This window comes from Janthinobacterium silvisoli, from assembly GCF_014200725.1.
Lineage (GTDB): Bacteria > Pseudomonadota > Gammaproteobacteria > Burkholderiales > Burkholderiaceae_D > Janthinobacterium.
In genome coordinates, this window is the sequence record NZ_JACHCL010000004.1 from 172,155 (window position 1) to 228,631 (window position 56,477).

Below are 56,477 nucleotides of genomic sequence, written 5' to 3' on the forward strand. Positions count from 1 at the left end.
GCCGGAAACTACCATCACCATTAGACAAATACAACACATTACGCTTGGGACCACACGAAGTATCATTTACCGACGTCGTTACCATCGTGCGTAAAATGTCGCTTAAACCATCGCCATTAAAGTCGGCCACGACGGAGCTATAGCATCCATCACTCTTGAACAGATTCTGGTCGGTGATATTAAACTTGGCGGACTTGACAAAATTGCCTTTTCCCGTACTTTCATACAGGCCGTTTTCCCATGGATTGTCTGACCAGCGCAGAATATCGGTACGGCCACTGCCAAAGAAACTTCCTACCATGGCGCCATAAAAAACTGTTCCCGGTAGCATCTTTTCATTTAGCAAAGGACCGTTCCTGAACAAGGTATTTTGGCTATAGGCAAGACTGCCGCCCTTGCTGTAGGCAAAGGTGGTAGCTGGCAGGCATTTCTGTTCATTGGCGCCCATGCATTCGGCGATGCTGGTCACACGGCTACGGCCGCTACGCGGTCCTTGGTCGTACGACAACTTTATTACCTTGGTGCGGATTGCACCTGCAGGCTGGGTAGCCTGGGCCGCAGGCCAGTTGATATAGGTATGGATCTTTTTCAGCAGCCGCACGCTGACATTCTTGACGCCATTGTGGTATGCCTCTGACCGGTCCTGTGCCTGGTTCGGCGTATCGGGCCTGTCACTGTATTCAAAGACGATGCGGTTCGTCGGCGCCTGCGTGCCATTGCCCGTGTAGCGGATTTCCGTCAGGTTCCATTCATGACCGGCATTGCTTCCCGTCTGACTACCCCAGACCATGTTACGCTGCTCATACTGGAAGTCCATATAGTTACCAACCGTATCGGCAATCCGGCTGACGGGCCAGACTGTCACCACCGGGCGGGTAGTGAGTGACGAGTTGCCATTGGCATCGACCGGTGCATCTGCAGTGATATTCGCATTGGCGCTGGCATTGCCATTAACGCCATACTCATAAATCTGTCCGCTTTTGGTCCAGACCTTGAAATACGCGGGGCCATTCGCCGGGTTGCCTCCGGCCATGCCATAAGCGCGGATACGCGCATACATATCTTTTTCCGTGCGATATTCGCGTACCAAGCCATTGCCGCCCAGGCTATCGCCAGGCTGGAATGGCATGCTGCCGGGATTGAGCACTTCACCGTCTGCGTTCGTCTGGATCAGGCGCTGGCCATCCAGGCATAGCTTGTCATTGCCGTTGAATTTGACCGGCACTGTGCGTCCATCGGTCGCTTTATTGCCTGGGCAGCGGGTAATCATGGAGATCCCCTGCAATGCCCAGCCATAACCGACAGGACCGTTTACGCCGCCACCGCTATATAACAGGCCAATATTCGGCGCCATGCCTGCGATACCTGGTGGCACGGAAATCGGCAAGCTATACGAGGGCGTACCGCCATCTGAAATTGAGACTTGGTCCGCACTACTTGCCTGCTGCGACATCAAGGCCAAGACCACCATCGCCATCCCATACTTAATATTATTTCGTGCTACTTTTTTCCAAGCAAAATCAAGTAAAGATGTCACGCGCTGGTCCTTATTACGGTAAAAAATATTTAAAAATGCGGCGTAATTTGCTACACACCATCTTTCAAGGCATTGGAAATTACGGTGCAATTACCATATTAACAATTCCATACAATTCCCTCAAGAAATATTTCTAATTTATAATTTACTTTGAGAGTGCAGATCCTCGCTTGCGACGTTTTATTCTGATCCCTGTATTGATTTATCGTGTTTAAACAGCGTCCTTGACTTCCTATCAGCGCCATTTATATCAAGAATGCATTATCGAGATGTGCGCCCATGCCGCCCGAGATGTGTCTTGGCGCACACCAAGTTGCTCCCCCACAATCAAGCTTGCATGTGGGTTGCGCACTTTTTTTAGGCAGCTGCGCCGGTTCCTGTTGACAGCTCCCCTTTTCCCGATTTTTTTCAAGTAAAATGCAGAAAATTCGCTGCTTTCAAGGGTTTGACAGCAGGCAAGATACCCGGCTGGCGGCAGGCGCGATGCGTGCCTGCGGCAGGCGCTCTTTAGCAAGCCCTTCTTTTATAACTGTTTATGCCAAAAAGTTCGTCGCAGAAGCCCATCGAAATCAAGATTTCCACCGTCGTCGCTGTCTCTGCCATCCTGCATAGCGCCGATATCCGGGCACTCGACAGTGCCTTGCATGACATGACGGGAGGCGTGGCCGACTTTTTCGAAGACGACCTGGCCGTGCTGGACGTGGCCGACCTGCCTGCCGTCAAGACGCCAGTCGACTGGGCTGCGCTGGTGGCCTTGCTGAAAAAATACCATTTGAATGCCGTTGCCGTGCGTAATGCGGCGCCGGAATTGCATGAAGCGATCCTGGCACAAGGCTTGAGCCTGGACAGCGGCAAGACGCGCGACGATGCGCCGCCCAAGGATGGCCCCACCATCGCCGCGCAGGCTGGCGCCGAAGCGCAGGTGATGGTAATCGATACGCCGGTGCGCGCCGGCCAGCGCATTTATGCACGCGGCTGCGACCTGATCATCACCGCTGTGGTCAACAATGGCGCCGAAATCATCGCCGACGGCAGTATTCACGTGTATTCCACACTGTATGGCCGCGCACTGGCGGGCGCCTCGGGCAATCCGCAGGCGCGCATCTTTGCACTGGCGATGGAACCGGAACTGGTGTCGATCGCGGGGGTGTACCGCACCTTCGAAGATGGCTTCCCGGCCGAGATGTCGCGCGGCCCCGTGCAAATTCGTTTGGCTGGAGACAGAATCGATATACACTCTGTCAATCCAGTGACCCCCGTGAACCGCTCTTAACAGCTGCTCCATTCAAGAGATATCTAAAAAGGACTATTTGTGGCAAGAATTATTGTTGTGACGTCCGGCAAGGGCGGTGTCGGCAAGACGACCTCAAGCGCCAGTTTTTCCACTGGCCTGGCCATGCGCGGCCACAAGACAGCCGTGCTCGACTTCGACGTGGGCCTGCGTAACCTCGACCTGATCATGGGTTGCGAGCGCCGCGTCGTCTACGATCTGATCAATGTGATCAACAAGGAAGCGACCCTGAACCAGGCGCTGATCAAGGACAAGCACTGCGACAACCTGTTCATCCTGCCGGCTTCGCAAACGCGCGACAAGGATGCGCTGACGGAAGATGGCGTGGAACGCGTGTTGAACGACCTGATCAACATGGGCTTCGAATTCATTATCTGCGATTCACCGGCCGGTATCGAGCATGGCGCGCTGATGGCGCTGACGTTTGCCGACGAAGCCATCATCGTGACCAACCCGGAAGTATCGTCGGTACGCGATTCGGACCGCATCCTGGGCATCCTGCAAGCCAAGTCGCGCCGCGCGCAGACGGGCGGCGAGCCGGTCAAGGAACATTTGCTGATCACCCGCTACTCGCCGAAACGCGTGGAATCGGATGAAATGCTGTCCTTCCAGGATGTGCAGGAAATCCTGCGTATCCCGCTGGTGGGCATCATTCCGGAATCGGAACAGGTGCTGGCGGCCTCGAACCAGGGCAATCCCGCCATCCATTTCAAGGGTACCGACGTGGCGCAAGCCTACGAAGACGTGGTATCGCGTTTCCTCGGCGAAGAAGTCGAATTGCGCTTTACCAATTATGAAAAGCCTGGGCTACTCCAGCGCATTTTTGGGGCCAAGTGATATGGCATTGCTCTCTTTCCTGTTTCCACCCAAGCTGAAGACGGCGGTCGCGGCCAAGGAGCGTCTGCAAATCATCATCGCCCGCGAACGCAGCGGACGTGATGGCCCAGATTTCCTGCCGGCCTTGCACAAGGAATTGATCGAAGTCATCTCGAAATACACCAAGGTCAACGCCGACGATATCAAGATCTCGCTGGACCGCCAGGGCAACCTGGAAGTGCTGGACGTCAACGTGGTGCTGCCCGACGCCTGATGCGCGGGGTGACTACCATGGCAATACGCTAACGCGGCCGTACCGCCGTCAATTCCTGCGCCACCGCGGCGCAGGCGTTGACGTGCTGGTAGCCGATCTGACGAAACACGGCATAACCGAGCGCCGCCGCCACCGCCTGGCCGGCAAACGGCACGAAACGCGCCACTTGCTTGGTAGCTATTTTTACGCCGCTGCGCTTGAGCAAGTGCACCAGCAATTCACGCGTCACCAATTTCCCCACCAGCATGCCGCCCATGCCCACCGCCGCGCGGTAGGCCATCAGCTTGAATTGCGGGTTCAAACGTTCGATCTGTTCCGGCGTCAGGCCGAATTCATGGTTGATATCATTGATCAGCATCGATAGCAGGCCTACGTCAGACATCAAATCGATACCGGGAATCGGGATCGCCGAAGCGCCAGCAGACATCACGGCACGGCGCCGCACCAGGCTGCGGCAGCGCTCGCGCACCTGCTCGATTTCCGCACTACCGGCCGGTATCAGGGTCCAATCAGGGCTAGTCTGTTCGACCATTGCGGCTTCTCCATTTGGAAGGGAACATGTCCAAGTGTAACTGAAACGTGTATTACGCCGAATTCACTGGACACAGTTGCAATCTCTGTTATATTTCACATGAGCATTCCTTGACATTACGATAAGCAGAACAGACCGTCTGTTTGCTGCTACACACTCCAGCCATTATGCGAATTGCCGTACTCGATAACGACCATAGTCAGGCAGAACTGATCTGCCAGGTGCTCACTGCCGCCGGTCACGCTTGCCACGAATTTCAAAGTGGCAAGGAACTGCTGGGGCAATTGCGCAAGGATAGCTGCGACATGCTGATCCTCGACTGGCAAGTGCACGATATCGACGGCGCCGAAGTAGTGCGCCGCGCACGCGAAAAACTGGCGCCCAAGGCGCCCGTGTTGTTTATGACCAACAGCTCCGGTGAGGACGACATCGTCGAAGGCATGACGGCTGGCGCCGACGACTATATGGTCAAGCCGCTGCGGCGCAGCGAACTGGCGTTGCGTACCCAGGCGCTGCTGCGCGTGGCCTATCCCGCCCAGACCGGCGCCGAACACTTGCAATTCGGCGCATACACCTTTGAAACACGGCCCGGACGCCTGCTCAAGGATGGCGAGTTGCTCGATGTGACGCACAAGGAGTTCGCCCTGGCGCTGCTGTTCTTCCGCAACCTGGGCCGTCCTTTGTCACGCGCCTACATCCATGAATCCGTGTGGCAACGGGAGACAGCCTTGCCCTCGCGCACCATGGACACCCACGTCTCGCGCGTGCGCAACAAGCTGCAACTGAAACCCGAGCATGGCTACCGCCTGGTACCCGTCTATAGTTATGGCTATCGGCTGGAAAGACTAAGCAGCCACGACGCAGGCGCCAGACCGTAGGCAAGCCCAAAAACGGCCGGGCTGCTCAAAGATCGGGCACAAAGCGCTATAATGTCGGCATAACGAATTCATATCGCCCGAAATGCAACTGTTAGCCGTCGGCCTCAATCACACCACCGCCCCAGTGTCGCTCCGCGAACAGCTGGCGTTTGCGCCTGAGCATCTGGGCCAGGCGGTGATGGCTGCGCGCTCATGGTTCCAGCGCATCGACGCGCGCGACAATGATGAGGCGGCGATTCTCTCGACTTGCAACCGCACCGAGCTGTATGCGGCCAGCCACGTGCCCAATCCGCTCGACGCGGGCGCCCATTTCCTGGCCGATTATCACAAGCTCAGCTACAGCGAGCTGCGCCCGCATCTGTACATGCTGCCTCAGCACGACGCCGTGCGCCACACCTTTCGCGTCGCCTCCGGGCTAGACTCGATGGTGCTGGGCGAAACGCAGATCCTGGGCCAGATCAAGGACGCCATCCGCACGGCCGATGAAGCGGGCGGCCTGGGTACTTATCTGCACCAATTGTTCCAGCGCAGCTTTTCAGTGGCCAAGGAAGTGCGCAGCACCACCGAAATTGGCGCCCACAGCGTGTCGATGGCGGCTGCCGCCGTGCGCCTGTCGCAGCGTATTTTCGACAAGATTGCCGAGCAAAACGTGCTGTTTATCGGCGCCGGCGAAATGATCGAACTGTGCGCCACCCATTTTGCGGCGCAAAACCCGCACAGCATCACGATCGCCAACCGCACCATGGAACGGGGCGAGGCGCTGGCCCACCGTTTCAATGGCACGGCGATCCGCCTGGCCGACCTGCCCGAGCGGCTGCATCAGTTCGACATCGTTATTTCCTGCACCGCCTCGTCCTTGCCGCTGCTGGGTCTGGGCCTGGTGGAGCGCGCCATCAAGGCGCGCCGCCACAAGCCCATGTTCATGGTCGACCTGGCCGTGCCGCGCGATATCGAAGCGGAAGTGGGCCGCCTGAACGACGTGTTTTTGTACACAGTCGATGATCTGGGCAAGGTCGTGCAGACGGGCCTGGAAAGCCGCCAGGCAGCCGTGGCGCAAGCCGAAGCCATCATCGAGACACGCGTGCAATCGTTCATGAGCTGGGTCGACGACCGCGCCATGGTGCCGGTGATCCAGGATTTACATGAAAGCAGCGAATCCCTGCGCCTGATGGAAGTGGACCGCGCCCGCAAGATGCTGGCCAAGGGCGCCGACATCGACGCCGTGCTCGAAGCGCTGTCGAAAGGCTTGACCGCCAAGTTCCTGCACGGCCCGCAGCAAGCGCTGCACCGCGCGCAAGGCGACGAACGCAAGCAACTGGCCACCCTGCTGCCAAAACTGTTCCGCGGTCGCCGTTAGCTCCGCCCCTTGGCTGCCCGCGCAGCCATGCCCCGATTTGCGCACCGCCTCCGGCATGCCGCTCCCTTACCTTACTTTTTACGCGAATTCCTATGAAACAATCCATGCTGGACAAGCTCGATCAACTGGCGAACCGCCTGGTGGAGCTCGACGAACTGTTGATGCACCCGGACGCCACGTCGAATATGGACAGCTACCGCAAGATGACGCGCGAGCATGCCGAACTGGGCCCGCTGGTGGCCCTGTACCACCGCTACCAGGAAGCGGGCAACGATATCGCCACGGCGCAAGAGATGCTGGGCGACCCGGACATGAAGGATTTTGCCCAGGAAGAAATCGAAGCGGCCAAAGTCACCATGGCCCAGCTGGAACGCGAACTGCAAACCATGCTGCTGCCGAAAGATGCGAACGACGAGCGCAATATCTTCCTGGAAATCCGCGCCGGCACGGGCGGCGATGAATCGGCGCTGTTCGCCGGCGATTTATTACGCATGTACACGCGCTTTGCCGAACGCAACCGCTGGCAGGTGGAGCTGGTCTCCGCTTCCGATTCGGACCTGGGCGGCTACCGCGAAGTGATCGTGCGCCTGGTCGGCAATGGCGCTTATTCCAAGCTGAAATTCGAATCGGGCGGCCACCGCGTGCAGCGCGTGCCCGCCACGGAAACCCAGGGCCGCATCCACACTTCGGCTTGCACGGTGGCCGTGATGCCGGAAGCGGACGAGGTGGAAGACGTGAACATCAACCCGGCCGACTTGCGCATCGATACCTATCGCGCCTCGGGCGCCGGCGGTCAGCACATCAACAAGACCGACTCGGCAGTGCGTATCACCCACTTGCCAACTGGCATCGTGGTGGAATGCCAGGATGACCGCAGCCAGCACAAGAACAAGGCGCAAGCGATGAAAGTGCTGGCCGCCCGCATCAAGGACGTGCAATTGCGCGAACAGCAATCGAAAGAGGCGGCCACTCGCAAGAGCCTGATCGGCTCGGGCGACCGCAGCGAGCGCATCCGTACATACAACTTTCCGCAAGGCCGCATGACGGACCACCGCATCAACTTGACCTTGTACAAACTCGACTTCATCATGGATGGCGATTTGACGGAACTCACTAACGCGCTGGCAGCTGAGCATCAGGCTGAACTTCTGGCTGCTTTGGGCGATTAAAAAGTGTCCATGGCTGCGTTGCAGCGCCTGGCCGTACATTCGTACTGCCTGCGGCGCTGCGCCTTGCCCTGAACACTTTTTAAAGCATCTAACAGCAGCAAGGGTTTAAGTAGCGGCTAAGCAATCAAAATTGCCCGATATGCGAGAATGCCTAGCTAACATCACCACTCACCTCACCGGAACATCCATGAAAAGTTCGCGCCCTGCACTCCTGTTTATTGCTGCCCTCTGCTTTGTCATGCTGGGCGTGGCCATGTATCTGCAGCATGTGGTCGATATGCTGCCCTGCCCGCTGTGCGTGATCCAGCGCTATCTGTTCCTGGGCATCGCCATCGCCTGCCTGTACGGCGCGGCGTCGCAGCGGCCGAAAATCGGCGCCGGTATTGGTTTACTGGCGGCGCTGGGCGGCTTGGGCGTGGCAGGCAAGCACTTGTATGTACTGGCCCATCCCGGCTTTTCCTGCGGCATCGATCCGATGGAAACGATGTTGAATAAAATCTTCCCTGCCATTTACTTGCCCTTCATGTTCCGCGCCGATGGCTTGTGCGAAGATGCCACGGCGCCGTTCTTCGGCTTGTCGATCCCACAATGGTCCTTCCTCGGCTTCGGCATCTTTACCCTCGCGCTGCTGTGGATTTTGTTCCGCCGCCAAAAGTAATCAACAAGTAAGCAACTTATTTCAATGCCAGAAACCCTGATTCCCGCCGGCAGTACTGTCGGCGCTCTGCAAATCCGCCCGCAGCTCGATGCGCTCGACAACCGCATCCTGCTTTGCCATGCGTTGGGCCTGTCGCGCGTGGGTTTGATCACGCAATCGGAGCGAGTACTTACTGGCGAAGAAACACAGCGTTTGAGGGCCTTGCTGGAACGCCGCCTGCGCGGTGAGCCGATCGCCTACATCGTGGGACAGCGCGAATTCTTTGGCTTGCCCTTCGAAGTGAGCGACGCCGTGCTGATACCGCGCCCCGATACGGAATTGCTGGTGGAACTGGCGCTGGACCGCTTGCCAGCCCAAGGCCGTTTGCTCGACATGGGCACCGGCAGCGGCGCCATCGCCGTGGCGCTGGCCCATAGCCGGCCGGACGCCGTCGTCACGGCGCTCGACGTCAGCAGCGCGGCACTGGCCGTGGCGCGCCGCAACGCCAGCGCCAACGGCGTCAATATCACCTTCATGGCCAGCGACTGGTTTGAAGCGCTGGGCACGGAACGCTACGAGCTGATCGTCTCGAACCCGCCGTATATCGCCAGCGGCGACCAGCATCTGGCGCAAGGCGATTTGCGTTTTGAGCCGGTGGGCGCACTGACCGACCACGCCGATGGCTTGTCGGCCCTGCGCACCATCGTCAGCGGTGCCGCGCGCCACTTGAGCGCCGGCGGATGGCTGCTGATGGAACATGGCTACGACCAGGCCCCATCAGTGCGCCAATTGCTGAGCGACGCCGGTTATGCCGATGCGCAAAGCTGGCGCGACCTGGCCGGCATCGAGCGAGTCAGCGGCGCGCGTCTGAGCTAAACCTTGGGCTGAAGTCTTGCCATGCGCATTGCCTGACCAGGCTATGCGCTGCATCCCCCCACAGTTTGTTAAAATATCATCCCATTCCTGACCGAAATGCTGCCCCGTCACAGGGTAGATAAAAGCGGCACGGCGTTTTTTGGAGCTGCGCCGACGCAGTTGCCAATTTTCGGTTAATCTCAGCACAAATTATTTATATGCTGCACAAGAAAGGAAGCTCAAATTGCCCAACCTGTTGACTCGCCGCCTGGCATTGCTGACCGAAGATGCCAACCGCGCGCTGCTGGGCGGCTTGCGTGGCATTGAACGCGAAACCCTGCGCATCGATAGCGCCGGCCATCTCGCTTCCACGCCCCATCCGGCCGCCCTGGGTTCGGCCCTGACGCATCCCGAAATCACCACCGATTACGCCGAGGCACTGCTCGAATTCATCACCCCTGCCGAAAGCGACATCGGCATCACGCTCGACAAGCTCGATACCGTGCACCGCTACGCCTACGGCCGCCTGGGCAATGAGTTGCTGTGGAGCCAGTCGATGCCCAGCCAGTTGCCGGCCGAAGCCGGCATCGAGATCGCCAACTATGGCAGCTCGAACATGGGCATGCTGAAACATGTGTACCGGCGCGGCCTGGCGCTGCGCTATGGCAAGGCCATGCAATGCATCGCCGGCATCCATTACAACTACTCGCTCGACGAACGCCTGTGGCAGCTGCTGGCCAACAACGCGGACACCTGTGGCTGCGAGACCCATGCAACGGCGACCACCAGGGATGTGCAGTCAGAAAGCTACCTGGCGACGATACGCAACTTCCGCCGCTATAGCTGGCTGCTGATGTATCTGTTCGGCGCCTCGCCAGCCCTGTCGACCGGCTTCCTGCGCGACCGGCCGCACAAGCTGGAAACCTTGTCCGACGATACCCTGTTCCTGCCCTACGCCACCAGCTTGCGCATGAGCGACCTCGGCTATCAGAACGACGCCCAGTCCGGCCTGCGTCCGCACGAAAACAGCCTGGAAGACTACGTCAGCGCGCTGACGCATGCCGTCAACGACCCGTATCCGCCGTATCAGGAATTGGGCACGAAAAAGGATGGCGAGTGGATACAGCTCTCCACCAATGTGCTGCAGATCGAAAATGAATACTATTCGACCATCCGCCCCAAGCGCGTGATACGCACGGGCGAGCGCCCGATCCAGGCGCTGTGCCTGCGCGGCGTGCAATACATCGAAGTGCGCTGCATGGATGTCGACCCATTCGAGCCGGTCGGCATCAGCCTGGAAACGGGCCGCTTCCTCGACGCCTTTTTGCTGTTCTGCGCGCTCGACGAGAGCGCGCCGATCACCGCCGAGCAAAGCGCCTGCTACACGAATAACTTTGCGCGCACCGTCAAGGAAGGCCGCACGCCAGGCTTGACCCTGCGCCGCGACGGCGTCGAGATCGGCTTGCAAGCGTGGGGTGAAGAATTGCTGGCGCGTATAGCCCCCGTGGCCGCCCTGCTCGACGCGCGCCAGGGCGGTACGGCCCATGCCGACAGCCTGGCCGCGCAAGCGCGCAAACTGGCCGATCCGGACGCCACGCCATCAGCCAAGGTATTGGCCGAAGTGCGGACCAACGGCGGATCGTTTGCCGCCTTCGGCCTGCAGCAGAGCGAACGCCACGCAGCCTTCTTCCGCACGCATCCGCCCACGGCCGAACAAAGCGCGTACTTCGACCAGCTGGCGGCCAGCTCGCTGGCCGAACAAGGCGCGCTGGAAGCGGCGCCCGCCGGCAGCTTCGACGATTTCGTCGCCGCCTACCGCGCCAGCACCCTGTGTTCCCACACTTGAGTCATTGATACTCCACCAGGCGCCCCATGCTGACCTTCTATAATGAACTGCACAGCCAGCATCGGGGCCGCTTTGAAATGTTCCGCGGCGAGCTGGTGCCCTGTTTCGAAAAACCGGAACGGGCCGACATGGTGGTGGCCGAACTGGGGCGGCGCAACCTGGGCCGCATCGTCACGCCGCACGGCGTACCGCTGACCTCGCTCGAACGCATCCACACGCCGCGCTACCTGCATTTTTTGCGCCATGCCTGGCATGACTGGCTGGCGCTGGACCCTGACAATGCCAGCAAGGATGCGCTGCCCTCCGTCTGGCCCGTGCGCACCCTGCGCAGCGATATCGAACCCGATAATTTCGCCGCCAAACTGGGCTTGTATTCGATGGACAATGGCACGCCGCTGACCAGCGGCACCTGGACCGCCGCCAAGACGGGCGCCGACTGCGCCGTCAATGCCGCCCACGCCTTGCGCCTGGGCGAACGCGCCACCTTTGCCCTGACCCGGCCGCCCGGCCACCATGCGGGCAGTGATTTCTTTGGCGGCTACTGTTTCCTGAACAACGCCGCGCTGGCAGCCCAGCATTTGCTTGACGATGGCGCGCGCCGGGTTGCCATCCTCGACCTCGACTACCACCACGGCAACGGCACGCAGAGCATTTTTTATGCACGCGACGACGTGCTGTTCGTCTCGCTGCACGCCGATCCGCGCAACGAGTTCCCGTTTTACCTGGGCCACGCCGATGAAACGGGCAGCGGCGCGGGCACCGGCTATAACCTCAACCTGCCGCTGCCGGCCGGCACCTCCGCCGCCAACTGGTTCGCCGCGCTGGAAACAGCCTGTTTGCGCATCAAGATGTATGGCCCCGACGCACTGGTGGTATCGCTGGGCGTGGATACGTATGCGGGCGACCCGCTGTCGCACTTCACCCTGCAAAGCGGCGACTTCCTGCGCCTGGGCGAACGCCTGGCCTTTTTGGACTTGCCGACCGCCTTTATCCTCGAAGGCGGTTATGCAGTCAAAGAGCTGGGCATCAATGTGGTGAACGTGCTCGAAGGTTTCGAGACGGCGGAGTAAAAGGCGGCGTTACCAGCTGGTTTGCGGCCAGCAGCAACACTCTCATATTCTCACATTAATATTTTTCACTCTATTTGCAAAATGTGAATATTGGTGAGTATTCAACCCGATCCAGGCTAGTAGAATTTATTTTCCGTGACGAAACATTCATGGTTATTCTGCTTGATAATCTTATAAAATTCCGGGAGAGTCACATGCAAGTATTATCGTTGGAAGAGTTGGAAATTGTTTCCGGTGGCTACTGGTGGGACAATGTTATTAACGAACAGTTCGGCGGCAACAATGGCGGCGGCCATCCTCCAAAGAACGAGGACAGCAAGCCTCTGGAAGAGCCTTGATCATTCAATCGCATCATTCTTGATTGAATAGCTAACAAGAAACTCGCTCCGTAGAGCGAGTTTTTTTATGCGCCGGCGTGTAAAGACAAGGGCGCTACATATTCCTGAACAGGGTCATGAACGGCTGGCTGACGCTCAGCGTTTCCGGCCGCGTTTTCAGGCGCAGCAGACCACGTCCCATTTCATCACGCGTCACCGACGCCACCATCTTCATGTTGACGATGGTCGAGCGGTGTATCTGTTTAAAAATAGCCGGGTCGAGCACGTCGAGCAGTTCGCGGATCGGTTTACGCAGCAGCGCCTCGCCTTCGGCCGTGATCACCGCGGTGTACTTGGTGTCCGACTGAAAATAGGCGATATCGTCGACCATGATCAAACGCGTATCCTTGCCGCTGCTGGCCGTCACCCACACCAGCGGCGGCGCCTTGGCAATCGCTGGCAAGGCGCCCGTCAATTGCTGCAGCAAGCCGGCCAGCGCGGCGTCCGGTGCATCGCCGCGCGCGGCCCTGGCCTGCACGCGCTGCATGGTGGCCTGCAGGCGCTCACTGGCAATCGGTTTCAACAGGTAGTCGACGGCGCCCTTGTCGAAGGCTTCGATCGCATACTGGTCGTAGGCGGTGACGAACACCACCTGCGTGCCCGGGCTGGCGTCGAGCGCACCGGCCGCCACTTCCATGCCGGACAAACCGGGCATGCGGATATCGAGAAAGGCCACGTCGGGCTGCAAGGTGGCAATCGCATCGAGCGCCGTACCGCCATCGTCGCAGACGGCCAGGATGCGCAGGTCGGGCCATACTTCACCCAGCATGGCGACCAGCGCATCGCGCAGCAGCGTTTCATCTTCGGCGATGATGCATGTCATGCCCGGCGTCGTCTTATCCATGTGACGCTCCTTGCGCGCTAACGTCTGGCACCGTGATGGTGGCCGTGACGCCATCGGGAAAATTGGCCAGGATGGAAAACGAGGCGGCAGCGCCATACGTCAGCCGCAGGCGTTCGCGTACATTGCGCAAGCCGATGCCGGTGCCCGTGCCGTCGTCCCGGAAACCCTGGCCATCATCGGCCACCGTAACGATCACCGTGCCATTGCCGCTGCGCGCCATGATCCAGATGGTGCCGCCGCCGCTTTTCGGCTCCAGGCCATGCTTGATGGCGTTTTCCACCAGGGTTTGCAGCATCATCGGCGGCAGTTCCACTTGGCGCAGATAAGCCGGCACCTCGATCTGCAGGTTCAAACGGGCGCCCATGCGGATTTTCAGGATATCGAGGTAAGCGCGCGCCCGTTCCAGTTCCGTACCCAGGGTGGACATCGATTGCTCGGTGCGCGGCAAGGAGTGGCGCAGGTACAAAATCAGATTACCCAGCATCTCATCGGCCAGAGCCGGATCGCTGCGCGTGAGCAGCTGCGCGCTGGCCAGGGTGTTGTACAGGAAGTGCGGCTCGACCTGCGCATGCAGCAGACTCAGCTTGGCGACCGTGAGTTCCTTTTCCGTCACCGTCTGGCGCGCTTCGGCCTGTTCGCCGCGACGGCGCTGCGCCACCCGGCGCGTGATGGCGCGCGTTACCGCTTCCGCGTTTTCCAGGTTGCTGCCATGGTCAACCATAAACCAGTCGGTCCATGCATTGCGCGCCGGCTCGCAAATCAGGGTCACGCTACCCGCTTCGCCATTCGGCGTGATGGTGGCCAGGATCTGGTTCGGCCGCGGTTCCATGAAAGCGAGCAAGCGCATGCGTGGCAAACCGGTGTGCGTGTACGGCGCGGCGCGGCGCACGCGGGCTTGCACCTGCAAGCTGTCACGCGCACTTTCCACCACTTCGCTGCCTGGCAATTCGCGGATGGCCGCATCGATCATGTCGAATGCTTCGCCCGCCTCGAACGGGATCTCGATCTGGCGCCGCTGACGGCTCGACAGGGTACTGGCATTGACTTCATTGGCAATCAGGCGCACGCGCCGCACATGCGAAAAGGCATTGCTGATGACGATAGCAGCGAGCAAGAAGCCCAAGGTGACAAAAAAATCATCGGGATGCCAAAAGATATGGCGCAAATAATTTTCGACCAGGATGGCCGAGACGATGATGTAGCTAATCATCGTCGCCAAGGTCAGGCGCAGAATAAAGAACAGGCTGGTCATGATTTTTCCCTGAATATGGTAGTGCGCCTAGCATAAGCAGTGGCGTCCACGGCGGTGGACATTATGCGACGGAAGGCCTGTGCTGGCGACAAAGGCAAGGAAATAAAGTATTAATGATAAAGACCTCAAAATAAAATCGCTTGCAATTAAATAGTGCGCGATATATATTGAGCACATGGACGCCGCAGCGATAGTTTCAGACGGGCCTCCAGGGGTGCTTAGGCACGCAGCAAGTAGCACACTATTTAGTCGTTATCTATTAAATAAACTAAAGGAAACCATCATGTCGATCAAACAAGTCCTGTATCGCGCTCAAGCAACTGCCACCGGTGGCCGTGAAGGCCGCGCCGTCTCGTCCGACAATGTGCTGGACGTGAAACTGACCACGCCGAAAGAACTGGGCGGTAACGGCGCCGTCGGCACCAACCCGGAACAACTGTTCGCCGCCGGCTACTCGGCCTGCTTCATCGGCGCCATCAAATTCGTCGGCGGCCGCGACAAGATCGCCGTGCCAGCGGACCTGGCTATCGAAGGCCATGTCGGTATCGGCGCCATCGAGACCGGCTTCGGCATCGAAGTGGAATTGAAAATCTCGCTGCCAGGCATGGAGCGCGCCGCCGCCGAAGCGCTGGTCGCCGCCGCCCACATCGTGTGCCCGTACTCGAACGCCACCCGTGGCAATATCGACGTTACCCTGACCATCGTCTGAGGACACCTGGCATAAGCTACTGCGCGCCGCGCTGTGCGGCAAGCCATCGTATCGCCATCAAAACCGTGCTGCCTGCACCGCAGTACGGTTTTTTTTCGCGTGCACCTTTAAAATGATGCTCTTTCGCTGACTTTTCGGAACACGCATGATCAACTGGCAATGGCTCACCTTCGAAGAACTCGGCACCCACACGCTGTATGAGGTGCTGGCCTTGCGCCAGCGCGTGTTTGTGCTGGAACAGCAATGCCTCTACCCCGACATCGATGGCTACGATCAGCAAGCCATGCATCTGCTGGGCTGGCGCACCGTCGATGGCCAGCGCCAGCTGGCGGCGTATCTGCGCTGCCTGGCGCCGGGCGCCAAGTACACGGAAATGTCGCTGGGCCGCGTGCTGACGTCACCCGAGGCGCGCGCCGGCGGTGCTGGCAAGCAATTGCTAAACGAAGGTATCGCACGTGCTGAAGCGCAGCATCCTGGGCACGCCATCCGCATCGGCGCCCAGCATTATCTGGAGCGTTTTTATCAGTCATTTGGTTTCGTCACCGTCAGCGCGCCTTACGACGAAGATGGCATCGCACACATCGACATGCTGCGCCCCGCCTCCAGCGAGGCGGCGGTATGACGACGGCGCTCATTTCCTGGAGCGGCGGCAAGGATTCCTGCCTGGCCCTGTGGCGTGCGCGCGCCGCCGGCATGTCCGTGCCGCTGCTGGTCACGGCGATGGATGAAGATGGCCGCAAGTCGCGTTCGCACGGCGTGCCGCCAGAACTGCTGGCAGCGCAGGCGGCCAGCCTGGGCGCCAGCTTGCAGCGCTATCACGCCAGCTGGGCCAGCTATGAGGAAAAATTTATCGATGTACTGCGCGAAGCAAAAGCGGCGGGTATAGCACACGCCATCTTTGGCGATATCGACTTGCAGCCGCACCGCGACTGGGAAGAAAAAGTCTGTGCCAGCGCCGGCCTGACGGCGCATCTACCGCTATGGGGCGAAGTGCGCCGCACGCTGGTCGACGAATTCCTGGGCGCCGGCTTCAAGGCCATCGTCGTGTGTGTCAATGGCCAGCACTTGTCACGCGACTTTTGCGGCCGTGAATTTGACGCCAGCTTCCTGGCCGACCTGCCGCCCGGCGTCGACGCCTGCGGAGAGAATGGCGAATTCCATACCTTTGTCTACGATGGTCCCGCCTTTCGCGCCCCCGTCGCCCTGCGCCGTACGCAAGTGCTGCAATACGATGCGCCCGCCAGCCTGGGCGGTGCCACCTATTATTTCCAGGAACTGGCGCCTGCCTGAACGATGGCTGAAAACAAAACGGGCGACCCGCAGGATCGCCCGTTGTCTAAATCATCGCTGCTCAAATCAAATGGTCAATTCGCCGAAATCAGTGTCACCTCGAATACCAGGCCAGCATACGGTGGAACCGCCTGGTTGCCATTGCTATCCTTCTGACTGCCGCTAGGACCATAGGCCAGGCTCGATGGAATCAGCAAACGGCGCGTACCGCCAACCTTCATGCCCACCAGGCCCTGGTCCCAGCCAGGGATCACATTGCCACTGCCCAGTACGATAGGACCAAAACTCGCGCCTGGCTTGCTTGCATCAAACTGCTTGCCCTTGCCATCCGGTTGGCCCGAGTTATACAGCCATCCCGTATAGGTCATGGTCAGCGTCTTGCCTACCGTAGCCGTCGCACCGGTACCGACGGTCAGGTCCGTAACGGTTAATGTCGCCACCTGCGTAGCTGGATCGATCACGACAGGTTTCGTGTCGGAAGCGGCGGCGCCGCAAGCGGTCAATACTACGGCACAAGCGATACTAGCAATCAATTGAAATACCGATTTCATGGTTTCCCTTTAAATATTGGAGTGTGACTGAGGTCCGTACGGTGCGAACCGCTGTGTAGCGCAGTTTAACAGGTGTCGGGAAGCCGACTTGTAAGCAGAGGTAAGCACGGCAGAAAATAGGGTGACAATACAACATTGTCAAAATAATTATTCTGCCGTACCCTGCCCGTCAAATTTCCACTTGCGTACCCAGTTCGATGACCCGGTTGCTCGGGATCTGATAGTAGTCGGCTGCCGTACGCGCATTGCGCGACATGGTGACGAACAGATGTTCGCGCCATGGCATCATGCCGGCGCCCGGCGTGGAAATAATGGTCTGGCGGGCGATGAAGAACGAAGTTTCCATCATCTCGAAATCGAGGCCCTGGTCCGCGCACTGCGCCAGCGCCCCCGGAATATCGGGTTCATCCTTGAATCCATAATGCACGTTCACCTGGTAGCACTGGTGGCCCAGGTCTTCTACGCGCACGCGCTCGGATGGCGCCACCCACGGTTCTTCATGCATATAGACCGTCAGGAAAATCACGCGCTCATGCAGCACCTTGTTATGCAGCAGGTTGTGCAGCAGCGCGTGCGGCACGCCGTCGGTCTGGCCGCGCAGGAAGATGGCCGTGCCGGCCACGCGCTGTGGCGCAGAAATGAATAGCGAAGACAGGAAATCGTCGAGTGGAATCGCATGTTTTTCCAGGTTCTGGAAGACCAGTTCGCGGCCACGCTTCCAGGTCAGCATGACGATGAACAGGATGGAGCCCAGCAGCAGCGGGAACCAGCCGCCATGCAGCAGCTTCAAGGCGCTGGCCGAGAAGAACATCACATCGATGGTCAGGAAGAAACCGGTGGCGGCCCAGCACAGGAACAGATTGAGCTTCCAGCGGTAGCGGATGACGAAGAAGGTCAGCACGGTGGTGGCCATCATGGTGGCCGTGACGGCGATACCGTAGGCGGCGGCCAGGTTTTCCGAGGAACCGAAACCGATCACGGCCAGCAGCACCACGGCCAGTTGCAGCCAGTTGACGGCAGGGATGTAGATCTGGCCGATCTCGCTTTCCGAGGTGTGGCGCACGCGCATGCGTGGCAGGAAGCCCAGCGCGATTGCCTGCTTGGTCATCGAGAAGGTGCCGGAAATGGTCGCTTGCGAGGCAATCACCGTGGCCAGGGTCGACAGCACCACCAGCGGGTAGACGCTCCAGGCGCCCAGTTGCTGGTAAAACGGATTCGAAATCGCATCAGGATGCATCAGCAGCAAGCCGCCCTGGCCCAGGTAGTTGAGCGCCAGCGCAGGGAAGACGATCAAGAACCAGGCGACCTGGATAGGCTTTTTGCCGAAGTGGCCCATATCGGCATACAAGGCTTCGGCGCCCGTCAGCGCCAGCACCACGGCGCCCAGCGCAACAAACGCCACGAAGCCATGGTTGAGCAGGAAAGTGGCGGCATACAGGGGATTGAGCGCGGCCAGCACGGCCGGCGCCTTGATGATGTTGATCACCCCCATGATGGCCAGGGCGCCGAACCACAGCACCATCACCGGTGCGAAGAAGCGCCCGATGCCGGCCGTGCCATGCGACTGCACCGAATACAGCACCAGCAGCAGCAAAATCGTCAGTGGCACGACATACGGTTTCAAGGCAGGGGTGGCTACTTCCAGGCCTTCGATGGCTGACAGCACCGAGATGGCCGGCGTGATCACGCTATCGCCATAAAACAGGGTGGCGCCGAAGACGCCGATCAGCATCAGCGCAAAATACCAGCGCGAGCTGCGGTTGACGGAGGACAAGACCAGGGCCATCAAGGCCATGATGCCGCCCTCGCCGCGGTTGTCGGCGCGCAACACCAAGGTCACGTATTTGAGCGAGACGATGATGGTCAGGCTCCAGAAGATCAGCGAGATGATGCCGAGTAAGTTGCCGTGGGTCAGTTCCAGGCCGTGGGCGGGGTCAAAGACAGTCTTCAGGGTATACAGCGGACTGGTGCCGATATCGCCATACACGATACCGACAGCAGCCAGGGTCAAGCCGACCAGGCTGCTTTTTTTATGTTCGGAGGTCAAGGTTGCACCCGATTTTGTTTTGTTGCATCGCACAATATGATAGGTATTGGCAAATAGCAAGTGTAATTTTGCATGGTTCCTGGCTGTCCCAAGGTCGTGTTTTTTGTTGCCCAACGGGCGAATAAAAGCGGGGTATCGCTGATTTGCTGCCATTCTACGCCTCGCCAGCAGTGCCGGGCAGTCCCCCGTGTTTTCAGCGATAATGACAGATTGTCTACTACTCAGCGAACGCCACCATGAATCCAGGCATGTTGTACGCTTCCCTCGCCTTCTTGTGCTGGGGATTGTTTCCACTGTACTTCCATGCCATCGAAGAGGTCGCGCCGCAGGAAATCCTGGCCCACCGCATGGTCTGGTCGCTGCTGTTCCTGGGTGTGGTGCTGACCGTGCGCCGCCAGTGGGGCTGGCTGCGCAGCCTGAAAACCCAGCCGCGCGTGGTGGCCAGCTTCGTTGCCAGCGCTTTCTTGCTGTCCGCCAACTGGTTCATCTATATCTGGGCCGTCAACAACAATCACGTGGTCGATGCCAGTCTCGGCTATTTCATCACGCCGCTGGTCAATGTCATGCTGGGCTTCTTGCTACTGCACGAACGCTTGCGCCGCCTGCAGTGGCTGGCCATCGGCCTGGCAGCCTGTGCCGTGGCCTGGCTGACCTGGCAGGCGGGACAGATTCCATGGATCGCCCTGATGCTGGCGGCAACCTTTGGCGGCTATGGCTTGCTGCGCAAGACGGCCGTACTGGGTGCGCTGGAAGGCTTGTCGTTTGAAACCCTGATCCTGTTCCCCTTGGCGCTGGTCTATATGCTGTGGCTGGGCTGGCAAGGCCAGAGCGGCTTCGTCAATACAGAATCGCACAGCACGCGCGCCCTGCTGCTCGCTTCCGGCCCCATCACGGCAATTCCCCTGCTGCTGTTCGCGGCCGGCGCGCGCCGCTTGCCGCTGGCCGTGCTGGGTTTGCTGCAATACATCGCCCCCACGGGTCAGTTGCTGATCGGCGTATGGGTCTTCCATGAAGCGTTTACGCCGGAGCGCATGCTCGGTTTCATGGTGATCTGGATCGCCCTGGCCCTGTATGCGATCGAGGGACTGTGGACCACCCGTATCTCGCGCAACACCGCTTGAAACTGTTGATCGTGTCCGCTTCGTGCCCATTTCCACAGCGCACAGCGCTGGCCGTAAGCGGGCGTTTACCGTATCCTGTCCGTCTTTGTATATCACCCGAGATTTCTAATGGCTAATTACGTCTACACCATGAATCGCGTGGGCAAAATCGTTCCGCCCAAGCGCCAGATTCTGAAAGATATTTCCCTGTCCTTCTTCCCAGGCGCCAAGATCGGCGTGCTGGGCCTGAACGGTTCCGGTAAATCGACCCTGCTGAAAATCATGGCAGGCATCGACACCGACATCCAGGGCGAAGCCGTGCCAATGCCGGGCCTGAACATCGGCTACCTGCCGCAGGAACCACAGCTCGATCCTGAAAAAACCGTGCGCCAAGAAGTCGAATCGGGCCTGGGCGAAGTGTTTGAAGCGCAAGCCAAGCTCGAAGCCGTGTACGCCGCTTATGCCGAAGAAGACGCCGACTTCGATGCGCTGGCCACGGAACAGGCACGCCTGGAAGCGATCATCTCGACTTCCGACGGCGGCAATTTGAATCTGCAGCTGGAAATGGCCGCCGATGCGCTGCGCCTGCCGGCATGGGATGCCAAGATCGCCGTGCTGTCCGGCGGTGAAAAACGCCGCGTGGCGCTGTGCAAGCTGCTGCTGTCGAAACCGGACATGCTGCTGCTTGACGAGCCGACCAACCATCTGGATGCGGAATCGGTCGACTGGCTGGAACAATTCCTGCTGCGCTTCCCGGGCACCGTGGTGGCGATTACCCATGACCGCTACTTCCTCGACAACGCCGCCGAGTGGATTCTGGAGCTGGACCGTGGCCATGGTATTCCATGGAAAGGTAACTACTCGACCTGGCTGGACCAGAAGCAAGCCCGTCTGAAGCAAGAAGAAGCGACGGAATCGGCACGCCAGAAAGCGCTGCAAAAAGAATTGGAATGGTCGCGCCAGAACCCGAAAGCACGCCAGGCCAAGTCGAAAGCCCGTCTGGCCCGCTTCAATGAGCTGTCCGAGCACGAATACCAGAAGCGCAACGAAACCCAGGAGATTTTCATCCCTGTGGCTGAACGCCTGGGCAATGACGTCATCGAATTCAAGAATGTGTCGAAAGCCTTTGGCGACCGCCTGCTGATCGATAACCTGAACTTCACGATTCCTGCCGGCGCCATCGTCGGTATCATCGGCCCCAACGGCGCCGGTAAATCGACCCTGTTCAAGATGATCACGGGCAAGGAACAGCCGGATAGTGGCGAAGTGGTGATCGGCCAGACGGCGCGCGTTTCCATCGTCGACCAGAACCGCGACAATCTGGCGGACAACAAGTCCGTGTATGAAGATGTGTCCGGCGGCGCCGACATGCTGACCGTGGGCCGCTTTGAAATGCCGTCGCGCGCCTACCTGGGCCGCTTCAACTTCAAGGGTTCGGACCAGCAAAAACTGGTGGGCAATCTGTCCGGCGGTGAACGCGGACGTCTGCACCTGGCAAAAACCCTGCTGATGGGCGGCAACGTCCTGCTGCTCGATGAACCGTCGAACGATCTGGACGTGGAAACCCTGCGCGCGCTGGAAGACGCCCTGCTGGAATTTGCCGGCAGCGTGATGGTCATCTCGCATGACCGCTGGTTCCTGGACCGTATCGCTACCCACATCCTGGCATTCGAAGGCAACTCGCAAGTGACCTTCTTTGACGGCAACTATCAAGAATACGAAGCCGACAAGAAGAAACGCCTGGGTGAAGAAGGCGCGAAACCGAAACGTATCCGCTACAAGCCTTTGACCGTCTAAGTCTGGCTCTGTAAAACAAAAAGGCAGTCACCGCGAGGTGACTGCCTTTTTTTCAGCTAACGCTATTGTCAGCTTATGTCAGCTTAAAAGTTATAGCGTGCGCCCAAGGCCAGGCCGGTAGCCTTGTTGCCTTGATCGGCGCTCTTGCCGAAGTGTTCCAGCTCAGCCGTCAGCGAGACTTTCTCGTTGATCGCGTATTGGGCGCCAACGGAAGCGTACACGCCCGTCTTGTTATCACCCGTGATGCCAGTCGACAGGCCGGTGCCGGTCAGGCCAGTGTTCACGCGGGCCACGCCCAGCTTGCCGAACACGCCCAGTTTGTCCGATACAGGCATGGTAGCCTTGCCAGCCAGGTAATAGCCGTGGGAATCGCTTTTCACGCCGCCACTACCGGCGCTGGTGATGTAGTTATAGTCCTTGCTGCCGAAATCGGCATAGCCGCCTTCCACTGCCCAGGTTTTGTCGATGTCGTAACCGGCATAGATTTTGCCGCCAGCCTGGTAGCCGCTGTGGTTGCCGGCGCTGGTAGCGTCAGGAACATCGAAGTTATAACGGTTGACGGTGACACCGCCACCGACGTAAGCACCATCAGCGTGCGCAGCGCTCATGCCGGCGACTGCAGTAACGGAAGCGATCATTGCAAACAGGATCTTTTTCATCATGTTCTCTCTTTCTCAAATAAGTTGACGTGCCTTGATTCGCAGTTCAGCGAAGTGCGATGAGGGAAAGAGTAACACCGTGAAAAAGCTACGTCCTTCAGTATCCCGTAAGATTTGTGACGAGATGTAAGACACCTCATCAGGACGAAGATGATGCGATTTTGAAATAAGTTGGCAGAACTTAAGCGAAACTTAAGAGAAGTAACGCTCCCGGCAATCTGCTATTTTCAGGCGTAGGCTTCCGCCATCGACATCACGCGCGGTGTGATCGTGATGCCATGTTCCTCGAATAGCGCCGTGATGGCGGCCAGGTTATGCGTGCACTCGTCCGTCTTCCAGCCCTTGAAGATATCCGTGCCATCTTTCTGGAAATGCAGGTCCAGCACCTTGCCCTGGTCCTTGTGCAGGTAGGCCGAACTGTAGGTGTTCTCGAAACCGAGCGACTTCAACTGCCCCAGCAGCGCATGCGGAGGCTGGTCGGGATCGGTGGCGAGAAAAATGCCGAAGGTCTTGCCTGGCGGCTTGGCAGCGATGTCCACCTCATAAATACCGGGGGCCTTGCTCACTGAGGTACTTTTTAGAAACAACATGGAACACTCCTGTGGGCGACGATACCCCAGATAATATTTCCTATTTGCATCTTTGTGTTTCTTTTATATCTACAGTGCACGCTTGCGCCTGGCCAGGTCCGTGGTGGGCGCCACCAGCGCCGCATATAAGTCGCCCGTGGCGCCATCCCATTGCTGCACCGCCTGCTGCTGACGCGCCACCGTAGCCATGTCGCCACGCGCGATCGGGCCGCTCAAGGCGGGCGCCGCACCCAGCCTGAACACATTCGCCACCGCTTCCATCGCCAAAGGCTGCGCAAGTTCGCGCGCCACCGGTTCAGGGATGCCAGCCGCCTGGTAAGCGCGCAAGGCCGCGTCCAGCACCGTCACCAGGTAATTGCTGGCAAACACGGCTGCCGCGTGATACACGGTCTTGGCAGAGGGATCGATAGGCACGGGACGCGCACCGATGGCCGTCAAGGCGGGCGTCAACACTGCCAGTGCCTGGGCATCGCCCTCGATGCCGCAAAACGTGCCGTCAAAACTGGTGGCCACCTGGGCTGGATCGGCAAAGCTGCGGATGGGATGGACGCTGGCGACCAGGGCACCCGTCTGCGTGGCGGCCAGCAGCGCGGTCGAGGCCAGCGCGCCGCTGCAGTGAAACACGGTGGTCCCGGCCAGATGGCCTTCGGCTGCCAATGCGGCGCAGGCCGGGCCGATCTGGTCATCGCTCACGGCCAGCATGGTCACGTCGGCGCGGCGCAAAGCAGCATAACTGTCGATGGGCGTGCCGGCGCCGATAAAATCCACCGCCGCTTGCGCCGACGCCATGGAACGCGTCAGCACGTCTTGCAGAACGATGCCATCTGCTGCCGCCAGCAGATGGCCCAGCACCTTGCCTACATGACCGGCGCCGATAATATTCAGAGTGAAACCCATATTGACCTAAAAACTGGAACCCGGTTGACGCAAAAAGTCTGTTTCTTCCGGCGTGGAGTGCCTGCCCAGGATAGCGTTACGGTGCGGGAAACGGCCGAAACGATTGATGACGTCCTGGTGCCGCAGGGCGTAATCGAGCATGCTGTCGAAACCCGCGTGCTCCTGCGCCAGACGCTGGAACAGCTGCACCGCGCGCGCCTGCATGGCCAGGTCTTCCGCGTGTTCGAACGGCAGGTAGGCGAAAGCGCGCTGCATGGGCAGCAGCGACTGGTCGCCACCCGACTCCGTCAACTGGCGCGCCAGCGCCAAGGCCTGGGTATCACCGGCAAACGCCTGCGGCGTATCGCGGAAGGCATTGCGAGTCAGCTGGTCAAGCACGATGATGCGCGCCAGCATGCCCTGCGGCATGGTTTCCCACTCGCGCAAGCCGCCGGCGATGGCAGTGGCTATCAGGTCGCCAAAGCGCTGGACGATGTGCGCGTCAAAGGCGGCATCCTTGCGGAACCACTCCACGCGCGACTGGCCGTAGCCTGCATCGGTGGGTGGCAAGAACCAGAAATCGAGTACGGCCTGAGCATCCAAAGTTTTCTCCCGCGGTCAGTTCCGGGCATGCGACAGCTGGAAGCCGGCGATGCCCTCGAAGACGGCCAGTTCGGCCGACATATTCGACAGGCTGGCGCCCGTATTCTTGCCATGTGCGATGGCGACGAAACGCCATTCCTGCATGCCGTCCGTGCTGCCGATGGTCAGCGAGCCGCTGGCGATGTCGTAGCCGCGCTTGGCGGCCATGCGCCGCAAGGCGTCTTCGCGTGGAATAAAATCGCGCTTGAAGCGCATGGTGATGGCAATCGCATGGCGCGACGGTAGCCAGTTTTCCAGTTTGGACAGGAAAATCATGGCCATCGCGCACATGAAGGCCAGGCCCATGGCGGACAGATAAAAACCGATGCCGACCATCACGCCGATCACCGACGAAGCCCAGATCGAGGCGGCCGTCGTCAAGCCACTGATATTGAAGCCTTCGCGCATGATGACCCCAGCGCCCAGGAAACCCACGCCCGTGACGATGCCCTGGATCACGCGCGTGGGGTCACTACCCGACACCATGCCATGGCCGCCGTACCAGAACTCGGGATAACCACCGAGCACTGTTAGTGCAGCCGAGGCCATGCACACCAGGCCATAGGTACGCATGCCGGCCGCGCGCCCGTGATACGAACGTTCATAACCCACCAACAGGCCAAGCAACAGCGCGCCCAGCAAATTGAGCAGGATCACCCCATTCGTCGCCAGTTCGGCTGGCGACCAGTACGCGCGCAAGAAGTCGACGGTCGGCATCTCAGGTTTTCTTGGTCAGCTGCTTTTCAAACGCCACATCGAGCTTGCTGACGCGGCGCGCCTTTTGCGGTCCCAGGCCATTGACGAAAGCGACGAAGGCATCGAGTTCCAACGGCGGGCACAAAGGCGGCAAACCCGGTCCTTCCGTCAGGAAGAACAATTCATCGCCGGTACGCGCCATCGAGTACAGACGATTGCCGCTGCGTTCCTTGAGCCGCTCGATGGCGGAGGTGGCGCGGGTCGAGCGCATCAGATGGCTCCCGTACGCTGTTCCAGCCAGGCCAGGGCGCTGCCCGCCAGATGCGGCGACAGCCGCGCACGCACCGTGGCGTGATAGTCGTTGAGCCAGGCCGCCTCGTCATCGCGCAGCAGGCTGCGTTCCACGCAGCGCGTATCGATCGGGCACAGGGTCAGGGTTTCAAAACGCAGGAAGGGGCCAAATTCGCTCTCGCCCGCTGCTACCACTGCTACATTCAGCACCAGGTTTTCGATGCGGATACCCCAGCGTCCCGGACGGTAAATGCCCGGCTCGACGGACGTGATCATGCCCGGCTGCATGGCTGTATGCGCTTCCGGCATGGCGGACTGCGAAATCGATTGCGGCCCTTCATGCACGTTCAGGAAAAAGCCTACGCCGTGGCCCGTGCCATGGCCAAAATCGATGCCTTCGGCCCATAGCGGAGCGCGCGCGATCGAGTCGAGCATGGGCGACTTCACGCCCAGCGGGAACTGCGCGCGCGACAGCGCGATCATGCTGCGCAAGACCAGGGTGAAATCGCGTTTATGGTCGGCCGTGATGGTTCCCACGGGCACCACGCGCGTGATATCGGTGGTGCCGCCCAGGTACTGGCCGCCCGAATCGATCAGCAGCAAGCCATCGCCTTCGATCGTCGCGGCAGTCTCCGCATGGGCGTGGTAGTGCATGATGGCGCCATGCGCATTGAAGCCGGCGATGGTGCCGAAGCTGGGACTGACAAAACCGGTACGGCGCGCACGGGCCGCCGTCAGGTGCTCGTCTACGCCGATTTCCGTCAATGGCGCGCGCTGCGGATCGGCCAGGGTGGCGTCCAGCCAGCTGAAAAATTCGCACAGGGCGGCGCCATCCTGCTCCATGGCGGCGCGCACATGGGCCGCTTCCGTGTCCGTCTTGCGCGACTTGGCAAAAGTGGTCGGGTTGATCGCCTCGACCACGGACACCGCCTCTGGCACGGCCAGGCGCGTGCCGTAGGTGATGCGGCGCGGGTCCAGCAGCAAGGTGGCGGTGGCAGGCAAGGCAGCCAGCGCAGCGGCAGCCTGCTCGTACGGCGCCACGTCCACGCCCTGCTGTTCCAGGGTGGCGCGCAGCGCGGCCGGTACCTTGCCATCGGCAACGAACAAGGTAGTACGTTCCGGGCCGACCAGCGCATGGGCGACAAAAACCGGGTTGTAGTGCACGTCGGCGCCGCGCAGATTGAACAGCCAGGCGATATCGTCCAGCGTGGAAATGACGTGGTGGCTGGCGCCATGCTGCGCCATGGCGGCGCGCAGGGCAGCCAGTTTTTCCGTGCGCGGCAAGGCGGGATACGGCGCGCCATGTTCAAACACGGGCGCGGCCGGCATGGCCGGGCGGTTCAGCCACACCTGCTGCAGCAAATCGGTATCGGTGCGCAGCGTGACCTGCGCGCTCAGTGCCTGTTGCAGAAAGCGCGCATTGGCCAGGCCCAGCACGGCGCCATCGACACCTACCGTTTGTCCCGGCTGCATGGTTTCGCCCAGCCAGTCGATATACAGCACGCTGGCGCCGGACGGGATTTTTTTCAAGACGATGCCGCTGCCGGCCAGTTCCGTTTCCGCCTGTTCCCAGTAACGGCCATCGGTCCACACGCCGGCAAACTCCTGCGTGACGACCAGGGTGCCGACGGAACCTGTAAAGCCAGACAGCCATTCGCGGCCCTGCCAGCGGCCCGGCAGGTATTCGGACAAATGCGGATCGGCCGAAGGCACGATATAGGCGTCGATCTGCTGTTCGCGCATGGCGGCGCGCAGTTGCGACAAACGGAGGGCGGGTGTGCTGAGATCTGAGGTCTGCATGGGATGCGCTGGAAAGGTACTGGTAAGTGCCTATGATACCGCGATTGCGCGGCCACGGCAGGGCCGCTGCCGCGCTACCCGGCTACTCCTCGTAGCGGCGCAAACCTTCCAGGTCCAGGATGCGGATGCCGCCGTAATCCAAACGCAGCAAGCCCTGTCGTTCCAGCACCTGCAAGGCCTGGTTGGCGCGCTGGCGTGACGATCCCGATAACAGGCCGATTTCTTCCTGCGACAGCTGCACCAGCTTGTCCACGCCCGGATACAGATGCGAATTGAACATCGACGCCAGGCAGCGCGCCACGCGCGTATTCAGGTCGAGCAGGCGCTCGTTTTCCACCATGCCGATAAACTGGCCCAGGCGTTCGTTCAGCTGCATCAGCAGGAAGCGCGTAAACGGCAAGCTCGTCTCCAGCAGCCAGTGAAAGGTGGCCGCAGGCAGGCGCGCCACGCGCGTATCGCGCAGGGCCATGGTGTCGTACTTGCGCGGCTCCCGCTTCAGCAGCGAGCCTTCACCAAACCAGCTACCGGGTGGCACGCCGATAAAGGTCATGGCCTTGCCCGAGGCGGAAAAATTATTCATCTTCACCATGCCGCTGATGATGCCTATCCAGTTCTCGACAGGATCGCCCTTGCGGCAGACAAAACCGCCTTTCGGCACGAAGGTTTCAAATAGTTCGGCTTCGACGCGCGCCAATTGCGCGGCGTCCAGCAGCTGGGCCCAATTGGCCGCATGCAGTACTTCCTTGAGACTGGAATCAGCAGTAATCATTGTGCGACGCACCATCGAAAAGTGGGCAAATGTCCCCGAAAAGACAACTCGGTATAGCAACGCAGGCTACTATCATTACACCATATAAAAAAATACAGAGCTACCCACAGGGCAGCCTGAAATCAGCAACCGGAGACACTGGTGCAAACAACGAGAACAGCAGCGATGCCGACGTTTCCGCGACGGCTATTGCAACACGGCTCACTGCGAGCCGACAAGCCCGCCTTTCGTGAAAAATACCTGGGCATCTGGCAAACCTGGACCTGGTCCCAGGTCAACGATGAAGTGCGGTCCCTGGCCTGCGGGCTGGCCGCCCTCGGTTTTCAGCGCGGCATGAACCTGGCCATCATCGGCGACAACCGCCCCCGTTTGTATTGGGCCATGCTGGCGGCGCAAAGCTTGGGGGGCGTGCCCGTGCCGCTGTACCAGGATGCGCCCGCGTCCGACATGGCGTATGTGCTGCAGGATGCGGAAATCCGCTACGCCATCGTCGAAGACCAGGAACAGGTCGACAAGCTGCTGGAACTCAAAGCCCTGTATCCGCACGTCAGCCACATCGCCTACGACGACGAACGGGGCATGCGCCATTACCACCAGCCGGAACTCATTTCCTTCGCCGCGCTGCAGGAACTGGGCCGCGTCTACGACCGCGAACATCCGGGCTTTTTCGAGGCCTCGGTCGATGCGGGCCGGGGTAGCGATACTGCCGTGATCCTGTACACCTCGGGCACCACCGGCAAACCCAAAGGCGTATGCCAGAGCCACGGCGCGCTGCTGGCGGCCGGCGAAGGCTGCGTGGCCTTCGACCAGCTCACCGACGGCGAAGATATCCTGTCGTATCTGCCCATGGCGTGGGTGGGCGACTGCCTGTTTTCGCTGGCGCAAGCCATGGTAGCCGGCTTCACCGTCAACTGCCCGGAGTCCAGCGACACGGTGATGATCGACATGCGCGAAATCGGCCCCACCTGCTATTTTGCGCCGCCACGCGTGTTTGAAAACATGCTGACCAGCGTGATGATACGGATGGAAGACGCGAGCAGCATCAAGCGCCGCATGTTCAGCCACTTCATGGACGTGGCCAAGCGCTGCGGCGCGCAGATCCTCGATGGAAAATCCGTGCCGCTACTCGACAGCCTGCAGTACCGACTGGGCGAGATCCTCGTCTACGGCCCGTTGAAAAACGTGCTGGGCCTGTCGCGCGTGCAGGTCGCCTACACGGCCGGCGCTGCCATCGGCCCGGACCTGTTCCGCTTCTACCGTTCGATAGGCGTCAACCTCAAGCAGCTGTACGGCTCCACCGAAACCTGCGCCTATGTGTGCCTGCAACCGGATGGCAATATCAAGTTCGACAGCGTGGGCTTGCCCGCCCCCGGCGTGGAAATCAAGCTGGCGGCCAATGGCGAAGTGCTGGTCAAATCGCCCACCACCATGAGCGGCTACTTCAAACGCCCCGAGGCGACCGCCGAAGTGATCGACGCAGACGGTTATTTTCATACAGGCGACGCAGGCGTGTTCGATAGCGAAGGCCACTTGAAAATCATCGACCGCGCAGCCGACGTAGGCAAGATGGCCTGCGGCGCCATGTTCGCGCCCAACTACATCGAAAATAAGCTGAAATTTTTCCCCTTCATCAAGGAAGTGGTGGCCTTCGGTCATGCACGCGAACAGGTCTGCGCCTTTATCAATATCGATATCGAAGCGGTAGGCAACTGGTCCGAGCGGCGCGGCATCGCCTATGCGGGCTACACGGACCTGGCCGCGCGCGCCGAAACCTATGGCTTGATCCGCGACTGCATCGAACAAGTCAATGCAGAACTGGCGGCCGATCCGCTGATGGACCGCACGCAGGTGCACCGCTTCCTGGTGCTGCACAAGGAACTCGATCCCGATGACGACGAGCTGACGCGCACGCGCAAGGTGCGGCGCAAATTCATCGCCGAAAAATACGCGGTATTGATCGCCGCCCTGTATGAGGGCAAGGCCACGCAGTACATCGAGACCCAGGTGAAATTCGAGGATGGCCGCACCGGTTCGACCAGCGCCAACCTGCAGATCTGGGACAGTAAAACGTATCGGCCCCAGGGCCTGGCCGCATGAAGGAGCACAGCACCATGCAAATGAATGAGCCTGAAAGCCATTTCGGCACGTCGCGCAAGACCGGCCCCATGATCCTGGACCTGAAAAACATCTCGCTGTCGTTTGGCGGCGTGAAAGCGCTGACCGACATTTCCTTCGACGTGAAACAGCATGAAATCCGCGCCATCATCGGCCCGAACGGCGCCGGCAAAAGCTCGATGCTGAACGTGATCAATGGTGTGTACCGCCCGCAGCAGGGAGAGATCATTTACCGCGGCGAGCACCGGCGCGGCATGGATTGCTATGAAGCCGCCAAGTCCGGCATTGCGCGTACCTTCCAGAACATCGCCCTGTTCAAGGGCATGACGGTGCTGGACAACATCATGACGGGCCGTAACCTGAAAATGAAGTCGAATTTCCTGCTGCAGGCGCTGTACTGGGGACCAGCGCGGCGCGAGGAAATCGAGCACCGCAAGAAGGCTGAAGAGATCATCGACTTCCTCGAAATCCAGGCCATCCGCAAGACCCCTGTGGGGCGTTTGCCCTATGGCTTGCAAAAGCGCGTGGAACTGGGCCGCGCGCTAGCGGCAGAACCGGAAATTTTGCTGCTGGACGAACCGATGGCGGGCATGAACGTGGAAGAAAAACAGGATATGTGCCGCTTCATCCTCGACGTCAACGACCAGCTGGGGACCACCATCGTACTGATCGAGCACGACATGGGCGTGGTGATGGATATCTCGGACCGCGTAGTGGTGCTCGACTATGGCAAGAAGATAGGCGACGGCACGCCCGACGAGGTGCGCAGCAACCAGGATGTTATCAATGCCTACCTTGGCACCAGCCATTAAGCCCCGGGACTCGTATGAATATCAATTTCTTCTTTGAAGTGCTGATCGGCGGCCTGCTGTCTGGCGTCATGTACGCGCTGGTGGCAATCGGTTTTGTGCTGATCTACAAGGCGTCGGGCGTGTTCAATTTTGCGCAGGGGGCGATGGTGTTTTTCGCCGCCCTGACCTGCGTCGGCATCATGGATAAATTCGGCCTGTCGCTGTGGCTGGCGATTCCACTAACCATGGTCACCATGGTGGTGCTGGGCATGGCGATCGAGCGCGTGGTCTTGCGCCCGCTGGTCAACCAGCCCGAAATCACGCTCTTCATGGCCACCATCGGCCTGGCGTTTTTTATCGAAGGCCTGGCGCAGCTGATGTGGGGCTCGCAAGTGCACAAGCTGGACCTGCCCATCGAGGACGTGCCCATGCCCTTTTTGATGGACCACTTCAATATCATCGTCTCGCAATTCGACGTGGTGGCAGCCGGCATCTGCGCGCTGCTGGTGATTTGCCTGGCCCTGCTGTTCTCGAAAACCAAGGTGGGCCGCGCCCTGCGCGCTGTCGCCGACGACCATCAGGCGGCGCTGGCGGTAGGCATTCCGCTGCAGCGCATCTGGGCCGTCGTATGGGGCGTGGCGGGCCTGGTAGCGATGGTGGCGGGCTTGCTGTGGGGCGCGCGCAATGGCGTGCAATTCGCCCTCACCTTCATCGCCCTGAAAGCGCTGCCTGTGCTGATACTCGGTGGTTTTACCTCGGTGCCGGGCGCCATCGTCGGCGGCCTGATCATCGGTGCGTCTGAAAAACTGGCCGAAGTCTACCTGGGCCCCATGGTGGGCGGCGGCATCGAAGGCTGGTTCCCCTATGTGCTGGCCCTGCTGTTTTTGCTGGTGCGACCGGAAGGATTATTCGGCGAACGCATCATCCGCCGCATCTAGCGACCACCCGACACAACGCCACCGCGCCATCGCAAAGGACAACCCATGATTTATCGTGAAGCAGGACAATTCAAGACCAGCTACCAGGCTGACAACCAGATTTTTCCGATCCGCCAGGACAGGCTGGCCTTGATAGCGGCCTTGATAACCGCCGTCTTCCTGCTGCCATACTTCGCTTCGCCCTACATGCTGTCGGCGATCATGATTCCCTTTTTGATCTTCGCGCTGGCGGCACTGGGCCTGAACATTTTGACGGGCTACGCGGGACAGCTGTCCTTGGGTACGGCCGCCTTCATGGCCGTGGGCGCGTTTGCCTCGTATAACTTCATGGCGCGCCTGCCCGGACTGCCGCTGCTGGTGTCGTTTATCCTGGGCGGCCTGTGCGCCGCCATGGTGGGCATCGCCTTCGGCCTGCCCTCGCTGCGCATCCGTGGTTTTTACCTGGCCGCCTCCACCTTGGCGACGCAGTTTTTCGTCGTCTGGTGCCTGACCAAGATCCCGTACCTGACCAACTACAGTTCTTCGGGCGTGATCACGGTACAAAAGATGACGATTTTGGGCTACCAGTTCGACACGCCGCAAAGCAAATACCTGCTGGTGCTGGCCATCGTGGCCGGCATGGCGCTGCTGGCCAAGAACATGATCCGCTCCAACGTGGGACGCTCGTGGATGGCCGTGCGCGACATGGACATGGCGGCCGAAGTAATCGGCTTCCGATTGATGCGCACCAAGCTGCTGGCGTTTGCCGTCAGCTCCTTCTATTGCGGCGTGGCCGGCGCGCTGTATGCGTATGCCTACCTGGGCACGGTAGAGCCTGAAGCCTACAACCTGGACCTGTCCTTCCGCATCCTGTTCATGATCATCATCGGCGGCGTGGGTTCCATCCTCGGCTCGTTTTTGGGCGCCGCCTTCATCGTGCTGCTGCCCGTGTTCCTGAACACTTTTGCGCACGGCCTGGCGCTGCCCACCAGCGTGGCCTCGAATTTGGAACTGATGGTGTTCGGCGCACTGATCATCTTCTTCCTGATCGTCGAACCACATGGCCTGGCGCGGCTGTGGCAAATCGCCAAGGAAAAACTGCGCCTCTGGCCTTTCCCGCATTAACCGTTCTTCATTCGCATCCGAAACCATTATAAAAAAGGAGACACAATGAACCACATCAAATCGCTTTTTCTGGCTACCGCCATCGCCAGTGCCGCACTCACCAGTTCCGGCAGCGCACAGGCGCAAGACAAGGATCAATATATCGCCCTGCCGTCCTACCGCGTGGGCCCGTATGCGGCCGGTGGTTCGGGCTTTTACGGCGGTATCATCGATTACTTCAACCTGGTCAACCAGGCTGGCGGCGTCAACGGCGTCAAGATCAGCTGGGAAGAATGCGAAACCGAATACAACCCTTCGCGCGGCGTGGAATGTTATGAGCGTTTGAAAACCAAACAGGGCGGCGCCACCCTGGTGGAAACCCTGTCCACGGGCGTCGCCTATGGCATCCTGGACCGGGTCGCGCAAGACAAGATCCCCATGACCATGATCGGTTATGGCCGCTCGGACGCGGCCAATGGCAAGGTCTTCCCCTATGTCTATCCGCTGATCTCCAGCTACTGGAGCCAGGCCGCCGCCATGATCAAATACCTGGGCGACAAGGATGGCGGCATGGACAAATTGAAGGGCAAGAAGATCATCCATCTGTACCACGATTCAGCCTTCGGCAAGGAGCCGCTACCCGTGCTGGAAGCACTGTCGAAACAGTATGGCTTTGAGCTGGTAAAAATTCCCGTCGCCCCGCCCGGCAGCGAACAGCAATCGCAATGGCTGCAAATCCGCCAGGCCAAACCGGATCACGTGATCCTGTGGGGCTGGGGCGTCATGAATTCGGTCGCCATCAAGACGGCGCAACGCAACGGCTTCCCGCGAGACAAAATCCTCGGCGTGTGGTGGGCCGGTTCCGAAGAAGACACCATCCCGTCAGGCGATGCTGCCAAGGGCTACACGGCGATGAGTTTTAACACGCCGGGCAACTACCCGGTGCTGGACGATATCCGCAAAAAGCTCTACGCCAATGGCAAGGGCAACCTGGCCGACCAGTCGCGCATCGGTTCCGTGTACCACATGCGCGGCGTGACGGCAGGCATCCTGTGGGTGGAAGCGATACGCACGGCGCAGGAAAAATTCGGCAAGGGCAAACCCATCACCGGCGAACAACTGCGCTGGGGCCTGGAAAACCTGAACGTGGACGATGCACGCCAGAAGGCCGTCGGCGCGCTGGGCATGTTCCCCACCGTGAAAACCAGCTGCGAAGACCATGAAGGCTCGGGCGCCGTAAAGGTGCAGCAATGGGATGGCAAGAAATGGACCGCCATCACGCCGCAATGGATCGTCGGCGACAAGGCGCTGGTGCGCAAACTGGTCGAAGAATCATCGAATAAATACGCGGCCGAGAAAAAAATCACGCCTGCGTGCCTGAAATAGGCCAGCCATGACCCACACTACTGCCACCCAGGTAGAAACTCCGCCGCCCTACCTGTCGGTCAACAATGTCGAAGTCATTTACGACCATGTGATCCTGGTCTTGAAAGGCGTATCGCTGCAAGTCCCGCAGGGCAAGATCGTCGCCCTCTTGGGCGCGAACGGCGCAGGTAAATCGACCACCCTGAAAACCATCTCCACCCTGCTGCGCGGCGAGCGGGGCGACGTCACCAAAGGCGAAGTCCAGTTCAAGGGCGAGCGCGTGGACCAGCTGACGCCGAACGAGCTGGTGAAGCGGGGCCTGTCGCAAGTGATGGAAGGACGCCATTGCTTCGGCCATCTGACGATAGAAGAAAACCTGCTGACGGGCGCCTACACGCGCAGCATGTCGCGCGGCGAGCTGAAAGACGCGCTGGACAAGGTCTACCACTATTTTCCGCGCCTGAAAACGCGGCGCAGCAGCCAGGCCGGCTATACCTCGGGCGGCGAACAGCAGATGTGCGCGATTGGCCGCGCGCTGATGGCCAAGCCATCGATGATTTTATTGGATGAACCATCGATGGGCATCGCGCCGCAAATCGTCGAAGAGATATTCGGCATCGTCAAGGACTTGAACCACAAGGAAAACGTCTCGTTTTTACTGGCCGAACAGAACACCAACGTGGCGCTGCGCTACGCAGACTTTGGCTACATCCTGGAAAACGGACGGGTCGTGATGGAGGGCCAGGCACAGGAGCTGGCCAGCAATGAAGACGTCAAGGAATTCTACCTGGGCGTCTCCAGCGCAGGACGCAAGAGCTTTCGCGACATGAAGTTTTATCGTCGCCGCAAGCGCTGGCTGGCCTGAAGCATGCACACCGATACAACGATAGCCAATGACTGCGATGACACTGGAGAAGCCCTAATGTTTGACATGCTCGATAGCCTGGAGGCGCGCGCGCCTGACGCGCGTGAACGCGAATTGATGGCCGGTTTGCCGCAGCTGATACAGCGCGCACAGGCGGCGCCGGGCTGGGCCCGCATCCTCGATGGCGTCAATGCAAGCGAGATCACCAGCCGCGCAGCGCTGGCGCAATTGCCCGTCACGCGCAAGTCTGAGCTGAAGCAGCTGCAGCAGGCCATTTTGCCATTCGGCGGCTTGAACACGACGCCCAAAAATAGCCTGTCGCGCGTGTTCGTTTCGCCCGGCCCCATCTTCGATCCGGAAGGACGGGGAGCGGACTGGTGGCGCTTTGCGCGGCCCATGTATGCAGCTGGCGTGCGCGCCGGCGGCTTGCTGCAAAACTGTTTTTCCTACCACTTCACGCCGGCTGCCTTCATGGTCGAAGGCGGCGCCGCGCGCATCGGTTGCACAGTGATACCGGCCGGCATCGGCCAGACGGAAATGCAGGTACAGGCGATGGTGGACCTGAAGCCGGACACGTACATCGGCACGCCGTCATTTTTAAAACTGATCATCGAAAAGGCGCGCGAGATGGGCGCCGACATCAGCAGCGTGACGAAAGCCGTGATGGGTGCGGAAGCGCTGCCCGAGTCGCTGCGCAGCTGGTTTGCGGCCAATGGCGTGCCGCACGTGTTCCAGACTTACGCCTCGGCCGATATCGGCAGCATCGCCTACGAAACGGCCAGCGCTGGCAAGCTCAATCCTGGCATGGTGATCGATGAAAACGTGCTGCTGGAAATCGTCCACCCGGGCAGCGGCATACCCGTCGCACCCGGCGAAGTGGGCGAAGTGGTGGTCACCGTCTTCAATGCCGATTATCCATTGATCCGTTTCGCCACCGGTGACCTGTCGGCAGTGCTGCTGGGTGTTCCTGACTCGCCGTGCGGACGCACGAATACGCGTATCAAGGGCTGGATGGGGCGTGCCGACCAGACCACCAAGGTGCGCGCCATGTTCGTGCACCCGTCGCAAATCCATGAAATCGTGCGCCGCCATCCACAGATCAGAAAAGCGCGGCTGGTGGTATCGGGACGCATGGCCAACGATGAAATGACTTTGCATTGCGAAGTCGAAAACCCGCAAGACGATAGCGGGGTAGACGCCATTGTCGCTGCTATCCGCGAGCTGACCAAATTGCGCGGCGACGTCAAGCTGGTGGCGGTGGGCAGCCTGGCGCAAGATGGCAAGGTGATCGATGATATACGCGACTACAGCTGAGCTACGGTTGAGCTATACGGCTGCCGCTAGCACGCATGGGCCGATTTGCAGGATAATATCGGCATTAATCATCAGCCTTATTCATCGCCATGCAAGAGTCCATGCAAGAATTTCACCACAACCGTGCCCGTGACCTGATCAAGAACGCGGAACTGCTGTTCGACCAGGACGCCGTGCAAGCGTCCATCACGCGCATGGCCGACGTACTCAATACGCGCTTCAACGCCGCAGACTCGAAAGAGTTCCCGCTGGTGCTGGGCGTGATGGGCGGCGCCGTCGTCTTTACGGGCAATCTGCTGCCGCAGCTGAGCTTTCCGCTCGAATTCGACTACATCCATGTCAGCCGCTACGGCGATGATGACAAGGGTGGCGAAGTGGTGTGGAAAGTCATTCCCCGCTCGAACGTGGCGGGCCGCACCGTGATCGTGCTCGACGATATCCTCGACGAAGGCGAAACCCTGGCCCACGTCAAACAGCGCCTGCTGGACATGGGCGCCGCCGAAGTGATTCTGGCCGTGTTTGCCGACAAGGCCATTGGCAAGAAAAAACCCGTGCAAGCCGATATCGTCGGCCTGGTGATCCCGAACCGCTTCGTGGTCGGCTTCGGTATGGATGCCTACGGCTACTGGCGCAACCTGCCTGGCCTGTGGGCAATCAAGCCCGAGGATTTGAAGCAGGAGTAATCGTGTTTTCCGGATGAGCGGCGGCACGCCGCTCATCCGGCACCACCACTGTTACAGCTTCAGCCGTGCGCGCGCCGCATCATATTCCGCCTTCAGGCGCGTCACCATCTCGGCCACCGTCGGCACGTCATCCATCAAGCCCACGCCCTGGCCAGCACCCCAGATATCGCGCCAGGCCTTGGCGCTGCCGGAACCAAAGTTCATCGAGCTCTTGTCTGCTTCAGGCAGCGCATCTGGATCGAGTCCCGCCGCGACGATCGATTTTTTCAGGTAGTTACCGTGTACGCCGGTAAACAGATTCGTGTAGACGATATCTGCCGCTGCGGATTCGACAATCGCATCGCGGTAGCTGTCGCTGACGTTCGATTCTTTCGTCGCCAGCCAGCGCGAGCCGATGTAGGCAAAGTCGGCGCCCATGGCTTGCGCAGCCAGCACGGCGTCGCCGGTGGCGATCGAGCCTGACAGCGCCAGCGGGCCGTCAAAGAATTTGCGCACTTCACCGACCAGCGCGAATGGCGACAGGGTGCCCGCATGGCCGCCGGCGCCGCTGGCCACCAGGATCAAGCCATCGACGCCCGCTTCCAGCGCTTTTTGCGCATGGCGGATAGAGACCACGTCATGCAGCACGATGCCACCGTAGCTATGGATGGCGTCCAGCATTTCCTTCGGTGGTGCGCGCAAGGACGAAATGATGACGGGTACCTGATGCTTGACGCAGACTTCCACGTCATGCGCCAGGCGGTCGTTCGATTGGTGCACGATCTGGTTGACGGCAATCGGCCCAACTTTTTTATCGGGATTAGCCGCCTGGAAGGCGGCCAGTTCGGCTTGCAGGTCGGTCAGCCAGGTGTCGAGCAATTCGGCGGGACGCGCATTGAGGGCCGGGAAAGAACCGACAATACCGGCCTTGCATTGGGCCGCGACGAGCGCCGGTCCGCTGGCGATGAAGAGCGGCGAACCGATAACGGGAAGAGACAGGTTTTGCAACGCTACAGGCAGTGCCATAACAGACTCGCTTAAAAGTTAATCGGATGAAAGCATTAAACACTAGAGCAACGATTATAGTTTAAAAAAAGTACGATCGTGCTGAATTTAATTACTATCCGATTTAAAGTTCATTAAGCAAGTACTCACCCTCGATACAGGCGGCATTGGCCTTGATCAGTTGCGATACGGCCCAGTCAGCCAGCGCCAGCGTTTCCTGGTGCAGGAAGCGCCTGTTCGCCTCGCCGAACAGGGGCATGCCCTGCAGCAGGGCCGGCACGTCGGCGAGCGCGATGCGCTGGCGTTCCAGCAGCAGGAATTTCAACAGCACCTTGATGGCGTTCTGCGCATTGCGCACCGGGTCAGAAGACAGATAGTCCAGCCGCGAATAGGCGCGCTCCAGCGCGCCGCCCACATCGCTAAAAACGCGCCCATGGCCAGGGATCACCACCGACACGTCCAGGCTGGCGATCAGGTCCAGCGTGGCGCGCGCTTCGGCAAAACCGGAGCCGCCATCGAGCTCGGGGAAGATCACGCCGAAGCCGTTTTCCCACAAGGCGTCGGCGGAAATGAGCACGCCTTCCCGGGCGCAGTAAAAAATCAGGGAATGCGGGTCGTGGCCAGGTGCACCCAGCGCCTGCCATGCCATATCGGCCAACATCAATGTGTCGCCAGGCGAGACAGTAGCGTCAAAACCAAAGCGATCGCACTGCTGGCCCGTGGCCTTGAAGCTGAGGGCGTCCACGTCCCAGGCGCGCACCTTGTCCGCTTCCGATACGGGAATCGATGTATGGCAGCCATAATGGGCTTGCAGCAGCGCGTTGCCGCCGCAATGGTCGGAATGCAGATGGGTGTTGAACAGGCGGTCGAGTGGGCGGCCGCCCAGGCTGTGGTGCAGCAGGGCCAGGGTTTGCGGTGCATGCGTCACGTAGCCGCTGTCGATCAGGGCCGCATCGTCGCGCCCGTGCAGCAGGATGTTATTCGACGATAGCCAGCCTCGCTCGAATACCTGTATGGAGTCCGGTAAAAGCGCGGGCGGCATCGTGTCCTCAGTCGAAATCGACCATGGCGTCGCGCTGGGGCAGCTGGGCCCAGACGCTACGCTTGAAATCATCGTCGGCCTTGCCCCAGGCGATGATTTCATCGAGCGTGCGCAAACAGCCTTCGCACAGGCCGCTGTCGCGGTTCATCTTGCACAGACTGACGCACGGCGATGGCACGGGGGATGGCAAAGCGGTGGGAAGCACGGATACGGTATCTGCCATCATCAAAAACATTGTTAAAAGTAAGCAGTCATTATGCCGCTAAATGGTTTTCCAAGGCGGTCAAGTGCGACATGTAGGAACCGACGCCATGCCATCAAAAGCCATACTCTGACTTGACTTGATTTATTTCACTACTATAATACCATCCATACAGATGGCGAATGGATGCCACATGGAGTATATGGAGCACTATGAGCAAGCCAGAACCTAAGCAGGACAGCAAGACCAAAGTTGCGGAATCAGAAAAAATCACCATCAACCTGGGTATGATCGACCTGGGGCAGATTGATCTGCTGGTGCAGGAAGGGTTTTATTCCAACCGCACGGACTTGATACGCACGGCGATCCGCAACCAGCTGGGCATTCATGCGGACGTGGTCAAACAGACCGTGGCCCGCCGCAGCCTGGTGCTGGGCATGCAGCATTATTCGCGCGCCGACCTGGAAGCGATCCAGGCGGCAGGCCAGCGTTTGCAGATACAGGTGCTGGGAATGGCCAGCATCGCCAGCGACGTCTCGGTAGAACTGGCGCTGGCCACGATTGAATCGATCTTCGTACTAGGCGCGCTACAGGCTAGCGCCGTCGTTAAAGCCGCCCTGGCAGGGCGAATTCACTAACGCAGGATGGTGGCGTATCGTCCATCTTCTACGCGGCACGATTAAAGGATGGACATGAAACTAGCTCAAGACATGCTGGCGCAAATGCGCGCGGCAAGCCGTAATCTGATGGGTGGCGCGACTGGCAGCGGGATGGCAAACACGCCCGCCGCGGTGACTGAAACCATCCAGCGCGCACTGGCTGCGGCCGGCCTGGCGCCAGGCGCCGCCGCGCCGCAAACGCCTGACACGGCGCGCACCATGCACGATATCAATCCACCGCCGGCAGGCGCAGCGCAGCCAGAAGCAAAGCCGGAAGCCGCACCGGGAACACCACAATCGGCTGCGCACACCATGGCCCAGGATTTTATGGCGCGCCTGGGCCAGCATCACTTTGATATGCCCAGCTTTGAGATGCCGAACTTCCAGCCGCCCGGCTTTGGTGCGCCCGCCACAACGCAGGCGCCGCTGCCGGCCGGTGCGCAATTTATCGATGGCAGCTACCGCAACCATGCGGGCACGCGCAGCTACAAACTGTACATCCCCAGCAGCTATCACGGCCAGGCCATGCCGCTGGTGGTGATGCTGCACGGCTGCACGCAGAACCCCGACGATTTCGCGGCCGGTACGCAAATGAATGCGCTGGCCGAAGAAAAGCAGTGTTTCGTGGCCTACCCGGCGCAGACCCAGGGCGCCAACAGTTCGCGCTGCTGGAACTGGTTCAATGCGATAGACCAGCAGCGCGGCCAGGGCGAACCGTCGATCATTGCAGGCATTGCGCAGCAGATCATCAATGACTACCCGGTCAATGAACGCGAAGTGTTCGTCGCCGGCCTGTCGGCGGGCGGCGCCATGGCCGTCATCGTCGGCACGCTATATCCGGAAGTATTTGCCGCCGTGGGCGTGCATTCAGGCTTGCCGTTCGCCTCGGCGCAAGACTTGCCGTCGGCGCTTGCGGCCATGAAAGGCGGCGCCATGCCGGATCCGAAACGCAAATCGCCGGCTGGCGGCGTGCCCATCATCGTTTTCCATGGCGACCGCGACACCACCGTCAACCTGCGCAACGGCGATGAACTGATCGCCCAGGGCGTGCGCAGCCAGTCAGGCAGCCAGTCGGCAACAGCGGCGTCCACCGGTGGCAGCGTACCGAATGGCCACCGCTACACGCGCACCACGCACAGCCAGGCCGACGGCTCGCCGCTGGGCGAATACTGGGTGATCCATGGCGCCGGCCACGCCTGGTCAGGCGGCAGCAACAGTGGCAGCTACACGGACGCCAAGGGCCCCGACGCCAGCCGCGAGATGATGCGCTTCTTTAAAACCGTCAGCTGATTTCTGCGGCAAACGGCGCCAGCTGCTTCTGCTTGGCGGCGATCTCGGACACGCCATCCGCATAGCGGTTTGAAATCGCGATGAACTGGTCCTGGATCTGCAAGAAGGCGTCGACGATCTCGGCATCGAAATGCGTGCCGCGTCCCTCGACGATGATGTGCACGGCGTGCGCATGGTCCATGCCCGTCTTGTAGACGCGCCGGCTGATCAGGGCGTCGTAGACGTCGGCCAGCGCCATCAGGCGCGCCGCGATGGGAATATCTTCACCGGCCAGCCCTTGCGGATAACCGCTACCATCCCATTTTTCATGGTGGCTGTAGGCGATCTCCTTGGCCAGCTTGAGGAAATCGACTTCAATGCCCAGTTCCTGTTCGGCCGACAGGATAGCCTTGTAGCCCAGGGTGGTATGGGTCTTCATGATCGCCATCTCGTGCGGCTCGAAGCGGCCCGGCTTGAGCAGGATATGGTCGGGGATGCCCACCTTGCCGATGTCGTGCAGCGGCGCTGTCTTGAACAGCAGTGCTATCGTCTTGTCGGTCAGGAAATCGCGGAAGCGGGGCAGCTCGCGCACCTTTTCCGCCAGCGCCTTCAGGTAGTGCGAGGTGCGGCGGATATGGTTGCCCGTCTCGCTGTCGCGCGTCTCGGCCAGCGACGCCATGGCGTGGATGGTCACGTCCTGCAGCGCCTTGATCTCTTGCACGCGGCGCTCCACTTCAGTTTCCAGGTAGTGATTCTGGTCGCGCAAAAAATCCTGCATGCGCTTCATGGCCAGCTGCGTCTTGATACGCGCCAGCACGATGGGCGCCGAAATCGGCTTGGTGATGTAATCGACGGCGTCCAGCGACAGGCCCAGCTGCTCGTCGGCCACTTCGCTCATGGCAGTGACAAAAATCACGGGGATATCCACGGTGGCGGGATCAGCCTTCAGTGCGCGGCATACATCGTAACCGCTCATGCCCGGCATCATGATATCGAGCAGGATCAGGTCTGGCTGGTCGGCGCCGGCGGCGATCTTCAGGGCGCGCTCGCCATTGACGGCGATCTTGGTGCGGTAGTCGTTTTCCAGCACCGCGCGCAGCAGGTCGATATTGTCGGGTGTGTCATCGACCACCAGGATGGTCGGCTTGCCATGCTTGCTGTTCAAGGCTGTCATGCCCGTCCTTTATTCTTCATAGTCATCCTTATAGTGTCAGCCCAGTGTCAACTTCAGCGCTGCGGCCACTTCATTGAGCTGCACCAGCGCGCCTTCAAAATCGTATAAACCCAGCATGCGCTTCAGGCGGCGCGCATATTCGGCTTGGCCGGCCGCCACCAGCACCGGTGCGATACCTTCCAGGTGCTTGACGGCTTGCGCATCGTCCTGCTGCAGCAGTTGCGACAGCTCGCGCAAGTCCGCTTCCAGAATCGCAAGATCTACCTGCGCCGTACCACCGCCAGTATCCCTGGGCGCGGCGGATAGCTGCATGGCCTGGGCGATCCGCGGCACCAGCGCATCCAGCGTCTGGGAGCAGGTGGCCAGCGCCTGCGGCAAGCCGTCGTGCGAGTCCAGGCTCAGCAAATGTTCCACGCGCGCGGCGCTATCGGCCAGGCTGGCGGCGCCGATATTGCCGGCCAGGCCCTTGAGCGTGTGGGCTTCGCGTATCGCCGTCTCGCGCTGGCCGTGCGCGATGGCCGCGCCTATGCGTTGCATGGCGTCGAACTGGGTTTCGACAAAGCGGTCCAGCAATTTTCGCATCAATCCCGCATTGCCGCCCATGCGGCGCAAGGCGTCTTCCAGCTTCAGGCCGGCAATCACCGGCAAGGCCGCTTCCGGCGCCGCTACCACCACGGCCAATTCCTGCGGCCTGGCCGGCGCGATCCAGCGCGCCAGGGTGCCGAACAGCTGCGCCACGTCGATGGGCTTGGCGATGAAATCGTTCATGCCGGCGTCCAGGCATTTCTCCTTGTCGCCCACCATGGCGTTGGCCGTCATGGCAATCACAGGCAGGCTGGAATAACGGGCATCCTGGCGCAGCTTGCGCGTGGCCTGGTAACCGTCCATCACCGGCATCTGGCAATCCATCAACACGCCGTCATAAGCGTTTTCCGCGATTTTCGCCAGTGCGATGGCGCCATTGCCAGCGATATCGACGCGGATGCCGGCGTCGCTGAGGATTTGCTGCGCCACTTCTTGGTTCACTTCATTGTCTTCCACCAGCAGCAGCCAGGCGCCGCGCAAGGAACGCGCATCATCCTTGTAGCTGCTCTGGCGCTGCGTCTTGCGGCTCTGCCCCGCGCCACCGCCAAACACTTGCACCATCTGGTCGAGCAGGGCCGATGGACTGACCGGCTTATTCAACACGCCATCGAGCAGCAAACTGCGCTGGCTGGCTGACTCCAGCAGTGCTTCGCGGTGATAGGCGGTGACCATGATGCAGGCCGGCGGCGCATCGCCGCCAGCGGCGTCGGCGCGTATGCCGGCCAGCGCGTCGAGGCCATTCATGCCCGGCATTTTCCAGTCCATCAGCACCAGGCCGTACGGCCGTCCCTCGGCGCGCGCCTGCGCCACGGCGCCGATCGCCAGCACGCCGCCAGAGACAGCCTGCGCCTCGAAACCGAGCGCCGCCAGCATGCCGATAAAGATGGCGCGCGCGCTCGGATTGTCATCGACCACCAGCACGCGCAAGCCCTTGAAGGACGACGGTACGGGCAGGCTGTCGCGGCGCACGGCCGCCAGGCCAAAGCGCGCCGTGAAGTAAAAAGTGCTGCCTACGCCCGCCTCGCTTTCCAAGTTGATCTCGCCTTCCATCATCTCTACCAAGCGCTTGCTGATGGTCAGTCCCAGGCCAGTGCCGCCATGGTGGCGCGTAGTGGACGTGTCTGCCTGCGTAAAGGCCTGGAACAGCTTGCTGCGCTGGGCAGGCGTCAAGCCTATGCCGGTGTCGCGCACATCGACGCGCAAGACGGCCGCATGCTGCTCCAATTGCTGCAGGCGGATGCTGACGACGATCTCGCCCTTCTCCGTAAATTTGATGGCGTTGTTGGTGAGATTAATCAGCACCTGGCCCAGGCGCAGCGGGTCGCCCTGCAGCGCATTGGGCACGTCGGCGGCGATATCGAACAGCAGTTCCAGTCCCTTGTCCTGGGCCCGCATCACGGACAGATCGGCAATCTGCGCCAGCACGTCTTCCAGGTAAAAATCGACTTTTTCAAAACTCATCTTGCCCGCCTCGATCTTGGAAAAATCGAGGATGTCATCGATGATGGCCAGCAGGTTCTTCGACGCCGATTCGACCTTTTCCAGATAATTGCGCTGGGTCGGCGTCAGCTCCGTCTGCAACGCCAGATGCGTCATGCCGATGATGCCGTTCATCGGCGTGCGGATTTCGTGCGACATATTGGCCAGGAAATCGGACTTCATCTTGGTGGCGTCTTCGGCCACCTCGACCGCGTGGCGCAGATCCTGTTCCACCGCCAGGCTGGTGCTCATGTTTTTCAGCGCCTGCATCAATTCGCCCGTCTCGTCGCGCGACACGACTTCAATATGGGTACTGAAGTCGCCGTTGGCCACGCGCGTGGCAATCGCCACCGCCTGGCCCAAGGGGCGCGTGATGGAACGGGCCGACCAGGCGAACACCAGACCGACCAATAACGCCGCCAGGCCGATACCGCCCATCAGCAGCAAGGACGTGTCGATATCGCCGCGTATCCTGGTGGCGCTGTCGCGGATCTGCTGCTGCAGCAAGACATCGAGCTGGCCCACGTACAGCAGCACCTGCTCCAGCACGGGCAGGGTCACCGTCTTCATGGCCTGTTCCGCCGCCGTGCGCTGGCCCTGGCCGAGCAGCGCGAACACCTGCTGCAAGGAGGCGTAATACTCGGCGCGCGCACTATGCACCTGCTCCAGCAAACGCTGCTCCTCCGGCAAGGTATCGAGGCTTTCCAATATGCCGACCTGGCGGTCGATAGCGCGCTTGATCGTTTCCAGGCGCGCCTGATTTTCAAGACGCAGTTCAACGCTAGGCTGGATGGGCAGGCTGACGATGCGCGTGGCCGCCTCGCGCGCCAGCGCATGGATCTTGCTGGTGGCCTTGGCGGCGACCCAGTCGCGCTGCAGGATGGCGTCGCTCTCGGCCCGTATCGCATAGATACGGCTGCCGGCGAGCACGATCACGACCAGCATCAGCCCGATCAGGATGGCGTAACCCGCATTGATGCGCACGCCGATCCGGATATCCCTGAAACGCATGATTATTTCCTATCAGAAACGCTTAAAAACGAAGTCTGACCGGATTCTGCTACGCTTTGCAAGCAATTTTGCAAAAAGATTAACAGCGGTAGCGCTTATTTGACAGACGTTGGCGGGATGATAGGCGCAGTCTGGGCCGCGATATGCGCTTGCAGGCAAGCCGGGCACCAGCAGCCGATGGTCGTGCTGCCCGGCACGGGAACAGCTGGGGGCAAAGCCATGCACCAGCATGCGCCAGCGCTTGCGGGGTCAGTCTGGCCGCAATGAAAAGTGGCGCCGCACAGGGTGCACAGGCTCATGGTGGGTAGTGAATTGACAACTGTGTGACGCCCCGATACAAAAGATGACGCAAATGTAAGGAGCAGTAAAAAGGCTGGTCGGGAAGCATATCGATCCAGACTATAGGATGCTCAGGGAAAATACAACAAGATCGTCCTATAATGCCTCCAAGATTTTCGTCTTCCCTGTAAAATCTCACAAATCTATTTTCCGGACTCGCCATGAATCAACTTGCTAACTTGAACCTGGACATGAATGACGACTTGACAGCGGTGGAGCCGCAAATCAAGGCGCAGATTCTGGCCGAGGCCCTGCCCTACATCCGTAATTTCCACGGCAAGACCATCGTCATCAAATACGGTGGCAACGCCATGACGGACGAACGCCTGAAACACGGCTTCGCGCGCGACGTCATCCTGCTCAAGCTGGTCGGCATGAACCCGGTCGTGGTGCACGGCGGCGGACCGCAGATCGACAACGCGCTGAAAAAAATCGGCAAGCAAGGCAGTTTCGTGCAAGGCATGCGCATCACCGACGAAGAAACCATGGAAGTGGTGGAGTGGGTGCTGGGCGGCGAAGTCCAGCAAGACATCGTCATGCTGATCAACCATTACGGCGGCCAGGCTGTCGGCCTGACCGGCAAGGACGGCGGCTTGATCCGTGCACGCAAGATGCAGATGCCGGACCGCGAACATCCGGGCGAATTCCTCGACATCGGTTTCGTCGGCGAGATCGACGCGATCAATCCGGCCGTCGTCAAGGCGCTGCAGGACGACGCCTTCATTCCCATCATCTCGCCTATCGGTTTCGGCCAGGACGGCCAGGCCTACAACATCAACGCTGACGTCGTGGCGGGCAAGATCGCGGAAATCCTGAAAGCCGAAAAGCTGATCATGATGACCAACATCGCCGGCGTACAGGACAAGCAGGGCAATCTGGTGACCGATCTGTCGGCGCGCGAGATCGATGAAATGTTCGCAGACGGTACGATTTCGGGCGGCATGCTGCCAAAAATCTCGTCGGCACTCGACGCCGCCAAGTCCGGCGTGAACACCGTGCACATCATCGATGGCCGCATCGAACACTCATTATTGCTTGAAGTGTTGACCGAACAAGCATTTGGCACTATGATCCGTTCGCACTAAAAAATAAACTCGGCGCGATGTCTGCAGCGCCGATTTTTTACGCCCTTGTAGCTCAGTGGTAGAGCACTCCCTTGGTAAGGGAGAGGCCACGTGTTCAATCCACGTCAAGGGCACCAGTTATCTCTAACTTCCCCGCAGCTGAAAAAATGTCCATGGCGGCGTTGTATCGCTTTGCCCTGAACAGTTTTCCATCTGCTCTGCTATCCGATAGCCAGCGTCTACTCTGGCTTCTGTCTTGCTCTCCCTGTTTAATATACCCGCTCTACCTTCAGGCCACGCTTGCGCAGCAGGTCCGGGACGCTGTTGTCGCCCACCAGGTGCATCACGCCGATCGCTGCCAGGCTGTTCTTTTCACGCGACAGGAGTCTGGCGATGCCGTCGGCCAAAGTCGGGTTGCGGCCGTCGAGCAAGACTTTTTGCATGAACTGGGCGGCGTAGGACGGGTCGGCGGCCATTTCGTGGGCCAGGCGCTCGAAGGCTACCTTGTCGGCGGTGCGCCAGGCTGACGCCAGTTCGCGCGCTTCCTGCTTTTCATTTTCGTCATCGATCGAGGTAATGCCGTCTTCCAGGAAGCGGCACTGCTGGTCGGGCGTCATGGCGCCGAACAGCGCCAGCTGGCCTTCCGTCGATTCCAGTTCCACCACCGGGATCTTGCGTAGCTTGGCCTGCTGCGACAGATAATTATCAACGGCCAGTTCCGAGCTGTAGCCCAGGCTGGAAAACTCGCCGATGGCCAGCATGCTGGCCAGCATCCATGGTTTCATCGGCGCCACCGCCTCAACAGGCATGCCGTATTTTTGCAACAGTGTCGTCAAGCGGGGCATCAGCGCCTGGCGGCAGGCATATTTAGCTTCCTCACCGGGCGCCAGCATGCCATATTTGAGCACGGCAGCGACAGTTGCTTTCTGGTCGCCGGTAACGTCGACTTCCACTGCCAGCGCGCCGGCGTTCTGCAAGGCCTGCGTCACTTGTGGCTCGAGCGGAAAAAAATCGGGCGCGCCAACATGGATGGTGCCGAACAAATACAGGGTGTGGCTGGCGTCCTGCACCTTGAACAGGGCGCCCCGGTTTTGCGCCACTGGCGGCGCTTCGGCAAAGGCTGCCGGCAAAGGCAGCAAGAATAATCCGCAGAACATCACTATAATCTGGCGTCGCATGGTTTTCCTGATCGTTGATTTTTTATTCACTAGCAAAGACTCTTGTGCCCCTGCCCCATCTTAACCGCTCGTCGCCTGTCTGGCTGTTTGACCTCGACAACACCTTGCACAATGCCTCGCACGCCATCTTCCCCACCATCACGGCCAATATGAATACCTATATTGCGCGCGTGCTGGGCGATGGCGTAACGCCGGCAGGCGAGGCCGAGGTCAATGCAGCGCGCGCCGCGTACTGGCGCCGCTATGGCGCCACCTTGCTGGGCATGGTCAAGCATCACCAGGTGCAGGCCGCGCATTTTTTGCATGAAACGCACACCTTCGACGATTTGACCGCCATGATACGTGCCGAACGGGGATTGGGGACTTTACTCAAACGCCTGCCTGGCCGTAAAATTTTGCTGACCAACGCGCCGCAACGTTATTCGCGCGATGTGATGCGCCATCTGGGCCTGCAGCGGCATTTTTCACACCACATTGCCATCGAGGCCATGCATGTGCACCGCCAGCTGCGGCCCAAGCCATCGACCCTGATGCTGCGCAAGTTGATGCGCAAGCACCACATCCGGCCCGGCAACTGCATCCTGGTGGAAGATACGCTGGCCAACCTGAAGGGCGCAAAGAAAATCGGCCTGCGCACGGCCTGGGTCACGCAATACCTGAAAATGGCCGATCCGATCGGTGTGGCGAGATTGCCAAAAGCGTTAAATCGCCCCGCTTACGTCGATGTCAAAGTAAAATCTGTCCGGCATTTGGTACGCCGCCTTCATCGCCTGCGTTGAAGCAGATATGCTCCGCTCCGGCTGACGCCGGAGAGCGGGCCGCTAGCGGCGGTTACGCGTATCTGTCTCAAGGCAGCATTTTTTTTAACTACAAGAGAAAACATGGCAAGTACACCGCCGGGCCAACGCAGGCTACAAATTCTTCAGGCCCTCGCCGCAATGCTGGAGCAGCCGAAAGGCGAAAAGATCACCACAGCCGCACTGGCCGCCAGACTGGCCGTGTCGGAAGCGGCCCTGTACCGTCATTTCGCCAGCAAGGCGCAAATGTTCGAAGGGCTGATCGAATTCATCGAATCGAGCGTGTTTGGACTGATCAACCAGATCGCAGAAAAGCATAGCGACGGCATGACGCAAACGCGCGATATCGTCGGCATGCTGCTCAATTTCGCCACCAGCAATCCGGGCATGACGCGCGTGCTGATCGGCGATGCGCTGGTCAATGAAGACGAACGACTGCAAGTGCGCATGAACCAGTTTTACGACCGCGTGGAACTGGCGCTCAAGCAGTCCTTGCGCGTGGCTGCCGCCGAAGGCCATGGCAAGGAAAGCGAAGTGGCGGCGCGCGCCACCATGATGGTCAGCTTCGTCATCGGACGCTGGCACCGCTACGCCAAGAGCGGCTTCAAGATCCAGCCTTCCCAGGAAGCGGCGCTGCAAATCGCCATGCTGCTGGGCTGATCCCTCTCTCTGGCTGTTCGCATGCATCCCGATTGTTTCGCCCTGCTCGATGACGCCAGCGCCCCCGGCGCCGGCTCGCGCCTCTACACGGGCCTGGTGGAAGTGCTGCGGTGTGAAGAGGCCAGCGAGTGGCCGGCGCTGCTCGAGGCGATGCAGGCAGCCCTGGCGCGTGGCGAGTACGCCGTCAGCGTTTGCAGCTATGAACTGGGGGCGCACCTGCTGGACATGCCGCCGCGCGCTGCTGTAGCTGATGCCCCTCCCCTGGCGCAGATACTGGTGTTTGAACACTGCCAGCAGCTGTCGCAGGACGAGGTGGCGCAGTGGCTGGCAGAGCGCGCACCAAGTACAGATACGCCGGCCGGTATCGCCGCTATCACTGCCAATGTCGGCCAGGCTGAATTTACGCGCGCGCTGGCACGCATCCACGACTATATCGCCGCTGGCGACACGTATCAGGTCAATTACACCTACCGCTTGCGCTTCGATGCATTCGGCTCGCCCCTGGCCCTGTATGCCCGGCTGCGCGCGCGACAGCCGGTGCCGTATGGCGCGCTGGTGCTGCTGCCTGATGGCGGCGCGCTGCTGTCGCTGTCACCCGAACTGTTCGTGCGCCATGTGCAGGGCGAATTGACGGCGCGGCCCATGAAGGGCACGGCGCCGGCCGCAGCAGCCGAACAGATGGAAGAAAACGCGCGCCGCGCGCAAGCACTGTCGCTGGACCCGAAGAACCGCGCCGAAAACCTGATGATCGTCGACCTGCTGCGCAACGATATCGGCCGCATCGCCGCCACCGGTACGGTACACGTGCCGGCCCTGTTCGAGGTCAAACGCTACAGCAGCGTGCTGCAAATGACGTCCACCGTGCAAGCCCGCCTGCGCGGCGGCGCCAGCCTGGCGGACATCTTCCAGGCCCTGTATCCGTGCGGCTCGATCACGGGCGCGCCGAAACGGCGCACCATGGAAATCATCGCCGAACTGGAACCGGCGCCGCGCGGCGTGTACACGGGCGCCATCGGCTGGTTCGATCCACCCATCGTTGCTGGCCAGGTAGGCGACTTTTGCATGTCGGTGCCGATCCGCACCCTGGCCCTGCAGCCGCCTGGCGCAGACGGTGTGCAACGCGGCGAAATGGGCGTGGGCGCGGGCATCGTCTACGACAGCGATGCACTGGATGAATACGCCGAATGCCAGCTCAAGGCGCGCTTCCTGACGGGCCTGGTCAATGAATTCGAACTGTTTGAAACCCTGTATGCCAGCCGCCAGGATGGCTGCCGCCAGCAGGAACGCCATCTGGTCCGCCTGGCCGCATCAGCCGCCTATTTCGGCTTCGTCTGGGACGCCAACGCTGCCCGCGCCGCCCTGCAGGCGGCGTGCGCGGCGCGTCTTGATGATGCGCCCTTCCGCCTGCGCCTTGCGCTGCGCCACGATGGCAAGTTCACGGTGCAAAGCGGTGCGCTGCTGCCGTTGCCGGCAACAGTGAAAGTCATGCTGGCAAGCGAGCCTACGACGGCGGACGACCTGTTCCTGCGCCACAAGAGCAGCGTGCGTACGCGCTATGACGCCGCCTGGCGCGCGGCCGAGGCACAAGGCTGCTTCGATATGCTGTTCTTTAATGAGCGCGATGAATTGACCGAGGGCGGGCGCAGCAATGTGTTCGTCAAGCTCGATGGCTGCTGGCATACGCCGCCGCTGTCTTGCGGCCTGCTGCCTGGCGTGCAGCGCGCCGCCATGCTGGCCGACCCGGCCTGGGATGCGCAGGAAACCATCATCACGCGCACCATGCTGGATCGGGCGCAAGCGATCGTCGTCTGCAATGCCTTGCGCGGCGCGATGCCGGCCGTGCTGATCTAGGCGTCGATCTTCATCTCGTAGCCACCATAAATCATCCGCTTGCCGTCAAACGGCATCTTGGCCGGGTCCATCATGTCGGCCATGCGCGGATCTTTCATGACCTTGTCGTTGATGTCATCACGGCTGGCGCGCGATTCGTAGATGATCCAGGAAAACACCACCACTTCGCCCTCCTGCAAGTCCACCGCCTGCGGGAACGAGGTCCACTTGCCCGGCTTGACATCGTCGCCCACGCATTCGCGAAATTCCAGCGCGCCCAGTTCGCGCCAGATGGCGCCGCAAGTGCGCGACATGGCCAGATAGGCGTCAAGCTTAGCTTTTGGCACGGGCACAACAAATCCATCGACATACGCCATGCTGATCTCCTCGACTGTTGTTTTAAGAAGCAGAACAGACAGCTTAGGACAGCAATAGCAATACAACAAGCACGGCAATGAAATAAAAAAAGCAGGCCAGCGGCCTGCTTCACTATGTTCGCAGGCAGCTTACATCGCCAGCGCTTTTTCCACCGCGCCCACCAGTTTCTTGTCGTCCGGCGTCACCTTGCTGGGGAAACTTTCCACGACCTTGCCATTACGGTCGATCAGGTATTTGTGGAAATTCCAGGCCGGGGTCTTGCCGGTCAGCTTGATCAATTCCGCGTACAGCGGGTTCGGGTTCGGGCCGGACACCACCGATTTCGCAAACATCGGGAACTTCACGCCATAGGTGTTGTAGCAGAAATCAGCAATTTCCTTGCTGCTGCCCGGCTCCTGCTTGCCAAAGTCGTTCGACGGGAAGCCCAGCACCACCAGGCCCTTGCTGCCGTACTTGGCGTACATCGCCTCCAGGCCTTCGTACTGATTCGTGAACCCGCAATAGCTGGCGGTATTGACCACCAGCACGACCTTGCCCGCGTACTGGCACAGGTTTTGCGGCGCTTCATCCTGCAAACGGTTGAAGGTCTGCTTGAGGATGGCAGGGCAAGCAACAGCAGGCGTGGCTGCAGTTGCTGGCGCGGCCGTTGCAGGCTGGGCGGCGGAAGAGGAGAGGGTCATCGTCGCGCCCGCGCACAAGGCGGTCAAAGCGAACAGCTGGGCAAAGGTCTTGGACATGCGGGCACCATGAGTAAAAGAACAAAAGAATCATTCTATGCCAAACACCGCCAACGCGTATCAGGCAAAGGGGCGCAACCATGGCGCCGCGCCCCTTTGAGCGGCATCAAACCGCGTCCAATACTTGCCTAAAGGATTGTTTTTTTGATTATTCTCGACCCTCAGCCTGTTTTCACCCCTCACGTGGAGAGTCCCATGACCAAGCACTACCCTGCTGCCCTACGCACCACCTGCCTGCTGGCCATCAGCCTTGCCTTGCTGGCGCAACTGCCCCTGCCAGCCACAGCGGCCACCACAAAAGCGACTGCGGCCAACAAGGCCGACGTCATCGCCCTGCCCGCCTATCAGGCCGACCTGAGCCAGACGTCCGTTTCCGGCCTGTCCTCGGGCGCCTTCATGGCGGCGCAGTTTGCCGTCGCCTACTCCGGCACGGTGGTCGGCGCGGGCATCGTGGCCGGAGGTCCGTTTTATTGTTCCGGCGCGCCCAGCATCGGCCTGTACACGCCATTCCTGATCAACGCCACCACCACCTGCATGAATCCGGCCGCAAACAATGTGTCGCCGCCGGTATCGAGCACCCTGTGGAAAATCACGCAAGATATCGCGCTCGCCGGCGACATCGACCCCACCAGCAACCTGGCGCGGCAAAAAGTGTATCTCTTCAGCGGCACCCAGGACAACACCGTGACCACCGCCGTGGTCGACCAGACGCGCGCCTTTTACCAATTGGCGGGTACGCCGGACAGCCAGATCCGCTATGTCACCAGCGTCGGTGCCGGCCACGCCATCATCACCGACAGCAAGCAAGACACGGCTTGCCCGCTGACCGAATCACCGTACATCAATAATTGCAATATTGACCAGGCCAAGGACATTCTGACGCAAATCTATGGCCCGCTCAATCCCCCGGCCACCAGCTTGAGCGGCAAGATCATCGCCTTCAATCAGGCCAGCTTCATCAAGGGATTTAATAGTGCGCTGTCGAGCATGAGCCGCACCGCCTACGCCTATGTTCCGCAAGCATGCAATAGCCAAGGCTGCAAAGTGCATGTGGCCTTCCATGGCTGCCAGCAAGGCGCGGAAACCATCGGCAATCTGTTCTATGCCCATACCGGCTATAACGAAGTGGCCGATACCAACAAGATCATCGTGCTGTATCCGCAAGCCAATGCCAGCCTGGCGCCCGCCTACAATCCAAAAGGCTGCTGGGACTTCTGGGGCTACACCAGCTACAACCAGCTGATGCCGAATTTCTATGCCAAGAGCAGCGTGCAAATGGCGGCGGTCAAGGGCATGCTTGACCGCCTTGCTGCCGCGCGCGGCACACGGCTATCCGTCAAAAGCACAGCCAGGAAATAATCAGATACCACCCATGCAGATGTACTTGATGACCAGATAGTCATCCATCCCGTAGATCGACCCTTCGCGGCCCAGGCCCGATTGCTTGACGCCGCCGAAGGGCGCGACCTCGTTGGAAATCAAACCCGTGTTGACGCCGACCATGCCCGTTTCCAGGCCTTCGGCCACGCGCCAGACACGGCCGATATCGCGCGAATAGAAATACGAGGCCAGGCCAAATTCCGTGTTGTTGGCCAGGGCGACGGCTTCATCGTCGGTCTTGAAACGGAACAGCGGCGCCAGCGGGCCAAAGATTTCTTCGGTCGCCACGCGCATGTCGTTGGTCATGTCGGCGATCACGGTCGGCTCGAAAAAGCTGTGGCCCAGCGCATGGCGCTTGCCGCCAGCGAGCAAACGGCCGCCCTTGGCCAGCGCATCGGCCACATAACCTTCCACCTTTTGCACGGCCTTGTCGTCGATCAGCGGGCCTTGCGTGGTGCCCGCTTCGGCACCATTGCCGACCTTCAGCTTGCCGACGGCGGCCACCAGTTTTTCGGCGAACGCCTCATATACGCCGTCTTGCACATAGATACGGTTGGCGCAGATGCAGGTCTGGCCCACGTTGCGGTATTTCGAGGCCATCACGCCTTCGATGGCGGCGTCCAGGTCGGCATCGTCAAACACGATAAAGGCGGCGTTGCCGCCCAGTTCCAGCGACAGTTTCTTGACGGTCGGCGCCGATTGTTCCATCAGCAGGCGGCCAACCTGGGTCGAGCCGGTAAACGTGAGCTTACGCACGATGGGGTTCGAGGTCATCTCGCCGCCGATCTCTTTCGGCGCACCGGTAACGATGCTGAACACACCGGCCGGCACGCCTGCGCGCTCGGCCAGCACGGCCAGCGCCAGCGCGGAAAACGGCGTCGATTCAGCTGGTTTCAAGACCATCGGGCAGCCGGCGGCAAGGGCCGGACCCACTTTGCGGGTGATCATCGCGGACGGGAAATTCCAGGGCGTGATGGCGGCGCACACACCGATCGGCTCCTTGGTGACGATGATGCGGCGGTCTGCCCATGGCGATTGCAAGGTGTCGCCCGCAATGCGCTTGGCTTCTTCGGCGAACCATTCGATAAATGCCGAGCCGAACTGGATTTCGCCCTTGGCTTCGGCCAGCGGCTTGCCCTGCTCTGTCGTCATGATCAGCGCCAGGTCATCGCTGTTTTCCACGATCAGGTCATACCAGCGGCGCAGCACGGCGGCACGCTCCTTGGCGCTCTTCTTGCGCCAGGCTGGCCAGGCGGCATTCGCCGCGTCAATCGCGCGGCGCGTCTCGGCAGCGCCCATCAGGGGCACAGTGCCGATGGTCTCGCCGGTGGCAGGATTGGTGACGTCAAACGTCTGGCCGCTGTCGGCATCCACCCAGGCGCCATTCAGATAAGCCTGCTGGCGCAGCAAGGAGGAATCTTTCAATTGCAGCATATACATCTCCGGTCTGTTTACATATCGACGGGGGATACTATGCCACAGCACACCTGATCCTGCAGGCCTGCGCCACGGCTATTCGACCTTGAACGATGACAGTTTTGCATCGGGCGGCGGATACGCCAGCTTCATGCCTTGCAAGGTTTCCAGCAGCAGGGTCGCTACCGCCAGGTTGCGCTGGGTCTTGGAATTGGAGGGCACGACATACCATGGCGCGTGGTCGGCATCGGTTTCGCGGATCGCCGTTTGATAGGCGTGCTGATAGGCGTCCCACTTCTTGCGCTGGGCGATATCGTTGGGATCGAATTTCCATTGGCGGTCGGGATCGTCGAGCCGTTCCTGCAGCCGTTCGCGCTGTTCCTCTTTCGAGATATGCAAAAAGAGTTTCAGGATGACGGTACCCGTATCGCTCAGCATGCGCTCGAAATCGCGGATATGCCCATAACGGCGCTGGCATTCCGGTTTGTCGATCATGTCCTGCACGCGCGTGATCAGCACATCTTCATAATGGCTGCGATTAAAGATGGCGATCTCGCCCTTGACCGGCACATGCTGGTGCACGCGCC

Annotated in this window: 56 protein-coding genes and 1 tRNA gene (2 of these 57 cut by a window edge); 32 read left to right on the forward strand and 25 right to left on the reverse strand. The window is 60.2% G+C overall.

Going from position 1 to position 56,477, the window contains the following annotated elements; translation table 11 throughout:
* Positions 1-1,537, reverse strand: the 5' end (the start) of a protein-coding gene (locus HDE75_RS19795; RefSeq protein ID WP_183679595.1) for an FG-GAP-like repeat-containing protein. Its footprint begins 1,913 nt before the window's first position; the window shows 1,537 of its 3,450 coding nt (coding positions 1-1,537); its start codon is at positions 1,535-1,537; the stop codon falls past the left edge of the window.
* Positions 1,538-2,072: 535 nt separating this feature from the next.
* Between HDE75_RS19795 and minC the strand changes: the two genes are divergently transcribed.
* The 3 genes from minC to minE are packed head-to-tail and all read left to right on the forward strand — an operon-like array spanning position 2,073 to position 3,918.
* The gene (gene minC / locus HDE75_RS19800) at positions 2,073-2,810 is read left to right on the forward strand and encodes a septum site-determining protein MinC (RefSeq protein ID WP_183679593.1); all 738 of its coding nucleotides are present in this window, start codon (positions 2,073-2,075) and stop codon (positions 2,808-2,810) included.
* Positions 2,811-2,849: 39 nt separating this feature from the next.
* Positions 2,850-3,665, forward strand: a complete 816-nt coding sequence (gene minD, locus HDE75_RS19805; RefSeq protein WP_183679591.1) for a septum site-determining protein MinD — start codon at positions 2,850-2,852, stop codon at positions 3,663-3,665.
* Between the two features lies 1 nt (position 3,666).
* Complete coding sequence (gene minE / locus HDE75_RS19810) at positions 3,667-3,918, forward strand: cell division topological specificity factor MinE (protein WP_183679589.1); 252 nt, start codon at positions 3,667-3,669, stop codon at positions 3,916-3,918.
* A 28-nt stretch (positions 3,919-3,946) separates the two neighbouring features.
* Here the strand turns inward: minE and HDE75_RS19815 are convergent, their stop codons facing one another.
* The gene (locus HDE75_RS19815) at positions 3,947-4,450 is read right to left on the reverse strand and encodes a hypothetical protein (protein WP_183679588.1); all 504 of its coding nucleotides are present in this window, start codon (positions 4,448-4,450) and stop codon (positions 3,947-3,949) included.
* A gap of 167 nt (positions 4,451-4,617) precedes the next feature.
* Between HDE75_RS19815 and HDE75_RS19820 the strand changes: the two genes are divergently transcribed.
* The 8 genes from HDE75_RS19820 to HDE75_RS19855 all read left to right on the forward strand — a co-directional run bounded on the left by HDE75_RS19820 (position 4,618) and on the right by HDE75_RS19855 (position 12,600).
* Positions 4,618-5,328, forward strand: a complete 711-nt coding sequence (locus tag HDE75_RS19820; protein ID WP_183679586.1) for a response regulator transcription factor — start codon at positions 4,618-4,620, stop codon at positions 5,326-5,328.
* A gap of 82 nt (positions 5,329-5,410) precedes the next feature.
* Positions 5,411-6,685 carry a glutamyl-tRNA reductase gene (hemA, locus tag HDE75_RS19825; RefSeq protein ID WP_183679584.1) on the forward strand — a complete coding sequence of 425 codons (1,275 nt, stop codon included), beginning with the start codon at positions 5,411-5,413 and terminating at the stop codon, positions 6,683-6,685.
* Positions 6,686-6,777: 92 nt separating this feature from the next.
* Positions 6,778-7,854, forward strand: coding sequence for a peptide chain release factor 1 (gene prfA, locus HDE75_RS19830; RefSeq protein WP_183679581.1), 1,077 nt, complete (start codon positions 6,778-6,780; stop codon positions 7,852-7,854).
* A 187-nt stretch (positions 7,855-8,041) separates the two neighbouring features.
* Complete coding sequence (locus HDE75_RS19835) at positions 8,042-8,512, forward strand: disulfide bond formation protein B (RefSeq protein WP_183679579.1); 471 nt, start codon at positions 8,042-8,044, stop codon at positions 8,510-8,512.
* Between the two features lie 24 nt (positions 8,513-8,536).
* Positions 8,537-9,367 (forward strand): peptide chain release factor N(5)-glutamine methyltransferase, encoded by an 831-nt coding sequence (gene prmC, locus HDE75_RS19840; RefSeq protein WP_183679577.1) that lies wholly within the window; start codon positions 8,537-8,539, stop codon positions 9,365-9,367.
* Between the two features lie 223 nt (positions 9,368-9,590).
* Positions 9,591-11,192, forward strand: coding sequence for a glutamate--cysteine ligase (gshA, locus tag HDE75_RS19845; protein ID WP_183679575.1), 1,602 nt, complete (start codon positions 9,591-9,593; stop codon positions 11,190-11,192).
* A gap of 26 nt (positions 11,193-11,218) precedes the next feature.
* Complete coding sequence (locus tag HDE75_RS19850) at positions 11,219-12,262, forward strand: histone deacetylase family protein (protein WP_183679573.1); 1,044 nt, start codon at positions 11,219-11,221, stop codon at positions 12,260-12,262.
* 194 nt (positions 12,263-12,456) lie between these two features.
* Positions 12,457-12,600 (forward strand): hypothetical protein, encoded by a 144-nt coding sequence (locus HDE75_RS19855; protein WP_183679571.1) that lies wholly within the window; start codon positions 12,457-12,459, stop codon positions 12,598-12,600.
* 94 nt (positions 12,601-12,694) lie between these two features.
* Here HDE75_RS19855 and HDE75_RS19860 read toward each other — a convergent pair whose 3' ends face one another.
* Together HDE75_RS19860 and HDE75_RS19865 are read right to left on the reverse strand one after the other, a co-directional pair.
* Entirely contained in the window at positions 12,695-13,483 is a 789-nt protein-coding gene (locus HDE75_RS19860) for a LytR/AlgR family response regulator transcription factor (protein ID WP_260174215.1), read from the reverse strand.
* Complete coding sequence (locus tag HDE75_RS19865; RefSeq protein WP_183679570.1) at positions 13,476-14,735, reverse strand: histidine kinase; 1,260 nt, start codon at positions 14,733-14,735, stop codon at positions 13,476-13,478. Before HDE75_RS19865 ends, HDE75_RS19860 begins: the two co-directional genes overlap by 8 nt.
* A 283-nt stretch (positions 14,736-15,018) precedes the next feature.
* Between HDE75_RS19865 and HDE75_RS19870 the strand changes: the two genes are divergently transcribed.
* From HDE75_RS19870 to HDE75_RS19880, 3 genes are all read left to right on the forward strand, one after another.
* Entirely contained in the window at positions 15,019-15,444 is a 426-nt protein-coding gene (locus HDE75_RS19870; protein WP_183679568.1) for an organic hydroperoxide resistance protein, read from the forward strand.
* 145 nt (positions 15,445-15,589) lie between these two features.
* A complete protein-coding gene (locus HDE75_RS19875) occupies positions 15,590-16,066 on the forward strand; it encodes a GNAT family N-acetyltransferase (protein WP_183679566.1) in 477 nt (158 codons plus the stop codon).
* Positions 16,063-16,734, forward strand: coding sequence for a Dph6-related ATP pyrophosphatase (locus tag HDE75_RS19880; protein WP_183679564.1), 672 nt, complete (start codon positions 16,063-16,065; stop codon positions 16,732-16,734). The genes HDE75_RS19875 and HDE75_RS19880 overlap by 4 nt, the downstream gene beginning before the upstream one ends.
* Before the next feature lie 74 nt (positions 16,735-16,808).
* On the opposite strand, the gene HDE75_RS19885 is transcribed toward HDE75_RS19880, so the two are convergent.
* Both HDE75_RS19885 and HDE75_RS19890 read right to left on the reverse strand, forming a co-directional pair.
* Positions 16,809-17,285 (reverse strand): FKBP-type peptidyl-prolyl cis-trans isomerase, encoded by a 477-nt coding sequence (locus HDE75_RS19885; RefSeq protein ID WP_183679562.1) that lies wholly within the window; start codon positions 17,283-17,285, stop codon positions 16,809-16,811.
* A 169-nt stretch (positions 17,286-17,454) separates the two neighbouring features.
* Positions 17,455-19,332 carry a potassium transporter Kup gene (locus HDE75_RS19890; RefSeq protein ID WP_183679560.1) on the reverse strand — a complete coding sequence of 626 codons (1,878 nt, stop codon included), beginning with the start codon at positions 19,330-19,332 and terminating at the stop codon, positions 17,455-17,457.
* A 236-nt stretch (positions 19,333-19,568) separates the two neighbouring features.
* Here HDE75_RS19890 and rarD point away from each other — a divergent pair, with 236 nt between their 5' ends.
* Both rarD and ettA read left to right on the forward strand, forming a co-directional pair.
* Entirely contained in the window at positions 19,569-20,453 is an 885-nt protein-coding gene (gene rarD, locus HDE75_RS19895) for an EamA family transporter RarD (protein ID WP_183679558.1), read from the forward strand.
* Positions 20,454-20,561: 108 nt separating this feature from the next.
* Positions 20,562-22,229, forward strand: coding sequence for an energy-dependent translational throttle protein EttA (gene ettA / locus HDE75_RS19900; RefSeq protein ID WP_183679557.1), 1,668 nt, complete (start codon positions 20,562-20,564; stop codon positions 22,227-22,229).
* Positions 22,230-22,312: 83 nt separating this feature from the next.
* Here the strand turns inward: ettA and HDE75_RS19905 are convergent, their stop codons facing one another.
* From HDE75_RS19905 to HDE75_RS19940, 8 genes are all read right to left on the reverse strand, one after another.
* Positions 22,313-22,891, reverse strand: coding sequence for a porin family protein (locus HDE75_RS19905; RefSeq protein ID WP_260174214.1), 579 nt, complete (start codon positions 22,889-22,891; stop codon positions 22,313-22,315).
* Positions 22,892-23,115: 224 nt separating this feature from the next.
* Positions 23,116-23,478, reverse strand: a complete 363-nt coding sequence (locus HDE75_RS19910) for a hypothetical protein (protein ID WP_183679554.1) — start codon at positions 23,476-23,478, stop codon at positions 23,116-23,118.
* A 69-nt stretch (positions 23,479-23,547) separates the two neighbouring features.
* Positions 23,548-24,375: a Rossmann-like and DUF2520 domain-containing protein gene (locus HDE75_RS19915; protein ID WP_183679552.1), complete on the reverse strand. Its 828-nt coding sequence runs from the start codon at positions 24,373-24,375 to the stop codon at positions 23,548-23,550.
* A gap of 6 nt (positions 24,376-24,381) precedes the next feature.
* On the reverse strand, positions 24,382-24,957 hold the full coding sequence (locus tag HDE75_RS19920) for a DUF924 family protein (RefSeq protein ID WP_183679550.1): 576 nt from the start codon (positions 24,955-24,957) through the stop codon (positions 24,382-24,384).
* A 15-nt stretch (positions 24,958-24,972) separates the two neighbouring features.
* The gene (locus HDE75_RS19925) at positions 24,973-25,713 is read right to left on the reverse strand and encodes an MgtC/SapB family protein (RefSeq protein WP_183679549.1); all 741 of its coding nucleotides are present in this window, start codon (positions 25,711-25,713) and stop codon (positions 24,973-24,975) included.
* A gap of 1 nt (position 25,714) precedes the next feature.
* Entirely contained in the window at positions 25,715-25,963 is a 249-nt protein-coding gene (locus HDE75_RS19930) for a hypothetical protein (RefSeq protein WP_183679548.1), read from the reverse strand.
* The gene (locus HDE75_RS19935) at positions 25,963-27,783 is read right to left on the reverse strand and encodes an aminopeptidase P family protein (RefSeq protein WP_183679547.1); all 1,821 of its coding nucleotides are present in this window, start codon (positions 27,781-27,783) and stop codon (positions 25,963-25,965) included. The genes HDE75_RS19930 and HDE75_RS19935 overlap by 1 nt, the downstream gene beginning before the upstream one ends.
* A gap of 82 nt (positions 27,784-27,865) precedes the next feature.
* On the reverse strand, positions 27,866-28,552 hold the full coding sequence (locus HDE75_RS19940) for a Crp/Fnr family transcriptional regulator (protein ID WP_183679546.1): 687 nt from the start codon (positions 28,550-28,552) through the stop codon (positions 27,866-27,868).
* A 165-nt stretch (positions 28,553-28,717) separates the two neighbouring features.
* Here HDE75_RS19940 and HDE75_RS19945 point away from each other — a divergent pair, with 165 nt between their 5' ends.
* The 8 genes from HDE75_RS19945 to HDE75_RS19980 all read left to right on the forward strand — a co-directional run bounded on the left by HDE75_RS19945 (position 28,718) and on the right by HDE75_RS19980 (position 37,706).
* Positions 28,718-30,649 (forward strand): AMP-dependent synthetase/ligase, encoded by a 1,932-nt coding sequence (locus HDE75_RS19945; RefSeq protein ID WP_183679879.1) that lies wholly within the window; start codon positions 28,718-28,720, stop codon positions 30,647-30,649.
* 14 nt (positions 30,650-30,663) lie between these two features.
* On the forward strand, positions 30,664-31,479 hold the full coding sequence (locus HDE75_RS19950) for an ABC transporter ATP-binding protein (protein WP_260174213.1): 816 nt from the start codon (positions 30,664-30,666) through the stop codon (positions 31,477-31,479).
* A 20-nt stretch (positions 31,480-31,499) separates the two neighbouring features.
* Positions 31,500-32,396, forward strand: coding sequence for a branched-chain amino acid ABC transporter permease (locus HDE75_RS19955; protein ID WP_183679877.1), 897 nt, complete (start codon positions 31,500-31,502; stop codon positions 32,394-32,396).
* 45 nt (positions 32,397-32,441) lie between these two features.
* The gene (locus HDE75_RS19960) at positions 32,442-33,500 is read left to right on the forward strand and encodes a branched-chain amino acid ABC transporter permease (protein WP_183679543.1); all 1,059 of its coding nucleotides are present in this window, start codon (positions 32,442-32,444) and stop codon (positions 33,498-33,500) included.
* Between the two features lie 45 nt (positions 33,501-33,545).
* Positions 33,546-34,865: an ABC transporter substrate-binding protein gene (locus HDE75_RS19965; protein WP_183679541.1), complete on the forward strand. Its 1,320-nt coding sequence runs from the start codon at positions 33,546-33,548 to the stop codon at positions 34,863-34,865.
* Between the two features lie 7 nt (positions 34,866-34,872).
* Positions 34,873-35,709, forward strand: a complete 837-nt coding sequence (locus HDE75_RS19970; protein WP_183679539.1) for an ABC transporter ATP-binding protein — start codon at positions 34,873-34,875, stop codon at positions 35,707-35,709.
* Positions 35,710-35,766: 57 nt separating this feature from the next.
* Entirely contained in the window at positions 35,767-37,023 is a 1,257-nt protein-coding gene (locus tag HDE75_RS19975) for a phenylacetate--CoA ligase family protein (RefSeq protein ID WP_183679537.1), read from the forward strand.
* Positions 37,024-37,124: 101 nt separating this feature from the next.
* Positions 37,125-37,706, forward strand: a complete 582-nt coding sequence (locus tag HDE75_RS19980; protein WP_183679535.1) for a hypoxanthine-guanine phosphoribosyltransferase — start codon at positions 37,125-37,127, stop codon at positions 37,704-37,706.
* Positions 37,707-37,757: 51 nt separating this feature from the next.
* Here the strand turns inward: HDE75_RS19980 and HDE75_RS19985 are convergent, their stop codons facing one another.
* The 3 genes from HDE75_RS19985 to HDE75_RS19995 form a co-directional block, all read right to left on the reverse strand.
* On the reverse strand, positions 37,758-38,711 hold the full coding sequence (locus HDE75_RS19985; RefSeq protein WP_183679533.1) for an NAD(P)H-dependent flavin oxidoreductase: 954 nt from the start codon (positions 38,709-38,711) through the stop codon (positions 37,758-37,760).
* A 103-nt stretch (positions 38,712-38,814) separates the two neighbouring features.
* A complete protein-coding gene (locus HDE75_RS19990) occupies positions 38,815-39,732 on the reverse strand; it encodes an MBL fold metallo-hydrolase (RefSeq protein ID WP_183679532.1) in 918 nt (305 codons plus the stop codon).
* Positions 39,733-39,739: 7 nt separating this feature from the next.
* Complete coding sequence (locus HDE75_RS19995) at positions 39,740-39,958, reverse strand: DUF1289 domain-containing protein (protein ID WP_183679530.1); 219 nt, start codon at positions 39,956-39,958, stop codon at positions 39,740-39,742.
* Between the two features lie 188 nt (positions 39,959-40,146).
* Here HDE75_RS19995 and HDE75_RS20000 point away from each other — a divergent pair, with 188 nt between their 5' ends.
* On the forward strand, positions 40,147-40,572 hold the full coding sequence (locus HDE75_RS20000) for a CopG family transcriptional regulator (RefSeq protein ID WP_183679528.1): 426 nt from the start codon (positions 40,147-40,149) through the stop codon (positions 40,570-40,572).
* A gap of 54 nt (positions 40,573-40,626) precedes the next feature.
* Positions 40,627-41,883: an extracellular catalytic domain type 1 short-chain-length polyhydroxyalkanoate depolymerase gene (locus HDE75_RS20005; RefSeq protein WP_260174212.1), complete on the forward strand. Its 1,257-nt coding sequence runs from the start codon at positions 40,627-40,629 to the stop codon at positions 41,881-41,883.
* Here the strand turns inward: HDE75_RS20005 and HDE75_RS20010 are convergent.
* From HDE75_RS20010 to HDE75_RS20020, 3 genes are all read right to left on the reverse strand, one after another.
* Positions 41,876-43,036, reverse strand: a complete 1,161-nt coding sequence (locus HDE75_RS20010; protein WP_183679526.1) for an HD-GYP domain-containing protein — start codon at positions 43,034-43,036, stop codon at positions 41,876-41,878. The two genes, HDE75_RS20005 and HDE75_RS20010, sit on opposite strands and share 8 nt — an antisense overlap.
* A gap of 36 nt (positions 43,037-43,072) precedes the next feature.
* A complete protein-coding gene (locus tag HDE75_RS20015; RefSeq protein WP_183679524.1) occupies positions 43,073-46,111 on the reverse strand; it encodes a response regulator in 3,039 nt (1,012 codons plus the stop codon).
* A gap of 95 nt (positions 46,112-46,206) precedes the next feature.
* Positions 46,207-46,410: a cysteine-rich CWC family protein gene (locus HDE75_RS20020; RefSeq protein ID WP_183679522.1), complete on the reverse strand. Its 204-nt coding sequence runs from the start codon at positions 46,408-46,410 to the stop codon at positions 46,207-46,209.
* Positions 46,411-46,641: 231 nt separating this feature from the next.
* Between HDE75_RS20020 and argB the strand changes: the two genes are divergently transcribed.
* Both argB and HDE75_RS20030 read left to right on the forward strand, forming a co-directional pair.
* A complete protein-coding gene (gene argB, locus HDE75_RS20025; RefSeq protein WP_183679873.1) occupies positions 46,642-47,535 on the forward strand; it encodes an acetylglutamate kinase in 894 nt (297 codons plus the stop codon).
* 41 nt (positions 47,536-47,576) lie between these two features.
* Positions 47,577-47,651, forward strand: a tRNA-Thr gene (locus tag HDE75_RS20030).
* A gap of 132 nt (positions 47,652-47,783) precedes the next feature.
* On the opposite strand, the gene HDE75_RS20035 is transcribed toward HDE75_RS20030, so the two are convergent.
* Positions 47,784-48,692, reverse strand: a complete 909-nt coding sequence (locus HDE75_RS20035; RefSeq protein WP_183679520.1) for a TraB/GumN family protein — start codon at positions 48,690-48,692, stop codon at positions 47,784-47,786.
* Between the two features lie 44 nt (positions 48,693-48,736).
* Here HDE75_RS20035 and HDE75_RS20040 point away from each other — a divergent pair, with 44 nt between their 5' ends.
* From HDE75_RS20040 to pabB, 3 genes are all read left to right on the forward strand, one after another.
* Positions 48,737-49,471 (forward strand): pyrimidine 5'-nucleotidase, encoded by a 735-nt coding sequence (locus tag HDE75_RS20040; protein ID WP_183679518.1) that lies wholly within the window; start codon positions 48,737-48,739, stop codon positions 49,469-49,471.
* A gap of 102 nt (positions 49,472-49,573) precedes the next feature.
* Positions 49,574-50,149 (forward strand): nucleoid occlusion factor SlmA, encoded by a 576-nt coding sequence (gene slmA, locus HDE75_RS20045; RefSeq protein WP_183679517.1) that lies wholly within the window; start codon positions 49,574-49,576, stop codon positions 50,147-50,149.
* Positions 50,150-50,170: 21 nt separating this feature from the next.
* Positions 50,171-52,000: an aminodeoxychorismate synthase component I gene (pabB, locus tag HDE75_RS20050; protein WP_183679515.1), complete on the forward strand. Its 1,830-nt coding sequence runs from the start codon at positions 50,171-50,173 to the stop codon at positions 51,998-52,000.
* Here the strand turns inward: pabB and HDE75_RS20055 are convergent.
* Together HDE75_RS20055 and HDE75_RS20060 are read right to left on the reverse strand one after the other, a co-directional pair.
* Positions 51,997-52,356, reverse strand: a complete 360-nt coding sequence (locus HDE75_RS20055) for a DUF1428 domain-containing protein (protein ID WP_183679513.1) — start codon at positions 52,354-52,356, stop codon at positions 51,997-51,999. The genes pabB and HDE75_RS20055 overlap by 4 nt on opposite strands.
* 129 nt (positions 52,357-52,485) lie before the next feature.
* On the reverse strand, positions 52,486-53,094 hold the full coding sequence (locus HDE75_RS20060) for a glutathione peroxidase (RefSeq protein WP_183679511.1): 609 nt from the start codon (positions 53,092-53,094) through the stop codon (positions 52,486-52,488).
* A gap of 195 nt (positions 53,095-53,289) precedes the next feature.
* Between HDE75_RS20060 and HDE75_RS20065 the strand changes: the two genes are divergently transcribed.
* Positions 53,290-54,453, forward strand: a complete 1,164-nt coding sequence (locus HDE75_RS20065) for an extracellular catalytic domain type 2 short-chain-length polyhydroxyalkanoate depolymerase (RefSeq protein ID WP_183679509.1) — start codon at positions 53,290-53,292, stop codon at positions 54,451-54,453.
* Here HDE75_RS20065 and HDE75_RS20070 read toward each other — a convergent pair whose 3' ends face one another.
* Complete coding sequence (locus HDE75_RS20070; protein ID WP_183679507.1) at positions 54,454-55,908, reverse strand: NAD-dependent succinate-semialdehyde dehydrogenase; 1,455 nt, start codon at positions 55,906-55,908, stop codon at positions 54,454-54,456.
* A gap of 78 nt (positions 55,909-55,986) precedes the next feature.
* Positions 55,987-56,477 carry the 3' portion of a PPK2 family polyphosphate kinase gene (locus tag HDE75_RS20075; RefSeq protein WP_183679505.1) on the reverse strand. The gene runs 352 nt beyond the window's last position, so the window shows 491 of its 843 coding nt (coding positions 353-843); its start codon lies beyond the right edge, outside the window; its stop codon occupies positions 55,987-55,989.

Coding starts and splice junctions, on each gene's coding strand:
- HDE75_RS20010 (WP_183679526.1), bottom strand. CDS start 43,036: ATGACAGCCTTGAACAGCAAGCATGGCAAGCCGACCATCCTGGTGGTC.
- HDE75_RS20020 (WP_183679522.1), bottom strand. CDS start 46,410: ATGAGCCTGTGCACCCTGTGCGGCGCCACTTTTCATTGCGGCCAGACT.
- HDE75_RS20015 (WP_183679524.1), bottom strand. CDS start 46,111: ATGCGTTTCAGGGATATCCGGATCGGCGTGCGCATCAATGCGGGTTAC.
- HDE75_RS19945 (WP_183679879.1), top strand. CDS start 28,718: ATGCCGACGTTTCCGCGACGGCTATTGCAACACGGCTCACTGCGAGCC.
- HDE75_RS19860 (WP_260174215.1), bottom strand. CDS start 13,483: ATGGATAAGACGACGCCGGGCATGACATGCATCATCGCCGAAGATGAA.
- HDE75_RS19905 (WP_260174214.1), bottom strand. CDS start 22,891: ATGATGAAAAAGATCCTGTTTGCAATGATCGCTTCCGTTACTGCAGTC.
- HDE75_RS19990 (WP_183679532.1), bottom strand. CDS start 39,732: ATGCCGCCCGCGCTTTTACCGGACTCCATACAGGTATTCGAGCGAGGC.
- HDE75_RS19815 (WP_183679588.1), bottom strand. CDS start 4,450: ATGGTCGAACAGACTAGCCCTGATTGGACCCTGATACCGGCCGGTAGT.
- HDE75_RS19870 (WP_183679568.1), top strand. CDS start 15,019: ATGTCGATCAAACAAGTCCTGTATCGCGCTCAAGCAACTGCCACCGGT.
- HDE75_RS19980 (WP_183679535.1), top strand. CDS start 37,125: ATGCAAGAATTTCACCACAACCGTGCCCGTGACCTGATCAAGAACGCG.
- HDE75_RS20065 (WP_183679509.1), top strand. CDS start 53,290: ATGACCAAGCACTACCCTGCTGCCCTACGCACCACCTGCCTGCTGGCC.
- HDE75_RS19995 (WP_183679530.1), bottom strand. CDS start 39,958: ATGATGGCAGATACCGTATCCGTGCTTCCCACCGCTTTGCCATCCCCC.
- HDE75_RS20070 (WP_183679507.1), bottom strand. CDS start 55,908: ATGCTGCAATTGAAAGATTCCTCCTTGCTGCGCCAGCAGGCTTATCTG.
- slmA (WP_183679517.1), top strand. CDS start 49,574: ATGGCAAGTACACCGCCGGGCCAACGCAGGCTACAAATTCTTCAGGCC.
- minC (WP_183679593.1), top strand. CDS start 2,073: ATGCCAAAAAGTTCGTCGCAGAAGCCCATCGAAATCAAGATTTCCACC.
- HDE75_RS20060 (WP_183679511.1), bottom strand. CDS start 53,094: ATGTCCAAGACCTTTGCCCAGCTGTTCGCTTTGACCGCCTTGTGCGCG.
- HDE75_RS19915 (WP_183679552.1), bottom strand. CDS start 24,375: ATGGGTTTCACTCTGAATATTATCGGCGCCGGTCATGTAGGCAAGGTG.
- HDE75_RS19985 (WP_183679533.1), bottom strand. CDS start 38,711: ATGGCACTGCCTGTAGCGTTGCAAAACCTGTCTCTTCCCGTTATCGGT.
- HDE75_RS19835 (WP_183679579.1), top strand. CDS start 8,042: ATGAAAAGTTCGCGCCCTGCACTCCTGTTTATTGCTGCCCTCTGCTTT.
- HDE75_RS20005 (WP_260174212.1), top strand. CDS start 40,627: ATGAAACTAGCTCAAGACATGCTGGCGCAAATGCGCGCGGCAAGCCGT.
- HDE75_RS19960 (WP_183679543.1), top strand. CDS start 32,442: ATGATTTATCGTGAAGCAGGACAATTCAAGACCAGCTACCAGGCTGAC.
- HDE75_RS19930 (WP_183679548.1), bottom strand. CDS start 25,963: ATGCGCTCGACCCGCGCCACCTCCGCCATCGAGCGGCTCAAGGAACGC.
- HDE75_RS19925 (WP_183679549.1), bottom strand. CDS start 25,713: ATGCCGACCGTCGACTTCTTGCGCGCGTACTGGTCGCCAGCCGAACTG.
- HDE75_RS20055 (WP_183679513.1), bottom strand. CDS start 52,356: ATGGCGTATGTCGATGGATTTGTTGTGCCCGTGCCAAAAGCTAAGCTT.
- HDE75_RS20000 (WP_183679528.1), top strand. CDS start 40,147: ATGAGCAAGCCAGAACCTAAGCAGGACAGCAAGACCAAAGTTGCGGAA.
- HDE75_RS19855 (WP_183679571.1), top strand. CDS start 12,457: ATGCAAGTATTATCGTTGGAAGAGTTGGAAATTGTTTCCGGTGGCTAC.
- HDE75_RS19935 (WP_183679547.1), bottom strand. CDS start 27,783: ATGCAGACCTCAGATCTCAGCACACCCGCCCTCCGTTTGTCGCAACTG.
- HDE75_RS19970 (WP_183679539.1), top strand. CDS start 34,873: ATGACCCACACTACTGCCACCCAGGTAGAAACTCCGCCGCCCTACCTG.
- HDE75_RS19875 (WP_183679566.1), top strand. CDS start 15,590: ATGATCAACTGGCAATGGCTCACCTTCGAAGAACTCGGCACCCACACG.
- rarD (WP_183679558.1), top strand. CDS start 19,569: ATGAATCCAGGCATGTTGTACGCTTCCCTCGCCTTCTTGTGCTGGGGA.
- prfA (WP_183679581.1), top strand. CDS start 6,778: ATGAAACAATCCATGCTGGACAAGCTCGATCAACTGGCGAACCGCCTG.
- pabB (WP_183679515.1), top strand. CDS start 50,171: ATGCATCCCGATTGTTTCGCCCTGCTCGATGACGCCAGCGCCCCCGGC.
- HDE75_RS19965 (WP_183679541.1), top strand. CDS start 33,546: ATGAACCACATCAAATCGCTTTTTCTGGCTACCGCCATCGCCAGTGCC.
- HDE75_RS19885 (WP_183679562.1), bottom strand. CDS start 17,285: ATGAAATCGGTATTTCAATTGATTGCTAGTATCGCTTGTGCCGTAGTA.
- HDE75_RS19850 (WP_183679573.1), top strand. CDS start 11,219: ATGCTGACCTTCTATAATGAACTGCACAGCCAGCATCGGGGCCGCTTT.
- HDE75_RS19950 (WP_260174213.1), top strand. CDS start 30,664: ATGCAAATGAATGAGCCTGAAAGCCATTTCGGCACGTCGCGCAAGACC.
- prmC (WP_183679577.1), top strand. CDS start 8,537: ATGCCAGAAACCCTGATTCCCGCCGGCAGTACTGTCGGCGCTCTGCAA.
- HDE75_RS19820 (WP_183679586.1), top strand. CDS start 4,618: ATGCGAATTGCCGTACTCGATAACGACCATAGTCAGGCAGAACTGATC.
- minE (WP_183679589.1), top strand. CDS start 3,667: ATGGCATTGCTCTCTTTCCTGTTTCCACCCAAGCTGAAGACGGCGGTC.
- HDE75_RS19910 (WP_183679554.1), bottom strand. CDS start 23,478: ATGTTGTTTCTAAAAAGTACCTCAGTGAGCAAGGCCCCCGGTATTTAT.
- HDE75_RS19880 (WP_183679564.1), top strand. CDS start 16,063: ATGACGACGGCGCTCATTTCCTGGAGCGGCGGCAAGGATTCCTGCCTG.
- HDE75_RS19865 (WP_183679570.1), bottom strand. CDS start 14,735: ATGACCAGCCTGTTCTTTATTCTGCGCCTGACCTTGGCGACGATGATT.
- hemA (WP_183679584.1), top strand. CDS start 5,411: ATGCAACTGTTAGCCGTCGGCCTCAATCACACCACCGCCCCAGTGTCG.
- argB (WP_183679873.1), top strand. CDS start 46,642: ATGAATGACGACTTGACAGCGGTGGAGCCGCAAATCAAGGCGCAGATT.
- HDE75_RS19940 (WP_183679546.1), bottom strand. CDS start 28,552: ATGATTACTGCTGATTCCAGTCTCAAGGAAGTACTGCATGCGGCCAAT.
- HDE75_RS19975 (WP_183679537.1), top strand. CDS start 35,767: ATGTTTGACATGCTCGATAGCCTGGAGGCGCGCGCGCCTGACGCGCGT.
- HDE75_RS20035 (WP_183679520.1), bottom strand. CDS start 48,692: ATGCGACGCCAGATTATAGTGATGTTCTGCGGATTATTCTTGCTGCCT.
- ettA (WP_183679557.1), top strand. CDS start 20,562: ATGGCTAATTACGTCTACACCATGAATCGCGTGGGCAAAATCGTTCCG.